The sequence below is a fragment of the Acinetobacter sp. YH12045 genome, assembly GCF_013419925.1.
Lineage (GTDB): Bacteria > Pseudomonadota > Gammaproteobacteria > Pseudomonadales > Moraxellaceae > Acinetobacter > Acinetobacter amyesii.
This window is the reverse complement of record NZ_VOZE01000017.1, coordinates 1-43204: the sequence shown is the minus strand read 5'-3', so window position 1 is coordinate 43204 and position 43204 is coordinate 1. Positions and strand designations below refer to the sequence as shown.

The 43204-nt window shown below is 39.8% G+C and carries 42 protein-coding genes, 2 tRNA genes and 1 pseudogene; 22 read left to right on the top strand and 23 right to left on the bottom strand.

Annotated elements, in window-relative coordinates:
• The coding region (locus tag FTU02_RS14865; protein WP_180157833.1) for a BapA prefix-like domain-containing protein at window positions 1–781 on the bottom strand (781 nt) is incomplete at its 3' end.
• A 157-nt stretch (window positions 782–938) separates the two neighbouring features.
• On the opposite strand from FTU02_RS14865, the gene FTU02_RS16410 reads away from it, so the two are divergent.
• The 3 genes from FTU02_RS16410 to lon all read left to right on the top strand — a co-directional run bounded on the left by FTU02_RS16410 (window position 939) and on the right by lon (window position 5115).
• Window positions 939–1817, top strand: coding sequence for an OmpA family protein (locus FTU02_RS16410; RefSeq protein WP_257232791.1), 879 nt, complete (start codon window positions 939–941; stop codon window positions 1815–1817).
• A 136-nt stretch (window positions 1818–1953) separates the two neighbouring features.
• Window positions 1954–2541 (top strand): 5-formyltetrahydrofolate cyclo-ligase, encoded by a 588-nt coding sequence (locus FTU02_RS14855; RefSeq protein ID WP_180157831.1) that lies wholly within the window; start codon window positions 1954–1956, stop codon window positions 2539–2541.
• A gap of 147 nt (window positions 2542–2688) precedes the next feature.
• On the top strand, window positions 2689–5115 hold the full coding sequence (gene lon, locus FTU02_RS14850; protein WP_180055790.1) for an endopeptidase La: 2427 nt from the start codon (window positions 2689–2691) through the stop codon (window positions 5113–5115).
• Window positions 5116–5531: 416 nt separating this feature from the next.
• Here the strand turns inward: lon and FTU02_RS14845 are convergent, their stop codons facing one another.
• Window positions 5532–6443: a M20/M25/M40 family metallo-hydrolase gene (locus FTU02_RS14845; RefSeq protein WP_257232792.1), complete on the bottom strand. Its 912-nt coding sequence runs from the start codon at window positions 6441–6443 to the stop codon at window positions 5532–5534.
• Between the two features lie 203 nt (window positions 6444–6646).
• Between FTU02_RS14845 and rlmH the strand changes: the two genes are divergently transcribed.
• From rlmH to FTU02_RS16540, 4 genes and pseudogenes are all read left to right on the top strand, one after another.
• Window positions 6647–7129, top strand: a complete 483-nt coding sequence (gene rlmH, locus FTU02_RS14840) for a 23S rRNA (pseudouridine(1915)-N(3))-methyltransferase RlmH (RefSeq protein ID WP_078189858.1) — start codon at window positions 6647–6649, stop codon at window positions 7127–7129.
• A 137-nt stretch (window positions 7130–7266) separates the two neighbouring features.
• Entirely contained in the window at window positions 7267–8043 is a 777-nt protein-coding gene (locus FTU02_RS14835) for a dioxygenase (RefSeq protein WP_180157827.1), read from the top strand.
• A 168-nt stretch (window positions 8044–8211) separates the two neighbouring features.
• On the top strand, window positions 8212–8988 hold the full coding sequence (locus FTU02_RS14830) for an META and DUF4377 domain-containing protein (protein WP_180085103.1): 777 nt from the start codon (window positions 8212–8214) through the stop codon (window positions 8986–8988).
• Between the two features lie 249 nt (window positions 8989–9237).
• Window positions 9238–9492: pseudogene (locus FTU02_RS16540) on the top strand (META domain-containing protein); the annotation flags it as partial.
• Between the two features lie 80 nt (window positions 9493–9572).
• On the opposite strand, the gene gdhA reads toward FTU02_RS16540, so the two are convergent.
• On the bottom strand, window positions 9573–10916 hold the full coding sequence (gdhA, locus tag FTU02_RS14820) for an NADP-specific glutamate dehydrogenase (RefSeq protein ID WP_078193293.1): 1344 nt from the start codon (window positions 10914–10916) through the stop codon (window positions 9573–9575).
• 333 nt (window positions 10917–11249) lie between these two features.
• Here gdhA and FTU02_RS14815 point away from each other — a divergent pair, with 333 nt between their 5' ends.
• Both FTU02_RS14815 and nth read left to right on the top strand, forming a co-directional pair.
• Entirely contained in the window at window positions 11250–12044 is a 795-nt protein-coding gene (locus FTU02_RS14815; protein WP_180157825.1) for an RnfABCDGE type electron transport complex subunit B, read from the top strand.
• Window positions 12045–12046: 2 nt separating this feature from the next.
• The gene (gene nth, locus FTU02_RS14810) at window positions 12047–12736 is read left to right on the top strand and encodes an endonuclease III (protein WP_180079050.1); all 690 of its coding nucleotides are present in this window, start codon (window positions 12047–12049) and stop codon (window positions 12734–12736) included.
• Window positions 12737–12792: 56 nt separating this feature from the next.
• Here nth and FTU02_RS14805 read toward each other — a convergent pair whose 3' ends face one another.
• From FTU02_RS14805 to FTU02_RS14790, 4 genes are all read right to left on the bottom strand, one after another.
• On the bottom strand, window positions 12793–12990 hold the full coding sequence (locus FTU02_RS14805) for a hypothetical protein (protein WP_180157823.1): 198 nt from the start codon (window positions 12988–12990) through the stop codon (window positions 12793–12795).
• An 87-nt stretch (window positions 12991–13077) separates the two neighbouring features.
• Window positions 13078–13737, bottom strand: coding sequence for an adenylate kinase (gene adk, locus FTU02_RS14800; protein WP_078189866.1), 660 nt, complete (start codon window positions 13735–13737; stop codon window positions 13078–13080).
• Between the two features lie 84 nt (window positions 13738–13821).
• Complete coding sequence (locus FTU02_RS14795) at window positions 13822–15138, bottom strand: hypothetical protein (protein WP_218948322.1); 1317 nt, start codon at window positions 15136–15138, stop codon at window positions 13822–13824.
• Window positions 15139–15202: 64 nt separating this feature from the next.
• A complete protein-coding gene (locus tag FTU02_RS14790; protein ID WP_180109797.1) occupies window positions 15203–15721 on the bottom strand; it encodes a hypothetical protein in 519 nt (172 codons plus the stop codon).
• A gap of 234 nt (window positions 15722–15955) precedes the next feature.
• Between FTU02_RS14790 and mrdA the strand changes: the two genes are divergently transcribed.
• Window positions 15956–17998 carry a penicillin-binding protein 2 gene (mrdA, locus tag FTU02_RS14785; protein ID WP_180157821.1) on the top strand — a complete coding sequence of 681 codons (2043 nt, stop codon included), beginning with the start codon at window positions 15956–15958 and terminating at the stop codon, window positions 17996–17998.
• Window positions 17999–18001: 3 nt separating this feature from the next.
• A complete protein-coding gene (rsmD, locus tag FTU02_RS14780) occupies window positions 18002–18553 on the top strand; it encodes a 16S rRNA (guanine(966)-N(2))-methyltransferase RsmD (RefSeq protein WP_180157819.1) in 552 nt (183 codons plus the stop codon).
• 56 nt (window positions 18554–18609) lie between these two features.
• Here rsmD and FTU02_RS14775 read toward each other — a convergent pair whose 3' ends face one another.
• Both FTU02_RS14775 and FTU02_RS14770 read right to left on the bottom strand, forming a co-directional pair.
• Window positions 18610–18885: a hypothetical protein gene (locus tag FTU02_RS14775; RefSeq protein ID WP_180157817.1), complete on the bottom strand. Its 276-nt coding sequence runs from the start codon at window positions 18883–18885 to the stop codon at window positions 18610–18612.
• Between the two features lie 45 nt (window positions 18886–18930).
• A complete protein-coding gene (locus FTU02_RS14770; RefSeq protein WP_180157815.1) occupies window positions 18931–19080 on the bottom strand; it encodes a hypothetical protein in 150 nt (49 codons plus the stop codon).
• A 188-nt stretch (window positions 19081–19268) separates the two neighbouring features.
• Here FTU02_RS14770 and FTU02_RS14765 point away from each other — a divergent pair, with 188 nt between their 5' ends.
• Together FTU02_RS14765 and FTU02_RS14760 are read left to right on the top strand one after the other, a co-directional pair.
• Entirely contained in the window at window positions 19269–20006 is a 738-nt protein-coding gene (locus FTU02_RS14765) for a sulfite exporter TauE/SafE family protein (RefSeq protein WP_180024139.1), read from the top strand.
• 190 nt (window positions 20007–20196) lie between these two features.
• Window positions 20197–20526, top strand: a complete 330-nt coding sequence (locus FTU02_RS14760) for a hypothetical protein (protein WP_180024138.1) — start codon at window positions 20197–20199, stop codon at window positions 20524–20526.
• A gap of 81 nt (window positions 20527–20607) precedes the next feature.
• On the opposite strand, the gene FTU02_RS14755 is transcribed toward FTU02_RS14760, so the two are convergent.
• Window positions 20608–21186, bottom strand: coding sequence for a 1-acyl-sn-glycerol-3-phosphate acyltransferase (locus FTU02_RS14755; protein WP_171262613.1), 579 nt, complete (start codon window positions 21184–21186; stop codon window positions 20608–20610).
• A gap of 280 nt (window positions 21187–21466) precedes the next feature.
• Between FTU02_RS14755 and FTU02_RS14750 the strand changes: the two genes are divergently transcribed.
• Window positions 21467–21949, top strand: coding sequence for a copper resistance protein NlpE (locus tag FTU02_RS14750; protein WP_180157813.1), 483 nt, complete (start codon window positions 21467–21469; stop codon window positions 21947–21949).
• A 94-nt stretch (window positions 21950–22043) separates the two neighbouring features.
• Here the strand turns inward: FTU02_RS14750 and FTU02_RS14745 are convergent, their stop codons facing one another.
• Complete coding sequence (locus FTU02_RS14745) at window positions 22044–23834, bottom strand: YadA C-terminal domain-containing protein (RefSeq protein ID WP_180157811.1); 1791 nt, start codon at window positions 23832–23834, stop codon at window positions 22044–22046.
• 510 nt (window positions 23835–24344) lie between these two features.
• Here FTU02_RS14745 and FTU02_RS14740 point away from each other — a divergent pair.
• Window positions 24345–24719, top strand: coding sequence for a hypothetical protein (locus FTU02_RS14740; protein ID WP_180024135.1), 375 nt, complete (start codon window positions 24345–24347; stop codon window positions 24717–24719).
• A gap of 430 nt (window positions 24720–25149) precedes the next feature.
• Here FTU02_RS14740 and groL read toward each other — a convergent pair whose 3' ends face one another.
• The 4 genes from groL to FTU02_RS14720 form a co-directional block, all read right to left on the bottom strand.
• Window positions 25150–26784: a chaperonin GroEL gene (gene groL, locus FTU02_RS14735; RefSeq protein ID WP_180026657.1), complete on the bottom strand. Its 1635-nt coding sequence runs from the start codon at window positions 26782–26784 to the stop codon at window positions 25150–25152.
• A 73-nt stretch (window positions 26785–26857) separates the two neighbouring features.
• Window positions 26858–27148: a co-chaperone GroES gene (gene groES / locus FTU02_RS14730; RefSeq protein ID WP_078192966.1), complete on the bottom strand. Its 291-nt coding sequence runs from the start codon at window positions 27146–27148 to the stop codon at window positions 26858–26860.
• Window positions 27149–27331: 183 nt separating this feature from the next.
• Complete coding sequence (locus FTU02_RS14725; RefSeq protein ID WP_180157809.1) at window positions 27332–28117, bottom strand: metallophosphoesterase; 786 nt, start codon at window positions 28115–28117, stop codon at window positions 27332–27334.
• The gene (locus FTU02_RS14720; RefSeq protein WP_180157807.1) at window positions 28098–29036 is read right to left on the bottom strand and encodes a diacylglycerol kinase family protein; all 939 of its coding nucleotides are present in this window, start codon (window positions 29034–29036) and stop codon (window positions 28098–28100) included. The genes FTU02_RS14725 and FTU02_RS14720 overlap by 20 nt, the downstream gene beginning before the upstream one ends.
• A 413-nt stretch (window positions 29037–29449) precedes the next feature.
• Between FTU02_RS14720 and FTU02_RS14715 the strand changes: the two genes are divergently transcribed.
• Window positions 29450–31282: a phosphoenolpyruvate carboxykinase (GTP) gene (locus FTU02_RS14715; protein ID WP_180007483.1), complete on the top strand. Its 1833-nt coding sequence runs from the start codon at window positions 29450–29452 to the stop codon at window positions 31280–31282.
• An 80-nt stretch (window positions 31283–31362) separates the two neighbouring features.
• On the opposite strand, the gene glpD is transcribed toward FTU02_RS14715, so the two are convergent.
• Entirely contained in the window at window positions 31363–32880 is a 1518-nt protein-coding gene (gene glpD, locus FTU02_RS14710; RefSeq protein WP_180109788.1) for a glycerol-3-phosphate dehydrogenase, read from the bottom strand.
• 341 nt (window positions 32881–33221) lie between these two features.
• On the opposite strand from glpD, the gene FTU02_RS14705 reads away from it, so the two are divergent.
• The 3 genes from FTU02_RS14705 (at window position 33222) to FTU02_RS14695 (ending at window position 36774) form a co-directional block, all read left to right on the top strand.
• The gene (locus FTU02_RS14705) at window positions 33222–34541 is read left to right on the top strand and encodes an MFS transporter (RefSeq protein WP_180107587.1); all 1320 of its coding nucleotides are present in this window, start codon (window positions 33222–33224) and stop codon (window positions 34539–34541) included.
• Window positions 34542–34828: 287 nt separating this feature from the next.
• Window positions 34829–36148, top strand: a complete 1320-nt coding sequence (locus FTU02_RS14700) for an MFS transporter (protein ID WP_078190125.1) — start codon at window positions 34829–34831, stop codon at window positions 36146–36148.
• Window positions 36149–36345: 197 nt separating this feature from the next.
• Window positions 36346–36774: a hypothetical protein gene (locus FTU02_RS14695; RefSeq protein WP_078193296.1), complete on the top strand. Its 429-nt coding sequence runs from the start codon at window positions 36346–36348 to the stop codon at window positions 36772–36774.
• Window positions 36775–36841: 67 nt separating this feature from the next.
• Here FTU02_RS14695 and FTU02_RS14690 read toward each other — a convergent pair whose 3' ends face one another.
• Complete coding sequence (locus FTU02_RS14690; RefSeq protein ID WP_180089223.1) at window positions 36842–37510, bottom strand: methyltransferase; 669 nt, start codon at window positions 37508–37510, stop codon at window positions 36842–36844.
• 265 nt (window positions 37511–37775) lie between these two features.
• The gene (gene folD / locus FTU02_RS14685; protein ID WP_078192972.1) at window positions 37776–38624 is read right to left on the bottom strand and encodes a bifunctional methylenetetrahydrofolate dehydrogenase/methenyltetrahydrofolate cyclohydrolase FolD; all 849 of its coding nucleotides are present in this window, start codon (window positions 38622–38624) and stop codon (window positions 37776–37778) included.
• 152 nt (window positions 38625–38776) lie between these two features.
• On the opposite strand from folD, the gene FTU02_RS14680 reads away from it, so the two are divergent.
• Window positions 38777–38850, top strand: a tRNA-Cys gene (locus FTU02_RS14680).
• A gap of 10 nt (window positions 38851–38860) precedes the next feature.
• Window positions 38861–38946, top strand: a tRNA-Leu gene (locus FTU02_RS14675).
• A 495-nt stretch (window positions 38947–39441) separates the two neighbouring features.
• Here the strand turns inward: FTU02_RS14675 and FTU02_RS14670 are convergent.
• On the bottom strand, window positions 39442–40434 hold the full coding sequence (locus FTU02_RS14670; RefSeq protein WP_180157805.1) for an NAD(P)H-quinone oxidoreductase: 993 nt from the start codon (window positions 40432–40434) through the stop codon (window positions 39442–39444).
• 131 nt (window positions 40435–40565) lie between these two features.
• Between FTU02_RS14670 and FTU02_RS14665 the strand changes: the two genes are divergently transcribed.
• Complete coding sequence (locus FTU02_RS14665; RefSeq protein WP_180157803.1) at window positions 40566–40916, top strand: co-chaperone YbbN; 351 nt, start codon at window positions 40566–40568, stop codon at window positions 40914–40916.
• Window positions 40917–40929: 13 nt separating this feature from the next.
• Here the strand turns inward: FTU02_RS14665 and FTU02_RS14660 are convergent, their stop codons facing one another.
• From FTU02_RS14660 to FTU02_RS14645, 4 genes are read right to left on the bottom strand one after another with little or no spacing between them, the layout of a single operon-like run.
• Window positions 40930–41190, bottom strand: a complete 261-nt coding sequence (locus FTU02_RS14660; protein WP_180157801.1) for a DUF2798 domain-containing protein — start codon at window positions 41188–41190, stop codon at window positions 40930–40932.
• A gap of 13 nt (window positions 41191–41203) precedes the next feature.
• The gene (locus FTU02_RS14655; protein ID WP_180157799.1) at window positions 41204–41521 is read right to left on the bottom strand and encodes a DUF3861 domain-containing protein; all 318 of its coding nucleotides are present in this window, start codon (window positions 41519–41521) and stop codon (window positions 41204–41206) included.
• The gene (locus FTU02_RS14650) at window positions 41521–42039 is read right to left on the bottom strand and encodes a PadR family transcriptional regulator (protein ID WP_180157797.1); all 519 of its coding nucleotides are present in this window, start codon (window positions 42037–42039) and stop codon (window positions 41521–41523) included. Before FTU02_RS14650 ends, FTU02_RS14655 begins: the two co-directional genes overlap by 1 nt.
• 48 nt (window positions 42040–42087) lie before the next feature.
• Window positions 42088–43155: a UvrD-helicase domain-containing protein gene (locus FTU02_RS14645; RefSeq protein ID WP_180157795.1), complete on the bottom strand. Its 1068-nt coding sequence runs from the start codon at window positions 43153–43155 to the stop codon at window positions 42088–42090.
• Window positions 43156–43204 lie beyond the last annotated feature (49 nt).

Sequence of the window (43204 nt, the reverse complement as noted above, 5' to 3'; positions counted from 1 at the left end):
CACCATTCGGTGTCACAGTCACTTCAACTTGTGGACGGTCAGTATCAACTGTACCTGTACCCGTACCCGGTTGACCTGGGTTACCCGTTGTATCTTCATACGAACCTTCCGGCACAGTGACAGTAATTGTGCTGTCCGTACCTTCTGGTACTTTACCCGTTACCGTGATTGAACCGTCTGGTTGAGTTTCAGGTGTACCAAACTCAACCACGATGTCATTGCCATTTGGATCTTTAACCGTAATTTGGTCAGGCGTAATTGTGGATGGATCGGTATTCTTCGGGTAGGTCAGAACAATCGTACCATCAGGCGTAATGCTGACTTCAACTTGTGGGCGTTCTACCGGTGGTTTTGATGAATTGCTACCACTTGAACCACCAGCCAAACCAATCCCGCCAGCAACTAAACCTCCACCCACTAACCATGGCACTAGCCCACCAAAACTAGAAGATGCTGGTGGTAATAAAACTTCTAAACCTGCAATTTCTTTAAAGCTCGCAACACCATTCGTAAAATCGAACCATAAGAATGCACATTCATCATCTTCAAAAACTAAATCAGAAACTAAACCGTCTTCATATTGTGCAAAAAAATTCTCAATGGTAATTACTTCACCATTTTTCAATTTAATTATTAATGTATTACCGTCTTGTAAAAACTCTTGAACATCTTCTCTATGTAATTTGGTTTGAATTATTGATGCATCTTCCAAAACAATACGGTTAGCAGACAAGCTAACCTTATTCAGAGTAATTTTATCAACTACAACCAATTCTTTCATATTAATTCGCCATTATTAATTTAGTAACATCTAGTAACGAGTCTAACAAAGTGTTATTTTTTTCCTCAATAAAGTTCTTTCAATATATTTCTTTAAATAATGTTTTTAATATTATTTAGACGATTGTTTATCCTTATTGCATTAATCGGAATTCATTATGTATAAGACTTTCACTACCATTGCGTTAAGCACATCACTTGTTGCATGTTCAACTTTTCCTGGCGTAAATAAGTATGCAAAACCAGATAATTTGTTGTTTCAAAACAATAGGATTGATGCATACAAAATACATGTTCAACGTGATGAAAAATTATGCGCAGATGATCAAGCTAAGAACCAAAAATGTGCAACTAAGCTCTATATAGATGAATTTAAAGCGGGTGATTTTTATATTAATAATTCTGCTGATTTTTATTTAAAAGAAGGCGAATACCAATTTAAGGTGAAAAATTGTACAAATCATTGTGAAAATTATTCAGTTAGCTATTGTGTAAACGAAAAGTCACTTTTGAATAACTTATTACTTACAGTTGATAATAACGGCAAACCTATTATATTAAATAATGATGGTACTACAATTAATAATTGCCCGATTAGAGAAAATGCTCTAAATAATGTAATAAAACCAATTGAACCGAGTTTAGATAATATAAACTTAGCTGCCGATTCTTTATTTAAATTTAATGGTGGTAAATTAACCGATTTACTTCCTGCAGGTAAATCAAGCTTGAATGAACTAGCAACTAAACTTAATAATCAATATGCACGTATTGATATGATTAAGCTTACCGGCCATACCGACCGTTTAGGCAGTGAACAATATAATCAGCAACTTGCATTGCAACGTGCACTAACTGTCAAAAATTACTTAATGAACCAAGGGATTGCTGCTGATAAATTAAGTTTCGCTTCAGCAGGTGAAACTCAGCCTGTAACCAATGGTTGTTTTGATGTGCAAGATCGAAATGCCTTAAAAGCTTGCTTACAAGCAGACCGCCGTGTTGATGTGCAAATTCTTGGTATAAAAAAACCTTAAATAAGTATGCGTTCCTTAAGCTAACTAGTGTTTAAGGAACGCTTTATATAAAAAAGATAAAACCTATTTTTTCGGACTTTTAAGCTTGAACGCGTTAAGATGCCTTTGAGAATTTTGTGCTAATTTGAAATGAATCATGACTTTGAGCACCACCAGCCTTCGTAAACAACTCCGCAAGCAGCGTCGTAGCCTAAACCTATGGACCCAACGACAAGCTGAACAACAAGTCCTACAGCGTTTAGTCAGACTCAGTCATTTTCAGAGCAGTCAGCATATAGGCGTGTATTTACATGCATTCGGTGAAATTCACACTCAAAAGATCATCCACTACTGTTTTGCACATCAAAAACACGTGTATTTACCCATGATTTGCAACATGAATCAGCAACTGGTTTGGGTTGAAATCTCACGTCATCAATATATTAGTAAACGTTTTTCTCATCACCCGCTCGGTATGAAAGAACCGATGGCAAGCCGCGGGAAGCATGTTTCTCACCTTGACCTTTTAATAATGCCCTTACTGGCTTGCGATAAGTACGGCACACGTATTGGTATGGGGGGTGGCTTCTACGATAAAACATTAGCGACTGCCCACTCTACACCCTACCGTTTAGGACTTGGTCACGATTTTCAACTCATCCAAGACCCCTTAGTCCGAGAAGCATGGGATCAACCGCTAGATGGCTTTATCAGCCCATCTCAAACTTTAAGTTTCAAACGTTAATTTGATATTTTTGACGCTGAGTTACACTTAAAAATCACATATTTAGTCATTTTTTATACATTTTAATTGGCATGACCCTTGTAATTTAAAAAATACACATCACTATAAAAAACATGGCAACACCGTTGTCACTCATTAGGAGTGCCCATGTCTGAGATTATTATGAATGAAGAAAGCTTGGAAACTACAATTCCGAGCGTATTACCGCTTTTAGCGCTACGAGATGTGGTTGTATATCCTCACATGCAAATTGCACTGTTTGTGGGTCGCGAAAAGTCGATCAATGCAGTCAATGTCGCACGTGACAGTGACAATCTTGTATTCGTAGTTGCACAAAAAGATTCGCTTACAGAAGAAATTGATCACGACAATTTATATCAATACGGTACTGTCGCGAAGATTGTGCAAGTTGTGAATCATGAGAATGATGAAAACTGTATAAAAGTACTGATTGAAGGCTTATATCGTGCCAAGCTAGAAAAAATTATCGATGCCGATGATTACCTGACTGCCGAGCATTCATTAAGCCCAATGACGGTTTCTGTAGACTCAGAAACTCAGAATAACCGTGTCGAAGAATTACGTACCTTATTTGCTCAATATGCAGAAGCAAAACTGCGTAATGCACGTGAATTGATTGCAGCAGCCAATAAAATTGATGATTTACTGCAATTATTATTCTTCGTAGCAACACGCGTGCCTTTGAATATTGATGTCAAACAAAAATTCTTAGAGCATGATGAATTTGAAGCACATTTAGCTGAACTCATGACCTACTTATTACAACAGTCAGAAGAACAGCAAATTGAGCAAACCTTACATGATTCTGTAAAACGCCAAATGGAAAAGAATCAGCGTGAATACTTCTTAAATGAAAAAATGAAGGTCATTCAACGCGAACTTTCTGACATGAATGGCGGTGCTGAAGATGACGTTGCAGAAATTGAAAAACGTCTAGCTGAAGCCGATTTACCTGAACATGTACGTAAAAAAGCTGAAAATGAGTTCCGCAAGCTAAAAGCGATGCAACCTGCTTCAAGCGAAGCTGCTGTCGTGCGTAACTACCTAGAAGTTATTTTAGATACGCCTTGGAACAAAGCTAGCAAAGTCAGCATTAACCTTGCGAAAGCTCAAGATATTCTTGATGCCGATCACTATGGTTTAGACGACGTGAAAGACCGCATCGTGGAATACCTTGCTGTTCAATCACGTGTGAAAAAACTTCGTGGTCCAATCCTGTGCTTAGTTGGTCCTCCAGGTGTTGGTAAAACTTCACTCGGTGAATCTGTTGCCAAAGCGACTGGTCGTGAATTTGTCCGTATGGCGCTTGGCGGCGTGCGTGACGAAGCTGAAATTCGTGGTCACCGTCGTACATATATCGGTGCGATGCCCGGTAAAATTGTGCAGTCTTTGACAAAAGTTGGCGTAAAGAACCCACTGTTCTTACTCGATGAAATCGACAAGATGGCGCAAGACTACCGTGGTGACCCTGCTTCAGCATTGCTTGAAGTCCTCGATCCATCACAAAACAGTAAGTTCAATGATCACTATTTAGATCTTGATCTAGACCTTTCTGAAGTGATGTTCATCTGCACTGCAAACAGCATGAATATTCCAGAAGCTTTGCTTGACCGTATGGAAGTGATTCGTCTACCGGGTTATACCGAAGATGAAAAAGTGAATATTGCTGAACGTTACCTTGTTCCAAAAGCCATCAAGAACAACGGTCTACGTGCGAAAGAATTAACCGTTCACGAAGAAGCCATCCGCGATATCGTACAACGTTATACACGTGAAGCCGGTGTCCGTAGCTTAGAACGTGAAGTGTCTAAAATTGCACGTAAAGTGGTAAAAGAAGCAGTGAGCAAGAAAGCGAAAAATCTTCAAATTGAAGTGAATTCGAAAAATCTTCCTGACTACTTAGGTCCACACAAATTCGACTTCGGTATGGCCGAAGAAGAAGCTGAAGTGGGTCGTGTAAACGGCTTGGCTTGGACATCTGTTGGTGGTGAACTACTAACAATTGAAGTTGCAGCTGTGAAAGGTAAAGGCAAGTTCATTACCACCGGTTCTCTTGGCGATGTCATGAAAGAATCGATCACAACAGCGATGACCGTTGTACGTACCCGTGCAGATGAACTAGGTATTGAAGCGATTCGCTTTGAAGAAACAGATGTACACGTGCATTTACCAGAAGGTGCAACACCGAAAGATGGTCCATCTGCTGGTTTAGCCCTAACTACCGCTCTTGTTTCAGCTTTTACAGGCATTGCAATTCGTCCAGATATCGCAATGACTGGTGAAACCAGTCTGGGTGGCCGTGCAATGCGCATTGGTGGTTTAAAAGAGAAACTTCTCGCTGCTCACCGTGGTGGCATTAAGCTTGTCTTTATCCCACAAGACAACGTTCGTGACTTGACTGAGATTCCAGACAATGTCAAAGAAGGTCTAGAAATTAAACCAGTGAAATCGATTGATGAGATTTTACCACTAGCCTTGGTTGATATGCCTAAACCTCTTGCAAAGACACCGATTGTCAAAGCAACTGAAGGTGGCAAAGCTGCTCGTCACTAAGCGCTAACAACTAGCAATAAAAGAAAAAAAGCCCTGTTTGGACAGGGCTTTTTTTATCCATTATTCATACTGAATATTCTAAACTTGTCGTTCAAATCCATCGCTATGACAAGACTCAAGACAATAGCTACAACCTTTAATTGGATAACTATTTCAAATTTGACGTCAAGATCAGTAATAGCCAATAAGAAAGTCTTACAAAATTTGTATGCTATTACTTGAAATATCTCCCTCTATCCCACATATATAGTAGAGAGATATACGCGCTGTATGTTTCTTTATTGGTTCCAATCACGTCTAAAAGCGTGATGATCATTGGAATAAGATGGTCATCTACATCTCCAGGTAGATGACCTTTTATCGCAGTCCACAGGCTTTCTGGGCTGCGTTTTTTATGTCATGTGTTTAAAGACATGCTATTTCAAATTTAAGATGGTTTTCACCAAACCATCGATCACTTGAGCCATTTTGTCTAAGTTTAATTTATCCAAGGTATCTTGCTCGGTGTGATAGTGCTTATTACGATAAAATGCAGTATCAGTGATCATCATCGCCGGCATATCAAATTGCCAATAATTCATATGATCTGAAAAATCCACACCCTGAATAAATGAGGGTGAAATCAAGCGTTCACATTGCAACTGCTTCAATGACTCCATCGCAGCACAATACGATGAGGTTAAGTCACGAGACTGAATATTCCCCACCGATGCAATAAAATTCGTATGTGATGGATAAATCCATTTCAGCCCAACAGGATATTCTTGGGTGACTTTCGGATCAAAATAACCAATCATTTCCAGAATATACACACCTGAAATTTTATCCTTTTCCTTTGCTACCGATTTTGCATGGATAAAACTGCCCATCGACTCTGTTCTAAAATATGGCGGTTCTTCGAGGGTATAAAATACAAATTCAATATTTTGTTTTAAACGCGCTTTTTCAGCCGAAAGAATCCGAGCAGCTTCGAGTACACCTGCAACGCCAGAAGCATTATCATCAGCGCCATGCTGCTCCTCAAATACATCGTAGTGCGCGCCAATGATCACTCGGTTGCTATGCCCTGCATTTAAGGGACAGACCACATTACGGTATGGTTGGCTATTTACGGTATAGGTTTGAAAACGGCAATTCACACCAAATAAACGCATCTGCTCACGAATCCAAGCAGACACCCGATTTAACTCTTGAATGTTCTTATAGTTACGATATTCAGCTTCATTACCAATAATTTGCTCTAAATAGACTTTTAAATTATCCGGTTCAGCGGTTCTAATATTGTTGGCATACGCCGCAAATGAACACAATGCAAAAATTAAAAGCATTGCTGCTTGCTTGAACAAAAATAATTTACCGTCCTGCCATGTTTTTTTCATTGTTATTATTCCAATTTTCATCTTTGATCTAATCTGCTTATGCTGCGTATTTAAACAGCAAGCAGAACACGATTTCAATTGCAAATTGTGTCTGAACATACAAAGTGCAAGCGAACCGTTATAATGCTCTTTTGTATACTTTCAGGCGCTGTATGAAAATTCGTATTCTGACAATCGGTCAAAAAATGCCAGCATGGGTTCTGACGGGTTTTGAAGATTATTTCAAACGTATTCAGCCATTTGTTCAAACGCAGATCATTGAACTGCCTATGGCTAAACGTGGCAAGAACGACTCAGAAGCCGACATTTTAAAATACCGTCAAATTGAAGGTGACAGCATTTTAAATGCCATGAAATCGAATGAAGTGCTGATCGCCTTAGAAGTCGGTGGTCGAGAGTTCAGTACGGAAAAACTAGCTGAAACCATGAAAGGTTGGATGCTTGAAGGCAATGATGTGGTTTTAGCCATTGGTGGGCCAGATGGACATTCTGAAGCAGTACGTAAAGCTGCAGCATGGCATTGGTCTTTGTCTAAACTAACTTTGCCGCATCCTATGGTTCGTGTCATGCTCATCGAACAGCTATACCGTGCAATGAGTATTAATCATAATCACCCTTACCATCGTGCGGGTTAATCCGAACTAACATCCAGCATATACAGCAATTACAGCGTTGCAACAATGAAACAAACCGTTGAAATTATCCGAATTGTTACGCTGAATAATTTAGTGCATGATCATCATATTCCTTTAAACAACCAACGGCGACCGCGATGAATTTACAAACACTTCCAGGTTTATTTATTTCCCATGGCTCACCTATGCTTGCCATTAATCCTGAGCAAGTCGGTCCTGCGTTGGAACGTTTAAGCCTGAATCTTCCAAAACCTGAAGCCATTGTTATCATGTCAGCACATTGGGAAAGTAACGCACTAGAAGTAAGTACCAGTGCCCGTCCTGAAACTTGGCATGACTTCCGTGGTTTCCCAGCGGAACTTTATGATATTCGTTATCCAGCACCGGGTAACCCAGAGCTTGCAGAAGAAATCCTTCATTTGCTTGCCAATGCAGGATTATCGGCACATGCCAACAGCACTCGTCCACGCGATCATGGCGTTTGGATGCCGTTATTGCATATGTATCCTGATGCCGACATTCCTGTAATTGAAATATCACTGCCGATGACCATGTCTGCGCAAGAGATCTATAAAATTGGACAAACGCTTGCACCTTTACGTGACAAGCAAATCCTGTTGATTGGATCGGGCAGTATTACTCATAACTTACGTGAATTGGCTTGGGATGCACGTGCAGCAACCGTGCCTGAGTGGGCGTCTACATTCCGTAATTTTGTGGTCAATAAGATCACCCATCAAGATTTTGATGCAGTTCTCGATTGGCAAAATATCCCGTTTGTACAACGCAACCATCCGACCATTGAACATTTTGCACCCATCTTCTTTGCGATGGGTGCAGGCCCCCGCTTCTCTATTGTTCACAGTAGCTTTAGTATGGGTTCACTGGGTATGGATATTTATCGTTTTGATTAAATGTGAATAAAACGAAATAGTTTGACTTATTTATAATTTATATTAATAAGTTAACAAATTATTATTTATGGATACATTTTGCTACTTATTTGAGCTGAATGTATTCATATTTTTTTAAAATGAATGGGTTATGCTACAGGCTGAAATTCACTTAGAACAGTTAGCGTAATGAAATTAAAATATTTAGCGATCGCCCTCTTCCCTTTAGCCCTTGCAGCATGTCAATCAAGCGATATCCAAAAAGCTGGAGATTTAGCCGTGAGCGTATTACAACAACAAAATGCTGATAAAACTTTAGCTTCATATCAATGGAGCACCACCACTGAAAATGCACCAAAACCTTTAGTTTTAAATTTTCTAGAAAATGGCACTTTGGGTATTTCAACCAGCTGTAATAGCATGTCAACCCAATGGAAAGTGGAACACAATACACTTGTAACAGGTAACATTGCATCTACCATGATGGCGTGTCCTGATAATGCGATGAAACAAGAAGGACTTGCATCTTCACTCTTTAGTGACCGTAAAGCACCTTTTGTTTTAAATACCACAGATCCACAAAATCCAACTTTAACCATTATCTCTGCAACAGGTGAAAAACTGGTTTTCACTGGAAAATTAACACCTGAAACTCAGTACAACTCGCAAGGCGAAACGATTTTCCTTGAAATCAGCCCTGAAACTAAACAATGTACAGGTGTTGCTCCACAAACTTGTTTGCAAGTACGTGAAGTGAAGTACGATGAAAAAGGCTTAAAAACACAAGTTGATAAAGACTGGACTTTATTTTACGATCAAATTGAAGGCTTTAAGCACACTCCTACAGAACGCCAAATTATTCGCGTAAAACGTTTTGAACGTAAAAACCCTGCTGCTGACCAATCAAAATATGCCTATATTTTTGATATGTCAGTCGAACGTGAAGCCGTAAAAGGTACGTTGTAAGTTACAGCCGATAAAAAACCGAGGTCATCGCCTCGGTTTTTTTATATCTACACAACCGCAAACGCTGATTGGATATGCATAGTATTCAAATCACGATGTACTGTTCAGCCAACGCTTTAGCGATGTTAATCTAAAGCTACTTCTTGCATATTACTGAATTCATCCTGACGAATCGCAATCAACAGACAGATATTTTTAAGCATACAGCGAATTACCCATTGACGCGATTTTGAAGCAAAACAATTAACTCAAAAGACGTGGGTTCTCGTAGAAAATAAGGCTTTACCCGCCCAAATAACTCTCAAATTCAACAATGGCCGTATGACATTTTTTAATGGCTGTAATCGCATTGGCCACAATTATGATGTAGGGAGTACAATGAAGTTCTGCCCACAATTACATCAGAAAGAGCTTGATATTAAACGTTTACTCAGCCACCCCTTAAATTTTCACTTCAGTGTTATGGATAGCGAAATCCAACTTACCCAGATGAGCACTAATTAAGAATCCAATATATTCCAAACCATTAAGCCATAAAAAAACCGAGGCAGAAGCCTCGGTTTTCAGTTCAGCTTACAGAGAACTTAGTAAACGCCTTGAGCAAGCATTGCGTCAGCAACTTTTACGAAACCTGCAATGTTCGCACCGTTTACGTAGTTCACAGTACCATCTTCTTCAGTACCGTATTTCACGCAGTTGCGGTGAATTTCTTTCATGATCGCGTGTAGACGCTCGTCAACTTCTTCGAAAGTCCAACCCAAACGAATTGCGTTTTGAGACATTTCAAGACCAGAAGTTGCAACACCACCTGCATTTGAAGCTTTACCTGGTGCATAAAGAATTTTCGCTTCAACGAATTTCTCAACTGCAGCCAAAGTAGATGGCATGTTTGCGCCTTCAGCAACACAGATTACGCCATTAGCAAGAAGGGCTTCAGCATCAGCTTCATCTAATTCATTTTGAGTTGCACATGGCAGCGCGATATCACATTTGATTGACCAAGGGCGTTGACCTTCTAAATATTCAAAACCGTGCTTAGATGCAAATTCAGAAATACGGCCACGCTTAACGTTTTTCAATTCCATTACTTCAGCAAGAAGTTCAGTTGTGAAACCGTCTTTTACGTATACAGTACCTGCTGAGTCTGAAAGTGAAACCACTTTCGCACCCAAGTACATTGCTTTTTCAGCAGCGTATTGTGCAACGTTACCAGAACCTGAAATCGTTACAACTTTATCTTTAAAGCTATCGCCACGAGTTTTTAGCATTTCCTCAGCGAAATACACAGTACCGTAACCAGTTGCTTCAGGACGTGCAAGTGAACCACCGAAAGTTAAACCTTTACCAGTGAACACACATGCTGTGTCGTTGCTTAATTTTTTCATCATACCAGCCATGTAGCCCACTTCACGGCCACCTACACCGATGTCACCCGCTGGGATGTCAGTGTTAGAACCAAGATGACGGTATAATTCGATCATTAATGCTTGACAGAAACGCATAATTTCGCCTTCAGATTTACCTTTAGGGTCAAAATCTGAACCACCTTTACCACCACCCATAGGAAGTGTAGTTAAAGCATTTTTGAAAGTTTGTTCAAAACCTAAGAATTTAAGAATTGAAAGGTTCACTGATGGGTGGAAACGCATACCACCTTTGAATGGACCAATTGCTGAGTTGTATTGAACACGGAAAGCACGGTTAACTTGAGTTTGACCTTTGTCATCTACCCATGAAACACGGAACTGAATTGCACGCTCAGGCTCAACAAGACGTTCTAGCAAACCGTAGTCAGCATATTGTGGGTTCTTTTCGATGAATGGCCAAAGGCTCGTCATTACTTCTTCAACAGCTTGAAGAAATTCAGGTTGATGTTCATCACGTGTTTTAACGTAGTCTAGGAAGTCGTTAAGGCTGTTATATTTCAACGCTTAATCCTCAGCAGATGTATGGATCAAAATTGATCACAATTTTGATCAAAGATATATTTTGGCGCAAAATATTAAATATCTTTTGTAACTAATCAGCAATAGTTTTTTTAAAAAATCTTTAAATTCTTTATAGAACAGCGATTTAAATTGATTACTCAGATATTTTAGTTATAAATATTATTCCTTTTAGGAATATTTTAATGAATTATTTTGCTCATTTATGATGCATCTATAGACCCATTTTTGCGCACAGCAATTCATACTGAAACATGCTAGAATTCAACGTCCTCTTTGATTTTTCTCTGCCTTCATTTGTACTCTCGACTACCCATGACTTCTGAAATTTCCCTCATCCAACAAATTGATGCCCTATTGCCACAAACTCAATGTGGACTTTGTGGACACCGAGACGGCTGCTTACCCTATGCCAAAGCCATCAGTGAAGGAGAAGAAGCCAATAAATGTGTACCCGGTGGTCAACCTGTGGCAGATTCACTAGCAGCGTTATTAAATCGTCCACACTTAACAGCAGAAGCCAGCGTTTGGCCAATCCAAAGTGATGGACGCCCGCAACGGGTTAAAGCTGTGATTCGTGAGGATGAATGTATTGGTTGTACCAAATGTATTAGTGCCTGCCCTGTTGATGCCATTATTGGCTCAGGCAAATTGATGCATACCGTCTTGATGGATTTATGTACGGGCTGCGAACTCTGCATTCCACCTTGTCCAGTGGATTGTATCGACCTTGTCGAAGAGCTTGATCAAGTGCCATCTGAAGCCGTTCGAATCGCAGAACAGAATGATTTACGTCGCCGCTACTATGCACATATTCAACGTGAGGAAAAGCGCCGAATTCATCGTAAAGGCCCTGTTGTACGCGCAGAAATTGATACGGAACTTTTTGCCCAATTTTCGACCCAGACAGACTCGGTGCCGGTCATTGAAGTCGTAGAAAAACCAACTACGCCAGTCGTGCAGCTCGATGCAAAAACCACCATTGAACTTGCTAAAATTCGAACACAAATCAAAAAGTTAGAAAAACAACTGAGTGTTCGAGAAGATGCAAAAAAACGTGAGTTACTCCATACGCTCACGCTACAACTAACACAACTGCAAGGGGCTTAATCATGGCTGTTAAAAACATGACTAAGAAGCAAATTCAAACTTTTTTTGAACGCTTACGTGAGCAACGCCCTAACCCGAAAACTGAACTCAATTATAGTAGTCCATTTGAACTTTTAGTGGCTGTTACCCTATCTGCTCAGGCCACAGATGTCAGTGTCAACAAAGCCACAGATAAACTTTTTCCAGTAGCAAATACTCCTGAAGCTATTTATGCGTTAGGTGTTGACGGACTGAAGGAATATATCAAGACCATTGGCCTGTATAACTCAAAAGCGGAAAATGTCATTAAAGCCTGCAAGATGCTCATTGAGAAGCATAACAGTATCGTTCCGAATAATCGTGCAGATTTGGAAGCCTTACCCGGTGTCGGTCGTAAAACTGCAAATGTGGTGCTGAATACTGCTTTTGGACAACCAACCATGGCAGTCGATACGCATATTTTTCGTTTAGGGAATCGAACAGGATTGGCTGTCGGCAAAAATGTTCTGGAAGTCGAACACCGACTCGTCAAAGTCATCCCCAAAGAGTTTATTGTTGATTCACATCATTGGCTGATTCTGCATGGACGTTATACCTGTATTGCCCGCAAACCCAAATGCAATGAATGTATCGTGTCTGATGTATGTAATTGGCCCGACCGTTTTGACTTTGGCGCATTAAGACCGATTAAAACCACCCAAATTGAAGATTAATCTCTTCAATTTCGGGGTAGATGGAATTTGTATAAATCAATTGATCGAGTTGATGCTTAATTTTTATCTTGTTCTTTGTTTTTTTTATCAAACTCTTGCTGCAGCTTTGGATGTAAGCGATATTGCTTCGGGCTCAGTTTAGCTTGCTCTGCTTCTTCCACTTGCACCTTACGCAACATTTTAAAGCTGACAAATAATAAGCCCAATAACACCGCTACAGCGATGATGACCATTATAACCAAAGCAAATTTCATAACAGATTCGCCCTAAAAGCTACATAAAAAAAAGAGTCCCACTATGCAGTAGGACTCTTTGATTGTCAAAAATTCAAAAAAGCTGAATTATTTAGACTGATCTAAAATCGCGAACAAATCAGTTTGAACTTGATCGATTGGACGAAGACCATTTAATTTGTCATAAGTCGGTGCGTTTTCGCCAGAAGCTGCACGACCTTGGTAGAAACCAACCAATTGCTCAGTTTCGGCATGGTAAGAACCTAAACGCTTACGAATTGTTGCTTCTTGGTCATCCGGACGTTGAACAAGGTCTTCACCAGTTTCGTCATCTTTACCTTCCACTTTTGGTGGGTTGTAAACGGTGTGATATACACGACCAGATGCTGGGTGTTGACGACGACCAGATAAACGTTGAACGATTTCTTCGTCAGGTACATCGATTTCAATTACGTGATCGATGCTGATACCTTCGTTTTCAAGCGCTTCAGCTTGTGGAATCGTACGCGGGAAACCGTCGAAAATGCAGCCGTTGACACAGTCAGGTTGAGCAATGCGTTCTTTTACAAGACCAATAATAAGCTCATCAGATACAAGGCCGCCATTATCCATGACGCTTTTAGCTTGTAGACCTAATTCAGTACCTTCACGAATCGCAGCACGGAGCATATCACCGGTTGAAATTTGTGGGATATCATAGCGCTTACAGATCAACTGAGCTTGTGTCCCTTTACCTGCTCCAGGTGGTCCGAGTAATATAATGCGCATAAAAAAACATCCTCATTTTAAACATTGTATATGACGCTATGTAGTGATCTGAACCGAAGATTCAGATCATCTTCCAGCATCTAATTATAAGAAAGCCACAAACAAATGTATTGTACCCGCGATAAAACCGGTTACACCACCCAAGACAATTAAAATCCATTCGTCTTCCTGAAATGCAGGACGTAATAGATTTTGAAATTCTTTCGGTGTTAGCTCACGAATACGGTCTCTAAACATTTGAAAGATTTTCTGTGCACGGCTCGCATTAAACGCAGGGTCGCATACAGGCACCATCGTAATTTCAATTGAGCGATCGATCAAGTCTGTCTTGAGTTTTGCGTACTCTTTTGGACCTAAAGACAACTGTAATGAGGTACGAACCAGTGGAGATTCCATAATTTCATTAATATGACGTTTCACAATGCGACGGGTCTTATCTTTCTTCCCGCCATACATCATTTCGGTCATGATGGATTTTAACGTAATTAGGTCTTCTGTGACTACACTTGCGAATACATCTGAAACTTCTTCTTGGCGTTTCATAAACGCCCCTTGAACATTGTACGTTCCAATACGTGGAATCACAGGTTTAATCCAAGGGAATTTACGATCTTTAGTTAATTCAAATAATTGTAAATACTTAACGGGGTGCGGCTCAATGGGATTAAATACCATCCAGATAGCAATCCAGTTGGTCAAAAACCCCCAGATTGCTGCCCAAAATGGAACCGTCCAATGCCAAGGCACCACAAACCAAACGATCATCTGGAAGATACCAAAGAACATCCCAATCAAGGCACTGATATGCCAAATAAAGTTGATTTCTTTTTGGCCAACTTTAAGGAACATACGCACCATCAAGAGACGATCCGCTTCCATTTGGCTCACCACCATTTCACGCATGTCAACAAGTGACTCTACGTTCATGGTCAGTTCGGTCACGAGTTCTTTTAAGGTATTTGGCAGCTGTTTATGTGCTTGGGCATAAATACGGCGTTTAATCGAATACGGTAAGTTTTCCCAAAGTACCGCATTTCGGTCTAGCATGACTTCATCAATCAAATGTTCAAGTTCAAAGCCAACTTGTTCACCAATGATGCGCGCCATATCCTCAGGATCCATTGCATCCAAAAACTCGCGCAAGGAACCCAATTTAGACAATGTGTTATCCGTAATAATGCCAGAAATACGTCCAGCTTTTCTTGGCACAATCCCCTGCCATCCCACGGGTAAGGGACCTAAATGGAATCCCCAGAAATTAATTGGGTAAAACACCATTTTCAGTGCCATCCAAACGTGTGCCCAGGTAACGAATGCGGTAACGGGGATAATACTCAGCACAGCCCAAAAATCGGGACGTTGCAAAAAGGTTTGCCACAATTCGTTAACGTACTCAAGCATGCATAACTTCCATATTTAATTTTATTCAGTGAGTGCGGTTATAAAATAAAGTTGATTATTTTCACTACAAACCAAAACTTAAAGTATATGAGATTTGTAGTCTCGGTTCGGTTTCCACAATCACATTACCTGATTTGTCTTCTAATTTTTCACCCACACCCAAGCCTACACTAAACGTACTAATACGCTCGGCACTCAACATCACATAAGCAAGATCGATACCACCACCTAAACGCGCTTCATCTTCACCATCTACTTTCTTGGAGTCGATGTGGCCCGCATAAGCTCCGATATAATAACCATTTTTATCTTTGCCAGTGAAATGAACTGGGTAACGAAAGCCGACTTGCCCACCAGGTGTTTTATCATCGTTCAAGAAAACACCAGCTTTTGCATAGGCAATGCCATATGGGTTTACCCACTCACCATTCACGTGAATAATTTTTTGAGTAAAACCGGCTCCAACATTCCATGGTTGATATCCCTCACCTGTTAATTTTGCCTCAGGTAAAAATGAATTGTCATTGGCATGTGCGATGCTTCCGAGCATCATAAATGCAAGCAATGGATATAATTTATTCATTGTTTTCACAAACTTCCTTAGTATTATTTTTTGGAATATTCCTTTTTTATACGTTTCGACTTTAGCAGAATAATATGAACTGTTATACACAAAGCCCCATATTTTTCATGTCTGCAAAGTCAAAATATAGACTGCAATCACAGCAGAGTCTTTTTTATTTATCAAAAAAATGTCAGTTGCGCTAGAATATGCCTCTTCCGTTATTTTAGCTCTCAGTCTTTAAGTCGATCGCGTATGAAGCAGCATTATCCTTTAAAAAATGTCCAGCAAGAAAAGCGGATTTATCGTAATCGCGTGGTGATTTCGATAGGGATTGTCTCCTTCTTTATGCTGTTGCTTGTGGCACGATATGCATATTTGCAAATCAAAAGTTATGAGACCTTTTCGACTGCTGCCGATCAAAACCGAATTCGATTGCAACCGCTTGCACCTTCTCGTGGTTATATCTATGACCGTAATGGTGTGTTATTAGCGGATAATTATCCGGTTTTCTCAGCAACCATGAGCCGTGCGGATGTTGAAGACATTGATGATACGGTAGAGCGCCTAACGCCTCTGTTAGAACTGACTGATGAAGACATCGAACGTTTCAAAAGTCGGATTAAAACCTCTAAAAAGACTGAACGCGTTTCGATTAAACTGAATTTAAATGAAAATGATATCGCCCGTTTTAGTGAGGTGAAATATCAATTCCCGGGTGTCAATATAGAGACCCAAATGACTCGCTACTATCCACATGGCGAACTGTTTGCCCATGTGATTGGTTATGTAGGTCGTATTAATGACAAAGAACTAAAATCGATTGATAAAGATTTATACGCTGGCTCAAACCTGATCGGTAAAATTGGCGTTGAAAAATCATACGAAGAACTTTTACATGGTATGCCGGGAAATGAGTCGGTTGAAGCCGATGCCTTTGGTAATGTGTTACGACATCTAGGTCGTAAAGATCCGATTCGTGGTAATGACTTATATTTATCCCTAGATTATGGACTGCAAATGGTCGCTTCAGAGCAGCTTGCAGATCGACGTGGTGCAATTGTGGCGATTGACCCACGTACTGGGGAAATTCTTGCTCTTGTGTCCAGTCCTAGTTTTAACCCCAACTTATTTGTTACCGGGATTAGCAGCAAAGATTATTCTGAACTACGTGATAGCCTCGATCAGCCATTATATAACCGTGCTGTGCAAGGGGCTTATCCACCGGGTTCAACGATTAAGCCAATGTTTGGTCTAGGTGGTATTCATTATGGTCTAGTGGACTGGAGTACTGCCATTTCCGATCCGGGCTACTTCACACTTCCGGGTGACAGCCATCGTTTCCGTGACCACAAAAAAACTGGTCATGGCTCAGTCAATTTACACAAAGCTCAAGTCGTTTCCTGCGATACCTATTTCTATGTCTTGTCCTATCGTATGGGCATTGAAAAAATGAATACTTGGATGCGTCAGTTTGGCTTCGGTGAAAAAACCGGTGTAGATTTACCAAGTGAAAGTACGGGGCTATATCCAAATCCTGAATGGAAGCTTCGCACACGGAAGTCCAACTGGCTTAAAGGTGAAACCATTTCTGTCAGTATTGGTCAAGGTGCATTTACAGCAACACCATTACAACTGGCGATGGCAACTGCCATTACCGCTAATCAAGGCTCTCATGTTACACCTCACGTTTTGCGTGAAAGTAAAGGCGCTAAAGTCCACAAAGTACATAACGCCCCGAATGGTCGCATTCAATTTAATGGTAAGCCAGATGATTGGATCAAAATGCGTGATGCCATGATTGATGTGGTTCAAACAGGGACCGGTCGTGGTATTCGTACCCCAATGTATCAAATAGCAGGTAAAACAGGAACTGCACAGGTTAAAAGTATTGCCCAAGGTAAACGCTATAACGAATCTTTATTGACAGAGCGTCAACTTGACCATGGTTTATTTGTTGGTTTTGCCCCTGCGGAAAAACCTGAAATTGCGATTGCCGTCGTTTGGGAAAATGGTCGTCACGGTGGTTCTGCTGCTCAAATTGCGAAACCGATGTTTGACTACTGGTTATTAACACGTAAAAAGAATCCAATTCGTCCTGCAAGCCATCAAATTAGCGGTGGTCTCATGACTGCGGGTCTAAAACCGAGTGAATTACCAAGCGGCTCAAATATTTTATCTGCCGATCCAAATGCGAGCCCAACAGCTCAGCAGAACAACAGTGCAACTCAACAATCGAATACTGCAAATACCCCACCTCGTGCTGCCAGTGCAGCACATGCAACCGATGAGGAATAATTCATGAAAAATCAATTAAGAATCATTGGGGGTGAATGGAAACGCCGTCAACTGCCTTTTGCCAGTATTGACGGTTTACGCCCTACACCTGACCGTGTCCGCGAGACATTATTTAACTGGCTCATGTGGGATGTTCAAAATGCCAAAGTTCTCGACCTGTGTACAGGTTCAGGTGCTTTGTCGTTTGAAGCACTCTCACGTGGCGCAGCAGAAGCCGTTTTAATTGAACCTGATCACACCCAAGTGAAGTTTCTCATGGACAATTTAGAACTTTTAAGAGTTAGCAAACAACGTGTGCAACTCAAAAACATGACGGCTCAACAAGCCATTCCTAACTTGAAAGACCAATTTGATCTGATTTTCTTAGATCCCCCTTATAGTCTTGATTTATGGCAGGAACTTGCTGAGTTGGTCGATCCCTGCATTGCAGACAATGGTTTAATTTATATCGAAGCTGATCGTGATCTTGCTCAGTTAAAACTGCCGAGCACTTGGCAGCAAATCAAACAAACCAAAGCTGGAACGGTGCGTGCAGGCTTATATAAAAAGGCTTAATGCAAATACACACAAAAAAGGACGCCAATGCGTCCTTTTTTATTACTTGAAAATCATTAAACCTGTGGTCGAAGTGGACGCTGGCTGTTAAATCCACCTGGGGTTTTAGCTTTATCCACGGGCGTCACTTTTGGACGTTTTTGCTGCTGAGGCTTGCTTGTATTGGGTTTAGCTGGCGTCTGAGGCTTTGTGCTTGGACGCTGAACATTTGACGGATGCTGAGATGAAGGTTTCTGTACATTCGGTTTATGCGCATTTGGTTTATATATATCGTCTGGACGGCTATTCGAATTCGGTCGTGGTGAGTTTGGTCGATGTTGCGGGCTATTCACTCGACCATATGAACGGTCATAACGCTGACTTGAGTCATAGCGCTGTCAGTATGCCCCCCCATATTGACCTGAATAACCATATTGATTTGCATAGCCATATTGATTCGAATGGTATCGGCCATCATCAAATGGCGCCACGACACACCCTGTAAATGTAACTGCAACTACAGATAGCAAAGCAACTTGTTTAAGCATGTGTAGCACTCCTCTTTGATGAAGAGCATTTTCACTTATGGAAATGAATTTAATCGGAAGTCTGTGTAGATATGCTGTATTTAAATATTCATGATTTGATGTCCAATTTTGCTACATTTACTCAGTCAGTCACATTTATATAGAAAAATTCACTACAATAGCGCCACGTATTTCAAAGCTGTAATTTAATGACTTGGCTGATTTTTATTCTTGGTGCCATCTTTGCGGGATTCGTACAAGGATTAACAGGGTTTGCATTCGCCCTTATCGCAATGTCATTTTGGGTTTGGATACTTCCCCCGCAAATAGCAGCACCCTTGGTCGTCTGCGCTTCAATTTATAGCCACTTCATTTCATTATCATCAGAACGCAAAAGCATTCCGATCAATAAAAAAATCATTTATACCTATTTAATTGCAGGAATTTTAGGTGTGCCGCTAGGTACCTATTTATTAGACAGCATTAATCCAGATACATTTAAATTGGTTTTGGGCGCTTTTTTAATGTTTTGGTGCCCAATTTTATTTTTTAATCCAAAATTTTCATTCATCCAAAAGACAGGGAAATGGGCGGATTCTAGTATCGGATATATTGCTGGAATCTTGGGTGGTCTTGGAGGCTTTTGTGGTGCATTACCCTCTGCATGGCTCATGCTGAAAAATACACCCAAAGCAGAACAACGCTATATTTTGCGACATTTCAATTTAGCCATTCAGCTCGTCACACTCATTAGCTATCTGCTACAAGGGATCATCCATCGTGAACATCTGCCCTATTTAGCCGTGCTTTTGGTGATTATGGCTTTTCCAGTGATTTTTGGTGCCAAACTTTTTTATCGCATTTCAGAACGCCAATTTAAACATATTGTATTAGGTCTTCTATTCTCTTCAGGCTGCTTCTTGGTGACGATGAGTATCTTAACCTGATGACTCCAAACCTAAAGATATTTATCCAAGTCATTCTAGAAAAACCCCTTCTCAGTTAGACATTCACATCTTGTAACAATGACACAGTTCACATTTAAATAAAAATTAGCCAAATGGTAAAAAAGTGATTAATTTTTTTGTCGAAAATTAATAGAATATTGCACCTCATAATTTTGCTTAAAATAAAACCATGAAAAAGTTCATCCTGCTTGCAGGTGTGACTCTGCTTAGCGGCTGTATGTTTGGCACGTCCAGCGAAATTAAAAAAGCTGAAAAACTACTCTCCCATTTTCAATGCAATAATATTGAAAGTTCACATATGACTCATAGCTCGATTACAACTTTCCATGAAGAAAAACTAGCATCAAGCAAACAAAAAGTCGTGTCTTATATCGATAGCTATAAGCAAGGCGAAAAGTTATTTCGTATTCCGCTCATCGATGTGGTTGACCAGCAATACATTATTTATAAGGCGGCATGTCAAAATCTGGGCGGTATTCATCCCGACTTTAATGATTAAAATCAACATAAAAATCTAAACAGAAGAATCTAAACATAAAAAAGGACAGCCGATGCTGTCCTTTTTTATTGGTTTGTTGGATTAGTGATAGCGTGTATCGACACTGAATTTTTCAGGAAATTTGGCATGAATTTGCGCGTAAAAATCCATGATTTCAGCCATATCTTTTTCATAATCGCCTGTAGGATAAACAATTTTACCCACACCCGTTTTTTTCTGCGCATAGTCCATATAGGCTAAAGCAATCGGCACACCCGCTTGCATAGCAACATGATAAAAACCGGTTTTCCACTTCTCTTGTTTGGCGCGTGTCCCTTCAGGGGTTACCAACATGACTAATTTGGGATGATGCTTAAATAAGTCAGCCATGAGCTCAACCATACTTTGACGTGCTTCACCATCTTGTTTTGGACGACGATTAATACCTATTCCGCCCATAGCACGTACAAAAGGCCCAAACGGGAATTTCATATAACTGTCTTTAATCGTGATACGAACATTTACCCCTAAAGCTTTCAGGGCAAGGCGTGCATAAAGTGCATCCCAATTACTGGTATGTGGCGCTGCAATCATGACACATTGGTCGATATTTAAATCCCAATGGTTATCAATTTGCCACCCCATTAAGTTCAGACTTTTTTCCGCTGTTTTTTCAAACACAATTTGCACCGACAGTTTTTTCTATGCCGCAGAGTTTAACAACGCAAAATAATTATAAAAGCCTATATTGTTCAGTTATTCACCAATTAATATATAAATGTCCTTTAGCGTTCACTTTTAGGTAAATCACCAATATTTCACTATTTACGAATTTTAAAAATCAAATGTCTGTTTTGATGTATTAACCAAACACACAATTGTTAACAGGAATAGGCTATTTTTCTTGAGCAATAAAAGTCACGCTTAGTATTATATTGGGTACATACGGTGTATAAATCTCATGAAAAAACTAATGCTCGCTCTCTGTATAGTCAGTGCAACCCTAACGGCATGCTCAAAGACCAGCAATGAATCTGAAACTGCGACACCCCCAGATAATAATGTCATTGCTAATACAGACGCTGCCTCAGAAAGTCCGATTGCCACAGGTGATAACACCGAAAATGCACTTGATTGGGCAGGTGAATATAAAGGAATTCTGCCTTGCCATGATTGCAAAGGGATTGAAACTGAGCTTGAACTCAAACTCGATAAAAGCTATGAGCTTAGCCAAGAATTTTTAGGTAAGCCTGCAAACACTGAAAATAAAGTAAAAGGCAGTTTTAAGTTTTTGCCAGATCAACCTGGGATGATTCAACTTGATGCCCAAGGCGACAATCGAATTTATTTTGTAGGTGAAAACTTTATTGAGCTTCGTGGTGATAAAGGTGAAAAATTGGAAATGCCTGAATTAAATTTCCAGCTTACCAAAAAGCTTGATTAGCGTTTTATTTAACATTTGTAGTCATATATTAGTCATAAAAAATCCCCGCAAAAGCGGGGATTTTTTGTTTAATCCAAATGTATTAACGGGTTAATTATTTTCCGCCAAATACATAAGAAAGACCTACACGACCACCAACTTCGCTACCACCTGCAACACCGATTGCAGCGCTAAGTGAAGTACGACCGTCAGCAAATACGCTTGCAATACCTAGAGCACCAGCAGATTCACCTTCGTAGTGACCAACACCACCAAATACTGCAAATTGACCTGCACCAATGTTAGGAATTTGTTGTTGAGCAGCTAAAGCAATTGCAACACCACGGTAAGCTTTTTCTTCAACTTCGTTCACACGTGAATTTAATTGATCAACACGTGAATTTAAGTTAGCAGCAGTAGTATTGAATTGAGTTAAACGAGCATCAACTTCAACAATTTTAGAGTCTACTTCAGCAACTTTAGCATCGATAGCTTCTGATGCACCTGCTACAGCCCCATCAACAGAAGATTTGATGCTATCAACAATACTTACGCCATTGATACGGAAATCACCAGAGTCAACATAGTCAGCAGTGATTTTTGTTGTTGCAGTAGTTTGCTTACCTTCTGAATCAACAGTCGTTTTCTTAACTTCAACGCCATAAACGTTTTGGTCATCTACTTTATTAATCACACCAGTTGAAACTGATTGAGTAGTTTTGATAGTAGCCTCACCAACGTTTTCATTAGCGACTGCAGTAGCACCAGTAACACCAGTAGTTTTTACAATACCTGCTTGAAGTTTAGATTTATCTACAGATGTAACCGATTCGCTATAAGTTACATTTTTATTAGTAATTGTATTATGAACAACTGCTTGTTCAAATTTACCAGTTGTATATGTTGCTGTACCTGTACGAGTTGGTAATAAATCAGCTACATCTGCTGCTGTTACATCAGCAACTCCTGCCAGTGTATAATTACCATCAGCATTTTCAGTTGCTGCATAGAATTTTGAAGCAACTTCATTACCAGCGTCATCATTATAAACTTCAAGAATTGTACGACCATCAATAGTATATTGACGAGTTTTTAATGTCGAACTATTTGCTGCACCTACTTGTTTTTCATTTGTAATAACACTGCCGTCATACTGAAGAGTGCCTAAGCTAAGATCAGCTAATGCAATACCATTACCTGTTAATGCAACAAAATTGTTGCCATCTTTAGCACTTACACCATAAATATTTTTAGATACATCAACTGGCTGACCAGCAGCATTGTAAGCACCAGTGTTACCAATAATACCCGTATTCACATATTTACTTACAGAAGCACCTGGTTGCACTAAAGTACCTTCAAACTCTTCAGTTTCACCTTCTGGATTAATATATGCACCCTCAAGAATTCTGTTTGCTGCACCAACATTACCTTGATAGCCATAAATCAGATGTTCATCATTAACTTCTTTTAATTCATAACCAGTAACTATTGTACCAGTGGTAGCATCACTCAACTGACCACCATCAGACAAAGTATTTAAAAGAACATCGCTACCTTTGTATTCAACTAAACGGCTTTGACCTGTTACTTTGTCAGTAACAATCTCAAAGTAACCTTCAGAAGTCGTAGAACCTAATTTAGTCAAACTAACAACATTCTTACCAGATTCAGTCTTATAATTAAAGATCTCATAAGTTTGTGAAGATCCTGTAGGGCCCGTTGTTCCTGTAACCGTGCCCGTACCTAAGTCTACCCAATTATTACCAGTATTTAATACAGGTGAATAAATATAATCAACATCAAAAATACCTTCTGATTGCTGGGTTGGATTAGCTACTTTAGCATTTGTTGACAAGGCTACTACTGCAAGACTAGCTGCTAAAAGTGTCTTTTGAAATTTCATATAAATTTCCTTCAATTTTTATAAAAAGACTGGTCTACCCTAGGATTGATGTAAACCAGCAAAACTGATACGAATGCGTGGTCGTTCTGGAGAATCCGCAATTCATAGCCAACCGCCCCTGCGGTGCTGTGGCAATAATATACAAAATGAAACATTAATATCAATCAAAATTTGATTTATTTTTAAATAAAAAATATTTTAATTCCTTTTTTTGCACAAGAAATACTATAATTTATTGTTTTTTTTATATTTTTATATAATGCAATTAATACTAAAGAATTATATTTCCTTTAACTTTTACTTTTTAATCAATCAATATTTGATTACTAGTAAACACATATCGTTTATTCTTCCTTACAAAAAATTACTCTTATTTATCAATAATTAGACGAAAAATGATTGTTATTTATTTGGCTATTTCCTACAATTGACATTTGAATTTACCGAACTCTTATCGACATTCTGTTACATTTAAGAGTCCTTAATTATTGTAAGCAGAATCAATGAAATATGAGTAATCTACAAGAAAAGTTAGCTTTTAGTGAACGCTTGAAACAGGCACTAATAGATTCAAATCACCCTATTAGCCCAACTTATTTATCAAAAGAGTTTAATCATAGATATGATGGCGCTCCTGTTTCAGTGCAATCGGCAAATAATTGGTTATTAGGTAAAGCGATTCCAAATCAAGATAAACTGGCTATTCTTTCTATTTGGCTCAATGTCACTAGCCAGTGGTTACGCTTTGGCGACAACACATTAGGATCATCCAATCTTGAGTCAAATGATCAATCAGAACTTGATTATTTTTTAAAATTTCGGACATTGAATGCAAGTCAAAAACAAATCATCAAAGATTTAATTGACCAATTCATTCAGAGATAGAACTATCCTTATTCAACAATTTTAAATATTTTTTATTTTCAAGCTCGTATAAATTAATTCTCTCTTCATAGTCACGTATTGTCTTGTAAAGCATCTGTAACTCTTTTTTACTCACGAGAATTTTTTCACAATTGGGATCGAATACTTTTGAATGTTTATTCATGCATTTTATTCGCTTACCGTCTTGATTTATCATTGCTATTCTTATAAAGAACATGTTGATAAAATCATAAATTAAAATTTTAAATATTCCAATATATAAATCATACAAATCAATAACAATTTCTTATTCTCAATATAAAGAATAAAAATGATCACATGTTTTACATTAATTTGCGTTATGTTATTCAAATAATCACATATTTACAACACACATCACAAAAAAAACCCTGCAAAATGCAGGGTTTAATTTTATCTTGCAGCAATTAGCTTACATCATACCGCCCATGCCACCCATACCGCCCATATCAGGCATAGCAGGTTTATCTTCTGGAATTTCAGTGATCATACATTCAGTTGTAAGCATTAAGCCCGCAACAGATGCAGCATGCTCAAGCGCAGAACGTGTTACTTTCGCTGGGTCAAGAATACCCATTTCAAGCATATCGCCATACTCTGAAGTTGCAGCGTTATAACCGAAGTTACCTTCACCGTTTTTCACAGCATTGATTACAACTGAAGGCTCATCACCAGAGTTTGCAACGATTTGACGAAGCGGCGCTTCAATCGCACGACGTAAAATGTTGATACCAACATTTTGGTCATCATTCGCGCCAGTCACGCCTTCAAGTGATTTCGCAGCACGAACAAGTGCAACACCACCACCCGCTACAACACCTTCTTCAACTGCAGCGCGAGTTGCGTGAAGTGCATCGTCAACGCGATCTTTCTTCTCTTTCATTTCAACTTCAGTTGCAGCGCCGATTTTGATTACAGCAACACCGCCTGCCAATTTAGCAACGCGTTCTTGAAGTTTTTCTTTATCGTATTCTGAAGTTGATTCTTCAATTTGAGCACGAATTTGAGTTACACGTTCAGCAATTTGCTCTGCAACACCTGCACCATCAACAATTACTGTGTTTTCTTTAGAAACAGTAACTTTATGCGCTGTACCTAAGTGCTCAAGTGTAGTTTGGTCTAAAGACATACCAACCTCTTCAGAAACTACAGTCGCGCCTGTTAAAATAGCGATGTCTTGAAGCATCGCTTTACGACGATCACCAAAACCAGGTGCTTTAACAGCACAAACTTTGATAATGCCACGCATGTTGTTTACAACAAGAGTTGCAAGTGCTTCACCTTCAACATCTTCAGCAATGATAAGAAGCGGTTTACCTGTTTTAGCAACAGCTTCAAGTACAGCAATTAATTCGCGGATGTTGCTGATTTTTTTATCAACAAGAAGAATGTATGGGTTTTCAAGTTCAGCTGTTAGTGTATCTTGTTTGTTTGCAAAGTACGGGCTGATGTAACCACGGTCAAACTGCATACCCTCTACAACATCTAGAGAATCTTCAAAGCCTGAACCCTCTTCAACTGTAATTACACCCTCTTTACCGACTTTTTCCATTGCTTGAGCAATAAGTTTACCAACAGTGGTGTCAGAGTTCGCAGAAATAGAACCTACTTGTTCAATCGCTTTAGAGTCAGATGCAGGTTTTGCAGTCGCTTTAATTTCAGCAACTACAGCTTTAACCGCGATGTCGATACCGCGTTTAAGATCCATTGGGTTCATACCCGCAGTTACTGATTTAATCCCTTCATTAAGGATTGCTTGTGCAAGAACAGTTGCAGTTGTTGTACCGTCACCCGCGATGTCGTTGGTTTTTGAAGACACTTCACGAACTAGCTGAGCGCCCATGTTTTCAAACTTGTCTTTTAACGTGATTTCTTTAGCAACAGAAACACCATCTTTAGTGATGTGCGGCGCACCGAAAGAACGGTCGATGACAACGTTACGGCCTTTAGGACCTAAAGTCACTTTTACAGCATCTGCAAGTACATTTACACCCGCGATCATTTTTGAACGCGCTGAATCACCAAATTTTACGTCTTTAGCTGACATGTCTAACTCCGAATCTTTTTAAAATTTTTAACAATTTATGATGAATAAAAGGGTCTAAATGCGTGTACGAAACTTAAGCTTCAAGTACCGCTAAGATGTCAGACTCTTTCATAATAAGAAGCTCTTCGCCTGCTACTTTTACTTTTGTACCGGCATAAGTGCCAAACAATACGTTGTCACCAACTTTAACGTCTAATGCACGTACGCCATTGTCAGTTACTTTGCCATTACCTACAGCGATTACTTCGCCTTGAGCAGGTTGTTCAGCTGCTGAAGTACTTAAAATAAGACCACCAGCAGTTTTAGTTTCCTTTTCAACACGGCGAATCACAACGTTGTCATGCAAAGGACGAATATTGCTCATAGTTAACTCCAGACTAAGTCTATTTACTAGATAAAAGACGATGACATTTTGATTTCCATAAGCCATCGACAAAAAATAATTTAGATGACACTTTTGTGGGGATGGAAAAAAACCCTTCAAGGGCAAAATTTAATTTTTTTCATTTTTTTGTATTTTTTTTCTTCAAAATTTAAATTTAAAGGATTAAAGCTCATCCAAAATATGAGTACTAAGATTTTCTTCGAATATTTTTAATTTTGAATGATAAAAATAATGCTGCACATTCATCTGCTCATCAATGACATTAAAACTGTTGGCAAGGTTCTCGTGTAGGCGATATGACGTTGCAGTTCCAGCATGAATATCCCAAACTGGATGCGCAGCACTTAAAGCATAAATCTGATTGAGGTCATAGCTGGCTGGAACATGTAAATGTCCATGCAATAAACCATTTAAACCGTGTTGACTCCACTGTTCGAGTGCCAAACGCCCTTGAACAGGACAATCTTTCACACCATGCGGGTCATTGGGCGGCGTATAAAAAGGTTGATGCGCTATGATTAATTTCACTTTATTGGGCGGCGCATGTTTAAGTAACTCCTCGACATGATGTATTTGCTCGAGCGATACATGCCCTCGCGTATGGTAACGACGGCGAATACTATTGATCCCAATTAAATAAAAATGCTCGGTTTCCAGTACATTTTCCATGGCACCAAAAAAAAGTTGATAACGTGCAAAAGGGCTAAAAACACGGTTCCATAAATGATATAGCGGAATATCATGATTCCCCGGCACAACGATATAAGGCAGCTTTAAGCTTTCTAAAAATTGCTTACATGCATAAAACTGACGATAACGCGCACGTTGGGTCAAGTCTCCACTGGCAACCACGGCCTCGATACGCTGTTCACGACAAAATTGCTGAATAGCGCGCATACACTCTGGCTTTTCAGTGCCGAAATGCAGATCAGACAGATGCAGTATCATGTGGCACCCGTATCTTTAAGGCTTGTTTTTGCACTCGAATTTTAAGCGGCGGTTTCATTTCTACAATCTCACCATCCACAGCAACGGCCATTTTTTTTCGTTGGGTATGTATGGTGACTTCATCAGCGGCGAAACTATACACATCTGGTGCTTTGTCGATATTGCCACGGATTAACTGCCATAAAATTTTAAATAACGTTTTCTTATCACTTTTTGCGACCACCACACCTGCAACTTTACCTGCCTCTGCATCCTTAGCAATTTGCAAGTTTAAATCGGCCAATTGCAATTGATTATTGCCAAAAAAGATCAAGGGCGTTTTGACTGGATAAATATGATGATCCACTTCGATTTCCAATTTCAGCTCTTTACGATCTCGAATCAGCACATCCAAACCTGAGGTATAAGCATGTAATGGGAAACGACCAAACTTTTGATTATAAAACTCTCTTTTTTGTATAAATAAAGGATACAAGCCCAAACTGGCATTGTTTAAATAGATATGTTCATTGATTTGCGCCACATGTACTTGCCGATTATTGCCTGTCGCAATCACCTGTGCCGCTTGAATTAAATCGAGAGGAATATTGAGTACCCGCGCCACATAATTAAATGTGCCCAAAGGTAAGACCCCCATAGGAATATCGGTATGCATCAACTGATGAGCAACAGCATTTAAGGTTCCATCACCACCTGCAGCAACCACAACACCCAAATTATCAGGGTCTTTATGGCGTGCAAATACCTTGCTCATTAAAGTATCAAAACTCGCTTCCTGCCCAAGCTCAAATGACTGTATTTCGAAATTATGATCGGATAATATCCGCACAAGTTCCTCGTAGACTTCATCTTTGTTTGCAGCATGAAATCCTGATTTTTTATTATAGATAATAGATAAAGGCTTGGCTTGTTTAATCACTTTTTATACATCTTGGCCGCTTAGTATTGTATTTTGTCGAATTTAACAGCAAATAATAGCGCCTTTATGTAAAAATCGAATTACCACCATTTATTTAATCAATAATAATTCTCAAATATCAATTACATGCAACTTTTTGTTTTTATTAAAAATAACTATATAAAATATTGTCCATCACGTTAATAAATAAAGTTAAAATTCACCATATAATATGTTAAGTTATTGTATTTTATCTATATTTAATATAAATAGCATTAACTACCAAAAAAAATCTACCACTTCTTTAGTCTTATTTTTTTTATGATTTTATGCTTTAATACAGCCACTTTTTTTTCATCTTTTATCTGCATGATGTATCCCATGATGCAGATTATACTTTGTACGGTTAGTACATTTTTGAGATAGGCCTCACCATGACCCAAGTGAACGCACCAGAATTCGTTCGTCACCCTAAGCTCATTGCTTGGGTGGAAGAAATTGCCAAATTAACCAAACCAGCAAAAATCGAATGGTGTGACGGTAGCGCAGAAGAATATCAACGTTATATCGACTTGATGATCGCTAACGGCACTATGCAAGAACTTAACCAAGAAAAACATCCTGGTTCTTACCTTGCTAATTCTGATCCTTCTGACGTTGCTCGTGTTGAAGGTCGTACTTACATCTGTTCTGAAAAACAAGAAGATGCAGGCGCAACAAACAACTGGGAAGCTCCAGCTGAAATGCGTGCTCGTCTGAATGGTTTATTTGACGGTTCAATGAAAGGCCGTACTTTATACGTAGTTCCTTTCTCTATGGGTCCTTTAGGTTCTCATATTGCTCACATCGGTATCGAACTTACTGATTCTCCTTACGTTGCTGTAAGCATGTCTAAAATGGCTCGTATGGGTAAAGCTGTTTATGACGTACTTGGTACTGACGGTGACTTCATTCCTTGCGTACACACTGTTGGTGCTCCGCTTGAAGAAGGTCAAAAAGACGTTGCTTGGCCTTGCAACCCTGAAAAATACATCGTTCATTACCCAGAAACTCGTGAAATCTGGTCTTACGGTTCTGGTTACGGCGGTAACGCATTGTTGGGTAAAAAATGCCTAGCTTTACGTATTGCATCTTCTATGGGTCGTCAACAAGGTTGGTTAGCTGAACACATGCTCATCCTTGGTGTGACTAACCCACAAGGCGAAAAACACTACATCGCAGCTGCATTCCCTTCTGCTTGTGGTAAAACAAACTTCGCGATGTTGATTCCACCAGCGGGTTACGAAGGTTGGAAAATTGAAACTGTAGGTGACGATATTGCTTGGATCAAACCAGGTGAAGATGGTCGTTTATATGCAATCAACCCTGAAGCTGGTTTCTTCGGTGTAGCACCTGGTACAAATACCAAGACTAACCCGAACTGTATGGCGACTCTTCATAAAGACGTAATCTATACTAACGTTGCTGTAACTGACGAAGGTGAAGTATGGTGGGAAGGTCTGACTAAAGAAGCGCCTGCTAACCTGACTAACTGGAAAGGTCAACCACACACCGGCGAAGAAAAAGCAGCTCATCCAAATGCTCGTTTCACTGTTTCAGCTGGTCAGTGTCCTTCTATTGATGCTGACTGGGAAAATCCAGCAGGTGTTCCAATTTCTGCGTTCATCTTCGGTGGTCGTCGTGCAGACACAGTGCCTCTAATTTCAGAAGCATTTGACTGGGTTGACGGTGTTTACAAAGCTGCAACTATGGGCTCTGAAACAACTGCTGCTGCTGTTGGTCAACAAGGTATCGTTCGTCGTGACCCATTCGCAATGCTTCCATTTGCGGGTTACAACATGGCTGACTACTTCTCTCACTGGTTAGAACTTGGTGAAGAAGTTGCTGCTAAAGCTAAAGCTGCTGGCAATAAACTTCCTGGTATCTACAACGTGAACTGGTTCCGTCGTGATGCTGAAGGTAACTTTGTATGGCCTGGTTTCGGTCAAAACATGCGTGTTCTTGAGTGGATCATTGACCGTTGTGAAGGTCGTGCAGACGCTGTTGAAACACCTATCGGCCTTGTTCCAACATACGAACAATTGAACTGGACTGGTTCAGACTTCACTAAAGAGCAATTCGAGCTTGTAACTTCTCAAGATAAAGATCAATGGATCAAAGAACTTGAAAGCCACACTGAATTGTTCAACAAACTTGGTGATCGCTTACCAAAAGCACTTAAAGTACGTCAAGACGAACTTTTAGAAGCTGTAAAAAAATCTGCTTAATCGGCCTTTAATTTCCCTCCATTAAAAGAGGGATTAAGAAAGATTTAAAAGACCGCCTTGCGCGGTCTTTTTTATATCAACTAAGCCACATCTTGAGCTTTTTGCTTTATACGTATTGCCATTAAGTACTCGTCCAAAACATCAACTTCAGATGCACTGAATTGCAAATATAACTTTGTGCGTCTTTGCAAAATATCTTCAGAGCTTCTCGCCCACTCATGCTCAACCAAATAATCTACTTCTTGAGCATACAAGCCATGCCCGAAGTTTTGCCCAAGCTCATCAATCGAAGTTAAATGATTCAGCAAAATCCAGACACGTGTTCCATAAGCATGCGCCCAACGACTTGCTAGACTGCTTGAAACACCTTTAACATTTTGTTGGATTTCAACTATCAACTGCTCGATTGATTCTAAATTTTCCGCACCAGGCAATGCTGTATCAGCAGTCCAAGGCTTGGATCGATGATGAAAAACAGTTTTAAGCTGATCTAGCGCCGCTTCTGCGAGTTTTCGATAGGTGGTGAGCTTGCCACCAAAAATTGATAGCAATGCTGCACCTTCTACATCTGTCAGTGCCAAAGTATAATCTCGCGTGACTGCTGCTGGATTATCTGACTCATCATCACACAGCGGACGCACACCTGAATAAGTTGAAATGATGTCCTTTCGCGTCAATTGAGTTTTAAAGTGTTCATTTGACACATCAAGTAAGTAATCAATTTCTTCTTGGCTTATCTTTACTCGATTTGGGTCTGCGTGATATTCACGATCTGTCGTGCCGATCAAGGTAAATTGTTCTAAATATGGGATCGCAAAGACAATGCGATGATCATCATTTTGCATAATAAAAGCTTTATCGCCGTCAAAGAGCTTTGCAACGATGATATGGCTACCTTGTATTAAGCGTATACCATAAGGTGACTCTTGCTTTAAACCCTGTTTTATAAAGTCAGCGACCCAAGGACCTGCCGCATTCACCAATACTTTAGCCTGCACATTTTGCAAACCCTTGGCATTTTTTAAACACACTTGCCAAATGCCAGCTTTACTGTATGCATTTAAACATTCTGTTCGAGTCAGGATCTGTGCACCAAATTCGCGTGCTTGTATCGCATTGAGTACAACCAAGCGTGCGTCATCCACTGCACAATCGGAATATTCAAACCCCCGAGTAAATCTGGGTGCTAAAGGACTAACATCCACATCAAATTCAATACCATTGGAGCCTGCAAGCTGTTCACGTTTACCCAAATAATCATAAAAGAATAATCCAGTCCGAATTAGCCAAGCCGGTCGTAAATGCGGTTCATGTGGCATGATAAAACGCATCGGTCGAATAATATGGGGGGCTTTTTTAAGGAGAACTTCGCGTTCTGCCAGTGCCTCACGTACCAAACGAAATTCTTTATGTTCTAAATAGCGAAGACCACCATGAATTAATTTGCTACTTGCAGATGAAGTATGGCTCGCGAGATCGTCTTTTTCGCAAAGCAAAACACTTAAACCACGCCCCGCTGCATCACAAGCAATACCAACACCATTGATTCCACCACCAATGACCACCATGTCATATATTAATTGTTGTTGTGTATTCATCGCTCCCTCCCACTATATCTTTTTATTCAACAATGCTTCGTTTTCTTTGCTTTATTATTTTTCTCATTGATCATCATTTTTTGATCAAGATACCTATTTTGGTCACGATATCCTTACGCTGAGTTTTTGTATTCCTCATTAAATGAGAAGTTATATTTTAAATGTACGTTTAAACGGTTGCTGGCTCAAGCATGAAATCAATCATTTTATATACAAACCCTTATTCAAAGCAAAATTCATGACAAGCAGTTGATTTGTACACTTTTTAAACAAAACCTCTTTTTTAGTTTACATTTCATGCTTTTCGATACGCATAAGATATTTTCACACAATAAAAAAAGATGGATTTTAAAATGACGGAAGAAATTGTTACTCAATCAAATTTAGATACAAAGACCCGAGTAAAATCCATTCTCGGTGGTTCAGCCGGTAATCTTGTTGAATGGTACGATTGGTATGTCTATGCAGCATTCACCCTCTATTTCGCCCATGCTTTTTTCCCTCAAGGTAGCCAGACTGCACAGCTTCTCCAAGCTGCGGCCATCTTTGCAGTCGGTTTCCTCATGCGGCCCATTGGTGCATGGATTATGGGGATCTATTCAGACAAAAAAGGTCGAAAGTCAGGGTTAACCCTCTCCGTCACACTGATGTGTATCGGCTCATTGATGATTGCCATTTCTCCAACGCATGACCAAATTGGCATCATGGCGCCGATTATTCTTGTGGTTGCACGACTAATTCAAGGCTTAAGTGTCGGCGGTGAATATGGCGCTAGTGCGACCTACCTCAGTGAAATGGCAGACCGAGACCGCCGAGGTTTTTTTTCAAGCTTTCAGTATGTGACACTGATTGCAGGCCAGTTGACGGCACTGTGCGTGTTACTGATTTTGCAATGGCTACTGACCGAAGAACAATTGCATGATTGGGGCTGGCGTATTCCATTCTTTATCGGTGCGTGTTTAGCGGTAGTGGTTTTCCGTATTCGACGTGGCCTACTAGAAACTCAATCCTTTAAAAATGCACAAGAGCAAAAGGACCAGCCTGAATCAGGCTTATTTTCTCTATTTAAGCATTATCCGAAAGAAGCATTCACGGTGTTATTTTTAACAGCTGGGGGTACATTGGCTTTTTATACCTACACCACCTATTTGCAAAAATATCTGGTCAATACCTCTGGCTTTAGTAAACCTGAGGCCACGCAAATCACCACTTTAGCACTGTTTATTTTTATGTGCTTACAACCACTAGCAGGTGGTCTATCCGATAAAATTGGTCGTAAGCCTTTAATGATCGCTTTTGGGATCTTAGGGGTGCTGTTCACCTATGTTCTATTTAGTGCATTAGGACAAACTCAAGATTATTGGACTGCATTTTGGCTCTGTCTCGCAGGTCTAGTGATTGTCACGGGATACACCTCGATCAATGCGGTTGTAAAAGCAGAAATGTTCCCTGCGCATATTCGCGCATTGGGTGTTGCACTGCCTTATGCTCTTGCAAATACCATCTTTGGTGGTACGGCAGAATTCTTTGCGCTGAGTTTTAAAGAAGCTGGTCACGAGTCATGGTTCTTTATCTATGTGACCATCATGATTTTTATTTCGTTATTGGTCTACGTCTTTATGAAAGACACCAAACACCATTCCAAAATTCAGGAGCATTGATCAGGGTTCTTTGAAGATGAGTTATTGATCAATCTGATCAAAAACAGCATGTTTTCCCCATCAAAGCCTCAGTCTATGAGGCTTTGTTTTTTTCATTTAGTCGTGAAAAATGTATCTGGTCAAAAATATCGCATTTTATAGACTAAAGTCGCATGATTTTATGCGACAACAGGAGTATAAATTAAATAAATATAGTTCCATCTCCCATTTCGACAAAATATATTGATTTAAACTTTTCCCAAAGAGTTTAAATGGATATGTTTTGCATTCATTCCTTGGAGAATGATGTGTCAAACTCATCTGAGCCAGTTGTTCCTGAACAATTGGATAGAAAAACTCGTGTCAAATCTATCCTCGGCGGATCTGCCGGCAACCTCGTTGAATGGTACGACTGGTATGTCTACGCTGCTTTTACCCTTTACTTTGCACCGCAATTTTTCCCTGACGGTGACAATACTGTAAAACTCTTACAAGCAGCTGCAGTCTTTGCACTCGGTTTCTTAATGCGTCCAATCGGCGCATGGGTCATGGGTATTTATGCTGACCGTAAAGGTCGTAAAGCAGGTTTAACGCTGTCTGTATCGTTGATGTGTGTCGGCTCACTGATGATCGCATGTGCGCCAACCTACGATTCTGTAGGGATGCTCGCACCCGCTATTCTACTTTTAGCGCGTTTACTCCAAGGCTTAAGTGTCGGCGGTGAATATGGCTCTAGTGCGACCTATTTGACTGAAATGGCAGGTAAAAACCATCGCGGTTTCTTCTCAAGTTTCCAATATGTCACACTGATTTCAGGTCAGCTATTGGCTCTTTGCGTTTTAATTATCCTACAACGCAATTTCTCAGAACAAGCTTTAACTGAATGGGGCTGGCGTGTTCCGTTCTTCATCGGTGCATTACTCGCTATTGTGGTGTTCTGGATTCGTCGCGGTTTAGTTGAAACTCAATCCTCTAAAGAAGCTCAAGAACAAGCTAAAAATGGTGGTCCAAAATCAGGTGCTTTAGCGTTATTTACCAAATACCCTAAACAAGCCTTCACTGTGATCATGTTAACTGCCGGTGGTACTTTAGCGTTCAACACTTTTACCACATATTTACAAAAATATTTGGTCAACACGTCTGGCTTTGAAAAAACCACAGCAACTGAAATTACCACTGCTGCAATTTTCATCTTCATGCTTTTACAACCTGCTGTCGGTGCGCTTTCAGACAAAATTGGTCGTAAGCCAATTATGATCGCCTTTGGTGTGCTTGGTGTGCTGTTTACCATTCCTATTTTCAATGGTATCGGTTCAACTACCAGCCCAACCACAGCATTTATGCTTTGCATGAGCGGTATGGTAATTGTAACTGGTTATACTGCGATTAATGCTGTAGTGAAAGCAGAGTTGTTCCCTGCACACATCCGTGCCTTAGGTGTTGCATTACCTTATGCCATTGCAAATACACTCTTTGGTGGTACAGCAGAACTTGTGGCTTTGAGCTTCAAAAATGCAGGCCATGAAAACTACTTCTTCTACTACATTACGTTCATGATTGGTTTATCTTTGATCACGTATGTCTTCATGAAAGATACGAAAAAACATAGCATGATCACTGACGATTAAGTCGCTCAGCCCTGCTATTCCACTTAAGCTCATCAAAGCCTATTTTGATGAGCTTTTTTTATATCAATTTCCATCTACTCATCGTTTCGGCTGCATCAAAGATTTAATCAAACTTCTTTTGCTTTCTTGGTTTTCCCATCGAGTCGACAGACGGACTATGGCATACTGAGCATACAAATACACACGGCGAATGAATGATGAAAAATATTTACAAAGTTTTAAGTTTGGGTATTGTTGCCATGTCGATGGCTGCTTGCCAAAGCACTCCACGTGCTTTTAATGGTCAAACAGGCTTTCAAATAGAGTCCAAATCTGCAGATAGCGCAACACTTGCATATACTTTAGCGGGTCGCCAAAACCAACAACTGGATGCCAACAAATTACAACGTGCTTGCCAAAAAGTATTAAATACGCAAAAGACCTATAAATTACAAATCTTAAGCGTGAACGAAATTGCAAATCCTGCTCTAGAAAATACTCAGTACGGCCGTCAAATTGGTAATACACGTGCGAACTTTGGACTGTCAAATACTCCAGACCTTCGTAACTCTGAAAACTTAGGCGCACGTGATGCACTCGATGCTCGCCCTGCAACCTTACGTGTGGTTCGCTATACCTGTTCTTAATCAAATTTGCAGTTTAAAAGACAAAGATAAGACGCTTAAAGCGTCTTATTTTTTATCGGTTCAATATTTATAGGGTTTTATAAAAACTCACATTTCGAAACTCAGGTGATTCATCCAAATCAGGCCATGTCGTTGCGCTTCGTTCATCGAGTTTTTCATATTTAGGATGACTAAAGTTTTTCACACGACTGTCTGCCACCCACACTTCTGGAGCAAACTTTAAAAATTCATCCAAAAAGAAACGGTTGCATTGGTCATATAGCACATCGGCAGCCAATAAAATATCGACTTGTTCGGCTTTATACAGATCGTCCAAATATTCGAGTTCGACATTATTCAGCTCTGCATTGGCACGGCAGGCATCTAGGCTCACTTGGTCGATGTCACAGCAGATCACGCGTTTCGCCCCTGCCATTTTCGCGGCAATCGCCACCACGCCTGAACCTGCACCAAAGTCTAACACGACTTTATCTTTGACATGATGCGGCTCTGCCAATAACCACTGCGCCATCGCAAGCCCTGAAGCCCAGCAGAAAATCCAATACGGTGTGTCACTCCATATACGGCGAATGACTTCATCATCCAATTTATCGGTTGGAAATACAGGCGGTATCAACCATAAAGAAATAGGCGTTTCAGGCAACTGTTGAGCATGTAATTCACAATGTGGAATGACTTCATGCAGTGCTTTAAGTAAATGTTCAGGGGCTTTGGGGAATTGGAAAGTACAGCTCATATTAAGCCTTGGAGATGATTTTATTTGAATTTATAAACGTATTAGATACGCGACATCGTCATCTGCTGCTGTGCGAGACAGACCTTAATCGAATGAACACTGTTTCTGCGACACCACTAATCAAAAAACTGATTATGTCGAGTTCAGCAGATGACAAATGGTTTTGGTTACTTTTGCCGAAACAAAAGTAACATACGGGCTTCTCACATTTATAAGTCATAACGGTAAGACTCCGTTGTGACATAAATATCTTTTAATTAAAAGATTAACCTAACGCTTTTTCAGCAGCTTCAACAGTTTGACGGATCAACGTTGTAATGGTCATAGGACCTACACCCCCCGGAACAGGTGTATAAGCAGAAGCAACTTCTTCAATACCCACCAATTGGATATCACCTACACCGCCGCCATCACGTGGATGGAAGCCAGCATCAACCACTACAGCACCCGGTTTGATCCAATCTTTTTGAATCAATTCAGCTTTACCTACCGCACCCACAATAATGTCAGCTTGCTTAACAAAGTCAGCTAAGTTTTGAGTACGTGAGTGGCAAGTGGTCACTGTTGCATTCGCTTCAAGTAGCATCGCAGACATTGGTTTACCCAAAATTGCAGAACGACCCACAACAACCGCGTGTTTACCTGCGATTTCAATATTGTTTTCTTTTAGAATGGTCATGATACCTGCAGGAGTCGCAGAACCATATGCTGCTTCACCCATTGCCATACGACCAAAACCTAAGCAAGTTACGCCATCTACGTCTTTTTCAAGCGAGATCGCATCGAAACAAGCACGCTCATCAATTTGAGCCGGTACTGGGTGTTGTAACAAAATACCGTGAACATCTGGATTTGCATTTAATTTTTCAATTTCAGCAAGCAATTGCTCAGTTGTAGTTTCTTTAGGAAGCTCAACTTTTAATGAATCCATACCAACACGGCGGCAAGCATTCCCTTTCATACGTACATAAGTTGCAGATGCACCATCGTCACCTACCAAAATAGTCGCAAGAATTGGGGTACGACCAGTTTTCTCTTTTAGCGCTTCTACGCGAGTCAACAAGTCAGCTTCAATTTTCTTCGCCAATGCACGACCATCTAAAACTAATGCCACGGCACTTCTCCAAGTGATGATATGAATCAATTTTGCACATAATACATGATTATTTTAAATTTTTTACCTTGTATGCTGCTTTTATGCTCATACAGATGAATCTGCTATTGTTTTTTTTTCAGAGCTTGCTAATATACGCATCAACAAGACATGGCGGGGTGGCAGAGTGGTCATGCAGCGGACTGCAACTCCGTGTACGCCGGTTCGATTCCGACCTCCGCCTCCAATCTTGTTAAGCCCGAGTGGTGAAATCGGTAGACACAGGGGATTTAAAATCCCCCGCCCACAAAGCGTGCCAGTTCGAGTCTGGCCTCGGGCACCATTATTCTATTGAAGATGGTGTAATAAAGAACCCAGCGATAAGCTGGTTTTTTTATGCCTAAAATTTAGCAACAGATGTTACGCACGTAAAAGTAATTTCACATTATTTACCGATATTTAAATCTACTCGACAGAGTCTTACATCTAGGGATTGAATAAAGGGATTAGCCTTCGGCTGGAGGTACTTTTGTTTCGGCAAAATGAGAAGCGAAGCTTCGCAAGGAAACCATCTTGCGGTGCAATGCACCTCACCGACAAAACTCGTTCACTAGCGTCTACTTATTCAAAGTATTGCAAAAACATTTTTGATTAAAAACAACCCTGTCTCATACACTTGCGGATGACCTTACCGCGTATCATTCTTTTATTTGAATCAAATTGTGCTTTTGATGTTACTGCGTCAAATCAGATAGGAATACAATAAAAAAGAGGGACATTGCCCTCTTTAATTATTTTAAAACACCCTGCAAATACATCGCGTTTTAAAAATAATCCTTTAGATCACTTCAACCACAATCTTACCCACATGCTCGCCTGTATCCATGGCTGCATGTGCTTCTTGAATTTGATCAAACTTAAATGTTTTGTAAATCATTGGCAGGCATTCACCTTTAGACCATAACGGAACAACATTTTCCTGAATACCCTTAGCAATTTCTGCTTTTTCTTCGGTATTACGTGCACGCATGGTTGAACCGGTAATGGTTAAGCGTTTCATCATGATTTGACCCAACTTCACTTCTTTGGCTTTTGCACCACCTAAGAATGCGATATAGACCAAACGACCATCACGACGTAATAGATTTAAGTTCTGTGCTAAATACGGTGCACCCACGATATCTAAAATCACATCGACGCCTTGCTCATTGGTCGCTTCATTAATCACTTGCTCAAAGTCTTGAGTTTTATAGTTAATGGCATGAGTAATATTTGAAATCGCAGCGACTTTTTCATCTGAACCGACTGTTGCAAAGGTTTTCATGCCTAAGGCATTACACAGCATGATTGCCGTGGTTCCAATACCACTGGTGCCACCATGAATCAGCACCGTTTCACCTGCTTTGGCTTTACCCATTTGGAATACATTCGCCCATACGGTAAAGAATGTTTCAGGAATTGCTGCTGCTTGGGTAAAGCTGACGCCTTCAGGAATACGAATGGTTTGGCTTTCAGGCACTACGCAATATTCTGCATAACCGCCACCATTGGTTAAACCGCAAACCTTATCGCCCACCTTAAACAAAGTGACATCCACACCCACAGCAACTACTTCGCCCGCAACCTCTAAACCCGGTACTGGCGTTACGCCTTTCGGCATTGGGTATAAACCTTGACGCTGCAAAATGTCTGGACGGTTAATACCAAAGGCATGCACTTTAACCAACACTTCATCCGCTTTCGCATCTGGGATGGCAACGCTTTCATACGCCAGTTTATCGACACCGCCCGGTTCAGTAATAATGACCTGCTGCATGCTTTGCTGTGACATTGTTTTTCCTTTTCAATTATTGACTATTCATCTATCTCTGCACTATTTGAACATAGAAATGCCGCAGAATGAATAAACATGGACTTATGTATAATCTGTACTGTATTTCGTAAATGAATAATAGGCCAAGCATGTCTCAAATCGTTGAATACAATGAAGATAACGCCAGCGACTATGAATGGTTTGATGGTTTTGCCGTGATCCGCTTCTATGCAGACTGGTGCGCGCCCTGTATGCAGAACTTTCCTGTATTTGAACAATGTGCAAGCCAAATGTCCACGCAGCATACACGGCTCAAATTTGGTAAGGTAAATATTGATTCCTCACCGATACTAACCTTGCGCTATAACGTTTATGGACTGCCTTCAACCTTGCTGTTTTATCGTGGGCAAGTGATTCAACGTATTGCAGGTGTCAAATCACTGACTGAATTAACAACCATCATTCAAGATGCTATGCAGTCACATTCAACTCATGACTAAGCATATTTTCCTTTTATTTGGATGCAGACTCATTCGGCAGGCGTACAAACTTCATTAACGTATTACGCACCAATGGCAACACGATCAAAATGAGCGGAAAGGCCATCATCCACGACATGCTCCATGCGCGCAGCCAAATGCCAAGAAAGCCTTCAACTAAGCCTTTATTCATCAGCATGTTAAAGCAGGAAATTGAACCGCTCATAATGCCGGACAAGATTAAGGGCATCAGCCAAGTCATGTGTTTGGGATGAAGTTTTGGGAGTTGATTCATCTGTAAATACCTATTATTCGTCTTGGGCTGCATTCTGGGCTTTTACTGTTTGTTTTAGTGTTTTCATAAACTGGCCGAAATGCGGCATGAAATCTTTAAATAAAGGATGGTCTTTATTTTCCAACAAGGTTTCACCAAACAGTTTCAGACCCACAGCAAAGGCTTTGGTCTTTTCATCATCTAACAATTGCGCTTTGGTCAAATGCTCTAGCACCTTAAACATGTCATCATGGTTATAGGCATTAAACTGCAAAACCTCGGTATAGGTCGATGGATTACCCTGCGCATCGGCAATGTGTTTGAGTGTAATTTCATATTGATGCTGTTTCATTATGTCACCTCCATACGGCTGATTTCGACGGCCGCCTGATCGATTTTTTCTGCAATGGCATACACCTGTTCAGGTGTCAGTTCACAGTGCTGAATTTTGATGCGCAGTGATGCTTTTAGGTTTTCCATCGCGCGTTTGATGTCGACATATTGTTCGTTGTTATGAATTTGCTTACGGGTATCAAAACGGCACAGAATTTTCTCTACTGTGGCTTTTTCGGCATCCAGATGCGCTAAGCCTGACTGCGTAACGCTGTATTGTTTACGGTCTTCGGCATTTAGTTCTGCGTGTATGTATTGCTGTTCTTCGAGGTAATTCAGCGTTGGGTAAATTGTACCTGTGCTTGGGCTGTAGCCACCGCCGACGATTGCACCGACATCTTTGATAATATCGTAGCTGAACTTAGGTGCTTGGGAGATGAGATGCAGCACCAGCAGTTTCATGTGCCCTGCTTCAAACAGGCGTTTTCGGGTTTTGACTGGACTATCGCTACTGTCGAGAAGGTCTGAATTTGACATCGCAAAGATACACCTTAAGATTAATTAAGATATATCTTAACTTTAATCTTAAAAGATTACAAATACTCTTTTTTTTGCTCTTGTCATACTTACGTAATAATTAGTTCTTTGAAAATTCCCATTATGGTATAGATCACCAACACGAAGTATCACATTATCAAATTCCAGCCCCTTAGATGAATGAATAGTCATAGTTACATGCCTATCTCGATTTTGAAAAAATTTTTTAGTTTCATCTAATTGACTTAATAAATTATATGTTTCGAAGATTTGATCGCTTAATTCTGAAAATCCAAGCCAGTTTAAAATATCATTCGACAACTTTTCATTATCATAAATATATTTTTCTATACCCCTTCTAAATACATCCATTTCTATTTTTGTAAGTTTTTCTATATCAATCAGCAACTCATCTAACATACTATAAAAATTATAGTTTTCTTTAAACTTTAGTTTTAAAAAACAAGTTACAACTTTTTTAGCCATCTCATCTAAATTAGGTGAAAAGGAAATATCTTTAAGAATTGAAAATTTTCCATCATAATCAATTAGATCAAAATTAGTTTTTTTTAAAAATACGATTGATTCGTTTTTAAGCTTTTCAACAACATCACTTAACTGTTCAATTTTTATTACGAAATACCCCATACCATCTTCATGATCATGTTGTTTAAGAAAACTGTAGGAATTAGCAATTCTATTAATAATAGGGTGACATCGAAAATTTTCTTTCAACTCATAACAAACAAATCTACTATCATTTATATATTTATTAAATTCACTAGAAGATGCCCCTCTAAACTCATATAATGTTTGATTAGCATCCCCTACCATTAAAATTTTAATACCAATCTTTATAAAACATTCAACCAATGTATATTGTTGAATGTTATTATCCTGAGCCTCATCAATATATATGGCATGAAATCTAGATTTCAAAAATGATTGAACATTTTTCTTTTCACAAAGTTTTATTGCATGCTCCATAATAAAATCATTTTTTCCTTTCGATCCAAGAATTAATTTTTTGCTATACAGTAAGCCTCTTTCATAAATCAAAAAACGAACAGTCTCTTGCTGATTATTTGTACCGAAGAATTTTAAATATTCATGCATAATCTGCGGATGAAATATATCGATTCAAAGAAGCTTTCTGAAACACAGT

Bases quoted from the DNA above. Each gene is read 5' to 3' on its own strand.
- FTU02_RS16410 (WP_257232791.1), top strand. From the start codon at position 939: ATGTATAAGACTTTCACTACCATTGCGTTAAGCACATCACTTGTTGCA.
- FTU02_RS14855 (WP_180157831.1), top strand. From the start codon at position 1,954: ATGACTTTGAGCACCACCAGCCTTCGTAAACAACTCCGCAAGCAGCGT.
- lon (WP_180055790.1), top strand. From the start codon at position 2,689: ATGTCTGAGATTATTATGAATGAAGAAAGCTTGGAAACTACAATTCCG.
- FTU02_RS14845 (WP_257232792.1), bottom strand. From the start codon at position 6,443: ATGCTTTTAATTTTTGCATTGTGTTCATTTGCGGCGTATGCCAACAAT.
- rlmH (WP_078189858.1), top strand. From the start codon at position 6,647: ATGAAAATTCGTATTCTGACAATCGGTCAAAAAATGCCAGCATGGGTT.
- FTU02_RS14835 (WP_180157827.1), top strand. From the start codon at position 7,267: ATGAATTTACAAACACTTCCAGGTTTATTTATTTCCCATGGCTCACCT.
- FTU02_RS14830 (WP_180085103.1), top strand. From the start codon at position 8,212: ATGAAATTAAAATATTTAGCGATCGCCCTCTTCCCTTTAGCCCTTGCA.
- FTU02_RS14815 (WP_180157825.1), top strand. From the start codon at position 11,250: ATGACTTCTGAAATTTCCCTCATCCAACAAATTGATGCCCTATTGCCA.
- nth (WP_180079050.1), top strand. From the start codon at position 12,047: ATGGCTGTTAAAAACATGACTAAGAAGCAAATTCAAACTTTTTTTGAA.
- FTU02_RS14805 (WP_180157823.1), bottom strand. From the start codon at position 12,990: ATGAAATTTGCTTTGGTTATAATGGTCATCATCGCTGTAGCGGTGTTA.
- adk (WP_078189866.1), bottom strand. From the start codon at position 13,737: ATGCGCATTATATTACTCGGACCACCTGGAGCAGGTAAAGGGACACAA.
- FTU02_RS14795 (WP_218948322.1), bottom strand. From the start codon at position 15,138: ATGCTTGAGTACGTTAACGAATTGTGGCAAACCTTTTTGCAACGTCCC.
- FTU02_RS14790 (WP_180109797.1), bottom strand. From the start codon at position 15,721: ATGAATAAATTATATCCATTGCTTGCATTTATGATGCTCGGAAGCATC.
- mrdA (WP_180157821.1), top strand. From the start codon at position 15,956: ATGAAGCAGCATTATCCTTTAAAAAATGTCCAGCAAGAAAAGCGGATT.
- rsmD (WP_180157819.1), top strand. From the start codon at position 18,002: ATGAAAAATCAATTAAGAATCATTGGGGGTGAATGGAAACGCCGTCAA.
- FTU02_RS14770 (WP_180157815.1), bottom strand. From the start codon at position 19,080: ATGCTTAAACAAGTTGCTTTGCTATCTGTAGTTGCAGTTACATTTACA.
- FTU02_RS14765 (WP_180024139.1), top strand. From the start codon at position 19,269: ATGACTTGGCTGATTTTTATTCTTGGTGCCATCTTTGCGGGATTCGTA.
- FTU02_RS14760 (WP_180024138.1), top strand. From the start codon at position 20,197: ATGAAAAAGTTCATCCTGCTTGCAGGTGTGACTCTGCTTAGCGGCTGT.
- FTU02_RS14750 (WP_180157813.1), top strand. From the start codon at position 21,467: ATGAAAAAACTAATGCTCGCTCTCTGTATAGTCAGTGCAACCCTAACG.
- FTU02_RS14745 (WP_180157811.1), bottom strand. From the start codon at position 23,834: ATGAAATTTCAAAAGACACTTTTAGCAGCTAGTCTTGCAGTAGTAGCC.
- FTU02_RS14740 (WP_180024135.1), top strand. From the start codon at position 24,345: ATGAGTAATCTACAAGAAAAGTTAGCTTTTAGTGAACGCTTGAAACAG.
- groL (WP_180026657.1), bottom strand. From the start codon at position 26,784: ATGTCAGCTAAAGACGTAAAATTTGGTGATTCAGCGCGTTCAAAAATG.
- groES (WP_078192966.1), bottom strand. From the start codon at position 27,148: ATGAGCAATATTCGTCCTTTGCATGACAACGTTGTGATTCGCCGTGTT.
- FTU02_RS14725 (WP_180157809.1), bottom strand. From the start codon at position 28,117: ATGATACTGCATCTGTCTGATCTGCATTTCGGCACTGAAAAGCCAGAG.
- FTU02_RS14715 (WP_180007483.1), top strand. From the start codon at position 29,450: ATGACCCAAGTGAACGCACCAGAATTCGTTCGTCACCCTAAGCTCATT.
- glpD (WP_180109788.1), bottom strand. From the start codon at position 32,880: ATGAATACACAACAACAATTAATATATGACATGGTGGTCATTGGTGGT.
- FTU02_RS14705 (WP_180107587.1), top strand. From the start codon at position 33,222: ATGGATTTTAAAATGACGGAAGAAATTGTTACTCAATCAAATTTAGAT.
- FTU02_RS14695 (WP_078193296.1), top strand. From the start codon at position 36,346: ATGAAAAATATTTACAAAGTTTTAAGTTTGGGTATTGTTGCCATGTCG.
- FTU02_RS14690 (WP_180089223.1), bottom strand. From the start codon at position 37,510: ATGAGCTGTACTTTCCAATTCCCCAAAGCCCCTGAACATTTACTTAAA.
- FTU02_RS14670 (WP_180157805.1), bottom strand. From the start codon at position 40,434: ATGTCACAGCAAAGCATGCAGCAGGTCATTATTACTGAACCGGGCGGT.
- FTU02_RS14665 (WP_180157803.1), top strand. From the start codon at position 40,566: ATGTCTCAAATCGTTGAATACAATGAAGATAACGCCAGCGACTATGAA.
- FTU02_RS14660 (WP_180157801.1), bottom strand. From the start codon at position 41,190: ATGAATCAACTCCCAAAACTTCATCCCAAACACATGACTTGGCTGATG.
- FTU02_RS14655 (WP_180157799.1), bottom strand. From the start codon at position 41,521: ATGAAACAGCATCAATATGAAATTACACTCAAACACATTGCCGATGCG.
- FTU02_RS14650 (WP_180157797.1), bottom strand. From the start codon at position 42,039: ATGTCAAATTCAGACCTTCTCGACAGTAGCGATAGTCCAGTCAAAACC.
- FTU02_RS14645 (WP_180157795.1), bottom strand. From the start codon at position 43,155: ATGCATGAATATTTAAAATTCTTCGGTACAAATAATCAGCAAGAGACT.